The 57,671-nt window shown below is 43.6% G+C and carries 50 protein-coding genes, 1 tRNA gene and 2 CRISPR repeat arrays (2 of these 53 only partly in view); of the genes, 23 read left to right on the top strand and 28 right to left on the bottom strand.

Features of this window, described 5'->3' with window-relative positions:
* The 3 genes in view from CIK98_RS06800 to CIK98_RS06790 are tightly spaced (at most 19 nt apart) and all read right to left on the bottom strand, a layout consistent with a single transcriptional unit that may run on beyond the window.
* A protein-coding gene (locus tag CIK98_RS06800; RefSeq protein WP_094383503.1) for an N-6 DNA methylase crosses the window boundary here: on the bottom strand, window positions 1-503 show its 5' portion. Its footprint begins 1,792 nt before the window's first position; only the first 503 of its 2,295 coding nucleotides appear in the window; its start codon is at window positions 501-503; its stop codon lies off the left edge, out of view.
* A gap of 19 nt (window positions 504-522) precedes the next feature.
* A complete protein-coding gene (locus CIK98_RS19050; protein ID WP_094383502.1) occupies window positions 523-642 on the bottom strand; it encodes a DeoR family transcriptional regulator in 120 nt (39 codons plus the stop codon).
* A 10-nt stretch (window positions 643-652) separates the two neighbouring features.
* Window positions 653-1,141: a hypothetical protein gene (locus CIK98_RS06790; RefSeq protein WP_094383501.1), complete on the bottom strand. Its 489-nt coding sequence runs from the start codon at window positions 1,139-1,141 to the stop codon at window positions 653-655.
* Window positions 1,142-1,915: 774 nt separating this feature from the next.
* Between CIK98_RS06790 and CIK98_RS06785 the strand changes: the two genes are divergently transcribed.
* Window positions 1,916-3,994: an RNA degradosome polyphosphate kinase gene (locus CIK98_RS06785; protein ID WP_094383500.1), complete on the top strand. Its 2,079-nt coding sequence runs from the start codon at window positions 1,916-1,918 to the stop codon at window positions 3,992-3,994.
* The gene (locus tag CIK98_RS06780; protein ID WP_094383499.1) at window positions 3,984-4,883 is read left to right on the top strand and encodes an exopolyphosphatase; all 900 of its coding nucleotides are present in this window, start codon (window positions 3,984-3,986) and stop codon (window positions 4,881-4,883) included. The genes CIK98_RS06785 and CIK98_RS06780 overlap by 11 nt, the downstream gene beginning before the upstream one ends.
* Window positions 4,884-4,997: 114 nt before the next feature.
* Here CIK98_RS06780 and CIK98_RS06775 read toward each other — a convergent pair whose 3' ends face one another.
* The 4 genes from CIK98_RS06775 to CIK98_RS06760 form a co-directional block, all read right to left on the bottom strand.
* Window positions 4,998-6,551 (bottom strand): hypothetical protein, encoded by a 1,554-nt coding sequence (locus CIK98_RS06775; protein ID WP_094383498.1) that lies wholly within the window; start codon window positions 6,549-6,551, stop codon window positions 4,998-5,000.
* 67 nt (window positions 6,552-6,618) lie between these two features.
* Entirely contained in the window at window positions 6,619-9,345 is a 2,727-nt protein-coding gene (locus CIK98_RS06770; protein ID WP_094383497.1) for a TonB-dependent receptor, read from the bottom strand.
* A 78-nt stretch (window positions 9,346-9,423) separates the two neighbouring features.
* Window positions 9,424-10,458 (bottom strand): DUF4435 domain-containing protein, encoded by a 1,035-nt coding sequence (locus CIK98_RS06765; protein WP_094383496.1) that lies wholly within the window; start codon window positions 10,456-10,458, stop codon window positions 9,424-9,426.
* Window positions 10,459-10,463: 5 nt separating this feature from the next.
* Entirely contained in the window at window positions 10,464-11,291 is an 828-nt protein-coding gene (locus tag CIK98_RS06760; protein ID WP_094383495.1) for an AAA family ATPase, read from the bottom strand.
* A 101-nt stretch (window positions 11,292-11,392) separates the two neighbouring features.
* Between CIK98_RS06760 and CIK98_RS06755 the strand changes: the two genes are divergently transcribed.
* Entirely contained in the window at window positions 11,393-12,295 is a 903-nt protein-coding gene (locus CIK98_RS06755) for a DMT family transporter (RefSeq protein WP_094383494.1), read from the top strand.
* A gap of 38 nt (window positions 12,296-12,333) precedes the next feature.
* Here CIK98_RS06755 and sprA read toward each other — a convergent pair whose 3' ends face one another.
* Both sprA and CIK98_RS06745 read right to left on the bottom strand, forming a co-directional pair.
* Window positions 12,334-19,887 carry a cell surface protein SprA gene (gene sprA, locus CIK98_RS06750; protein WP_094383493.1) on the bottom strand — a complete coding sequence of 2,518 codons (7,554 nt, stop codon included), beginning with the start codon at window positions 19,885-19,887 and terminating at the stop codon, window positions 12,334-12,336.
* Between the two features lie 218 nt (window positions 19,888-20,105).
* Window positions 20,106-21,437: an ATP-binding protein gene (locus CIK98_RS06745; RefSeq protein WP_094383492.1), complete on the bottom strand. Its 1,332-nt coding sequence runs from the start codon at window positions 21,435-21,437 to the stop codon at window positions 20,106-20,108.
* Window positions 21,438-22,171: 734 nt separating this feature from the next.
* Between CIK98_RS06745 and CIK98_RS06740 the strand changes: the two genes are divergently transcribed.
* The gene (locus CIK98_RS06740; RefSeq protein ID WP_094383491.1) at window positions 22,172-23,914 is read left to right on the top strand and encodes a glycoside hydrolase 43 family protein; all 1,743 of its coding nucleotides are present in this window, start codon (window positions 22,172-22,174) and stop codon (window positions 23,912-23,914) included.
* Between the two features lie 91 nt (window positions 23,915-24,005).
* A complete protein-coding gene (gene ybeY / locus CIK98_RS06735; RefSeq protein WP_094383490.1) occupies window positions 24,006-24,422 on the top strand; it encodes an rRNA maturation RNase YbeY in 417 nt (138 codons plus the stop codon).
* Window positions 24,423-25,666: 1,244 nt separating this feature from the next.
* Here ybeY and CIK98_RS18685 read toward each other — a convergent pair.
* From CIK98_RS18685 to CIK98_RS06650, 17 genes are all read right to left on the bottom strand, one after another.
* Window positions 25,667-26,071: a hypothetical protein gene (locus CIK98_RS18685; RefSeq protein WP_253249662.1), complete on the bottom strand. Its 405-nt coding sequence runs from the start codon at window positions 26,069-26,071 to the stop codon at window positions 25,667-25,669.
* Window positions 26,072-26,119: 48 nt separating this feature from the next.
* Window positions 26,120-26,518: a hypothetical protein gene (locus CIK98_RS18680; protein WP_253249661.1), complete on the bottom strand. Its 399-nt coding sequence runs from the start codon at window positions 26,516-26,518 to the stop codon at window positions 26,120-26,122.
* A 147-nt stretch (window positions 26,519-26,665) separates the two neighbouring features.
* Complete coding sequence (locus tag CIK98_RS18675) at window positions 26,666-27,091, bottom strand: hypothetical protein (protein WP_253249660.1); 426 nt, start codon at window positions 27,089-27,091, stop codon at window positions 26,666-26,668.
* Between the two features lie 983 nt (window positions 27,092-28,074).
* Entirely contained in the window at window positions 28,075-28,734 is a 660-nt protein-coding gene (locus tag CIK98_RS06725; RefSeq protein ID WP_094381545.1) for a hypothetical protein, read from the bottom strand.
* Between the two features lie 172 nt (window positions 28,735-28,906).
* Complete coding sequence (locus tag CIK98_RS06720) at window positions 28,907-29,302, bottom strand: DUF1810 family protein (protein ID WP_094383489.1); 396 nt, start codon at window positions 29,300-29,302, stop codon at window positions 28,907-28,909.
* A 9-nt stretch (window positions 29,303-29,311) separates the two neighbouring features.
* Window positions 29,312-30,172: a DUF1810 family protein gene (locus CIK98_RS18670; protein ID WP_253249659.1), complete on the bottom strand. Its 861-nt coding sequence runs from the start codon at window positions 30,170-30,172 to the stop codon at window positions 29,312-29,314.
* Between the two features lie 352 nt (window positions 30,173-30,524).
* Window positions 30,525-31,703, bottom strand: coding sequence for a penicillin-binding transpeptidase domain-containing protein (locus CIK98_RS06705; RefSeq protein WP_253249658.1), 1,179 nt, complete (start codon window positions 31,701-31,703; stop codon window positions 30,525-30,527).
* A complete protein-coding gene (locus CIK98_RS06700; protein WP_094383528.1) occupies window positions 31,700-32,077 on the bottom strand; it encodes a LytTR family DNA-binding domain-containing protein in 378 nt (125 codons plus the stop codon). Before CIK98_RS06700 ends, CIK98_RS06705 begins: the two co-directional genes overlap by 4 nt.
* A 188-nt stretch (window positions 32,078-32,265) precedes the next feature.
* On the bottom strand, window positions 32,266-33,090 hold the full coding sequence (locus CIK98_RS06695; protein WP_141210450.1) for a hypothetical protein: 825 nt from the start codon (window positions 33,088-33,090) through the stop codon (window positions 32,266-32,268).
* 626 nt (window positions 33,091-33,716) lie between these two features.
* Window positions 33,717-34,016, bottom strand: a complete 300-nt coding sequence (locus CIK98_RS06685) for a hypothetical protein (protein ID WP_094383485.1) — start codon at window positions 34,014-34,016, stop codon at window positions 33,717-33,719.
* Window positions 34,017-34,047: 31 nt separating this feature from the next.
* Complete coding sequence (locus tag CIK98_RS06680; RefSeq protein WP_141210449.1) at window positions 34,048-34,431, bottom strand: hypothetical protein; 384 nt, start codon at window positions 34,429-34,431, stop codon at window positions 34,048-34,050.
* A gap of 440 nt (window positions 34,432-34,871) precedes the next feature.
* Entirely contained in the window at window positions 34,872-35,222 is a 351-nt protein-coding gene (locus tag CIK98_RS06675; RefSeq protein ID WP_141210448.1) for a hypothetical protein, read from the bottom strand.
* 54 nt (window positions 35,223-35,276) lie between these two features.
* Window positions 35,277-36,290: a DUF3871 family protein gene (locus CIK98_RS06670; protein WP_094383527.1), complete on the bottom strand. Its 1,014-nt coding sequence runs from the start codon at window positions 36,288-36,290 to the stop codon at window positions 35,277-35,279.
* Between the two features lie 476 nt (window positions 36,291-36,766).
* Complete coding sequence (locus tag CIK98_RS06665; RefSeq protein ID WP_094383482.1) at window positions 36,767-38,503, bottom strand: hypothetical protein; 1,737 nt, start codon at window positions 38,501-38,503, stop codon at window positions 36,767-36,769.
* Window positions 38,500-39,288: a hypothetical protein gene (locus CIK98_RS18500; RefSeq protein WP_216358960.1), complete on the bottom strand. Its 789-nt coding sequence runs from the start codon at window positions 39,286-39,288 to the stop codon at window positions 38,500-38,502. Before CIK98_RS18500 ends, CIK98_RS06665 begins: the two co-directional genes overlap by 4 nt.
* Window positions 39,289-39,482: 194 nt before the next feature.
* Window positions 39,483-40,331: a hypothetical protein gene (locus CIK98_RS06655; protein WP_094383481.1), complete on the bottom strand. Its 849-nt coding sequence runs from the start codon at window positions 40,329-40,331 to the stop codon at window positions 39,483-39,485.
* Between the two features lie 74 nt (window positions 40,332-40,405).
* Complete coding sequence (locus tag CIK98_RS06650; RefSeq protein WP_094383526.1) at window positions 40,406-41,677, bottom strand: phage integrase SAM-like domain-containing protein; 1,272 nt, start codon at window positions 41,675-41,677, stop codon at window positions 40,406-40,408.
* Between the two features lie 461 nt (window positions 41,678-42,138).
* On the opposite strand from CIK98_RS06650, the gene CIK98_RS06645 reads away from it, so the two are divergent.
* Window positions 42,139-43,071, top strand: a complete 933-nt coding sequence (locus CIK98_RS06645; protein ID WP_141210447.1) for a winged helix-turn-helix domain-containing protein — start codon at window positions 42,139-42,141, stop codon at window positions 43,069-43,071.
* Window positions 43,072-43,317: 246 nt separating this feature from the next.
* Window positions 43,318-43,860, top strand: coding sequence for an RNase H family protein (locus CIK98_RS06640; protein WP_094383479.1), 543 nt, complete (start codon window positions 43,318-43,320; stop codon window positions 43,858-43,860).
* Here the strand turns inward: CIK98_RS06640 and CIK98_RS06635 are convergent.
* Together CIK98_RS06635 and CIK98_RS06630 are read right to left on the bottom strand one after the other, a co-directional pair.
* Complete coding sequence (locus CIK98_RS06635; RefSeq protein WP_094383478.1) at window positions 43,854-44,333, bottom strand: hypothetical protein; 480 nt, start codon at window positions 44,331-44,333, stop codon at window positions 43,854-43,856. The two genes, CIK98_RS06640 and CIK98_RS06635, sit on opposite strands and share 7 nt — an antisense overlap.
* Before the next feature lie 4 nt (window positions 44,334-44,337).
* On the bottom strand, window positions 44,338-45,021 hold the full coding sequence (locus CIK98_RS06630) for a S24 family peptidase (protein WP_094383477.1): 684 nt from the start codon (window positions 45,019-45,021) through the stop codon (window positions 44,338-44,340).
* 259 nt (window positions 45,022-45,280) lie between these two features.
* On the opposite strand from CIK98_RS06630, the gene CIK98_RS06625 reads away from it, so the two are divergent.
* The 16 genes from CIK98_RS06625 to dcm form a co-directional block, all read left to right on the top strand.
* Complete coding sequence (locus tag CIK98_RS06625) at window positions 45,281-45,517, top strand: hypothetical protein (RefSeq protein WP_094383476.1); 237 nt, start codon at window positions 45,281-45,283, stop codon at window positions 45,515-45,517.
* A 470-nt stretch (window positions 45,518-45,987) separates the two neighbouring features.
* Window positions 45,988-46,323 (top strand): hypothetical protein, encoded by a 336-nt coding sequence (locus CIK98_RS06620; RefSeq protein ID WP_141210446.1) that lies wholly within the window; start codon window positions 45,988-45,990, stop codon window positions 46,321-46,323.
* 46 nt (window positions 46,324-46,369) lie between these two features.
* Window positions 46,370-46,457: transfer RNA gene (locus CIK98_RS06615), tRNA-Ser, on the top strand.
* A 13-nt stretch (window positions 46,458-46,470) separates the two neighbouring features.
* Window positions 46,471-46,881: a RusA family crossover junction endodeoxyribonuclease gene (locus CIK98_RS06610; RefSeq protein WP_094383474.1), complete on the top strand. Its 411-nt coding sequence runs from the start codon at window positions 46,471-46,473 to the stop codon at window positions 46,879-46,881.
* Between the two features lie 56 nt (window positions 46,882-46,937).
* Window positions 46,938-47,900 (top strand): DNA-directed RNA polymerase subunit alpha C-terminal domain-containing protein, encoded by a 963-nt coding sequence (locus tag CIK98_RS06605; protein WP_094383473.1) that lies wholly within the window; start codon window positions 46,938-46,940, stop codon window positions 47,898-47,900.
* Window positions 47,890-48,096, top strand: a complete 207-nt coding sequence (locus CIK98_RS06600) for a hypothetical protein (protein WP_141210445.1) — start codon at window positions 47,890-47,892, stop codon at window positions 48,094-48,096. Before CIK98_RS06605 ends, CIK98_RS06600 begins: the two co-directional genes overlap by 11 nt.
* Window positions 48,097-48,099: 3 nt before the next feature.
* Entirely contained in the window at window positions 48,100-48,318 is a 219-nt protein-coding gene (locus tag CIK98_RS06595) for a hypothetical protein (protein WP_094383471.1), read from the top strand.
* 420 nt (window positions 48,319-48,738) lie between these two features.
* The gene (locus CIK98_RS06590; protein WP_094383470.1) at window positions 48,739-49,878 is read left to right on the top strand and encodes a hypothetical protein; all 1,140 of its coding nucleotides are present in this window, start codon (window positions 48,739-48,741) and stop codon (window positions 49,876-49,878) included.
* 102 nt (window positions 49,879-49,980) lie between these two features.
* Window positions 49,981-50,214: direct repeats of the CRISPR family, unit length 36 nt; unit sequence GGTGTAGTTACCCTTAAAAATTGGGGTAGATGCAGC.
* 23 nt (window positions 50,215-50,237) lie between these two features.
* Window positions 50,238-50,804, top strand: a complete 567-nt coding sequence (locus tag CIK98_RS06585) for an ERF family protein (RefSeq protein ID WP_094383469.1) — start codon at window positions 50,238-50,240, stop codon at window positions 50,802-50,804.
* Entirely contained in the window at window positions 50,791-51,714 is a 924-nt protein-coding gene (locus tag CIK98_RS06580; protein ID WP_094383468.1) for a hypothetical protein, read from the top strand. Before CIK98_RS06585 ends, CIK98_RS06580 begins: the two co-directional genes overlap by 14 nt.
* Complete coding sequence (locus tag CIK98_RS06575) at window positions 51,714-52,148, top strand: DUF1367 family protein (RefSeq protein WP_253249657.1); 435 nt, start codon at window positions 51,714-51,716, stop codon at window positions 52,146-52,148. The genes CIK98_RS06580 and CIK98_RS06575 overlap by 1 nt, the downstream gene beginning before the upstream one ends.
* Window positions 52,149-52,165: 17 nt before the next feature.
* Window positions 52,166-52,696: a DUF3127 domain-containing protein gene (locus tag CIK98_RS06570; protein WP_094383467.1), complete on the top strand. Its 531-nt coding sequence runs from the start codon at window positions 52,166-52,168 to the stop codon at window positions 52,694-52,696.
* 491 nt (window positions 52,697-53,187) lie between these two features.
* Window positions 53,188-53,619 (top strand): hypothetical protein, encoded by a 432-nt coding sequence (locus CIK98_RS06565; protein WP_094383466.1) that lies wholly within the window; start codon window positions 53,188-53,190, stop codon window positions 53,617-53,619.
* Window positions 53,613-54,185: an ATP-binding protein gene (locus CIK98_RS06560; protein WP_094383465.1), complete on the top strand. Its 573-nt coding sequence runs from the start codon at window positions 53,613-53,615 to the stop codon at window positions 54,183-54,185. The genes CIK98_RS06565 and CIK98_RS06560 overlap by 7 nt, the downstream gene beginning before the upstream one ends.
* Before the next feature lie 96 nt (window positions 54,186-54,281).
* Window positions 54,282-54,455: direct repeats of the CRISPR family, unit length 19 nt; unit sequence AAATGAGGGTAGATGCAGC.
* 22 nt (window positions 54,456-54,477) lie between these two features.
* Entirely contained in the window at window positions 54,478-56,694 is a 2,217-nt protein-coding gene (locus CIK98_RS06555; protein ID WP_094383464.1) for a DnaB-like helicase C-terminal domain-containing protein, read from the top strand.
* Between the two features lie 397 nt (window positions 56,695-57,091).
* A protein-coding gene (gene dcm, locus CIK98_RS06550; RefSeq protein WP_094383463.1) for a DNA (cytosine-5-)-methyltransferase crosses the window boundary here: on the top strand, window positions 57,092-57,671 show its 5' portion. Its footprint extends 260 nt past the window's final position; 580 of the gene's 840 nt are visible here — the first part of the coding sequence; its start codon is at window positions 57,092-57,094; its stop codon lies off the right edge, out of view.

The raw sequence follows: 57,671 nt of genomic DNA, 5'->3' as shown, positions 1-57,671 counted from the left end.
TCGTCACGAGTAAAAGCCTTTGTCTGATTGAGCAGCTCATTTACTTTCTTTTCATTGTTTGCCATCTCGGCTGTTGGAATATCAACAATCTCTTCAAGCTTCTTGGGGAGTTCTCCTTTTACAACTTTGAAAATACGAGTCTCCTTGAGGTTGGTGGTTACAAAGAAATCTGCACCAGCCCATGCTGCATAATTATAGCCTTGATAGTAATCTTCTTTTCGAATGGTGACACTTTCTGCTTTACATTCTACAATAATGAAAGCACTTTTGTTATCGTTTTTTTCTTGAGCCGACTTCCATATAACAATATCGGCACGCGCAGAGCCTTGACCTCGGTGAGAGTTCGTTACTTTCAGTTCCTGATCCATCTGATTAATGTCATAGCCATAACTATCCGCCAGTCGGCAGATGTATCTTTGTCGCACTTCCTCCTCAGGTTTAAGCACCAGCCACTTGTCTTTCAAAGGTGCGTATATTTTATTGTCTTTTATTTGGATTTCCATTGTTATTTCTATTTAATGGTTATTTGGTATCTGCCAAATCCCAATGCCCTGTCTTGTCACTTCCAACACGCTTTATCAATCCTGCTGATTGCATGGCCGAGATGTCGCGCTTTATTGTCTTCTCTGATACCCCTAACATTGATGCGAGATTAGGGATAGAGGGCAAGAAGGTCGAAGGCGTTAAGTTGCTCTGTTGTGGCACGGTTGCGCTGAATGTCGTGTATCAAGAGCAGGAGGGCAGGGTCTTGTCTGCTTCGTGGCATACTGTTAACAGACAAGATGTTGTCAACATCCGACTTTGCCAACAGGATTAGGGCTGCATAGTTGAGATGAACATCATTATCCATCAGCATGAAATCCTTCAGTTCCTGATTGGTTGGAATGTTGTTGAATTCTGGTTTCTCCCATCTGTCAGCGTACTTTTTCTTCATCACACGTATGGCCTCTTCGTCAAGGTCTTCAAGCGTGAGTCCTTCGCAGTTTTTCTCTGAGAAGTCTGGCTCTGACTCCTGCAATATCTTGAGATACACGGCATCAGACATTGGTTTGCCTCCTTCGCCCGCCTTGAACTCAACGCGGTCTTCGGATTCGCGCATCTGCTGGAGTTGCTGTATGGTGAATCTATTTAAATTTGCCATGAGTGAATTGCTTTGCTTTCTGCAAAAGTACAAAAAATAAATGAGAAAAATGCAATATTGCTCAAAAATATACCAAAACAAGGCAAAATTCTGTTGAAAACATAAATCCTTTGAGGCTGATACCCCAAAATATACACGCCTATGTGTACAATTAACGCATTGATAGTCAATATAAGTCGTTTTCGAGGTGGTAAGACCCTACGACGGCGGTGGCTTGCGCTGCCATTGGCTTTCCCTTAGGCTGCCGAACTTTGTTTCTTAATTGACTTCGTCGATTGCTGGCAGCACCTCAGCATAGCTCAAGCGAACTTGGCTCTGCATTCGGTTTGCGCAGCAATTCTTTCAGCTCCAAGGTTGGTTCGTTAGTGAACTTTTTCCGGTCTTACATAAAGTAAAGACCCTATAGAGGCGGGGATAATTACGACTGGACATATTTATTAAGAACAGGTAGCCGGTTTTATTAAGAACAGGTAGTCGGTTTTATTAAGAATAGGTAGTCGGTTTATATTCCGCAGTGGTGAACGTACGTTCCGCAGTGGCGAACGTACGTTCAGCAGTGGTGAATGTATGTTCCGCAGTGCGGAATATAAAACAAGTATAGTAGCGGGATAGATTTATATAGGATAGCGGGAGACTTTCATATAGGATATCGGGATAGATTCATAAAGTTGGGTTATAAGAAGAGTGAATATATTAATGGTGTTTTCATTCTTTTGTAACACAATTGTATTATAGATTAAATAAATTTGCACCCGAAAACAAATATGAATATGTATGGAAAAAGAAAATAACAAACTCAAAGGAGCATTTGTAGAAAGAGACCTCAGCTGGATGTACTTCAACCACCGCATTCTACAGGAAGCTGAGAAAAAAGACATCCCGGTGCTCGAACGTATGACTTTCCTCGGTATCTACTCCAACAATCTAGATGAATTCTTCCGCGTAAGAATAGCTTCTCTCAACCGCATCGCACAATCTAAAGACAAAACTCTGAAAAACGACCGCGAAAGGGCGAAGCGTACCATAAAAGATATCAACCACCTCAACTCTTGTTACAACAAGGAGTTTGAAAAGGCTGTACAAGAGATTACTGAAGAACTTGAACAAAAGGATATTCGTCTTCTACACGAAAACCAACTCAACGATGAACAAAAAGACTTCATCCAACGTTTCTATCTCGAAAAACTCAACGGCTCTACAAACCCTATCTGGCTTTCACAGATAAAGGAAATAGGTGCAACTGCCGACGATGGCATCTTCCTCGCAATAAAGAGAATGGAATGGATTGAGGGGAAGAAAAAGCCTAAGACAGACTATGCTCTCATTGCAATGCCTGACAAGGAAATAGGACGGTTCGTCAGACTGCCAAAAAGTGACGAAAAGGAAAATATCATGTTCCTCGACGACGTGATAAGATACTGTCTTCCCATGATTTTCGTAGGAAGCGGCAACTGCACTTACGAAGCGTATTCGTTTAAGTTTACGAAGGACGCTGAGATGGAGATGGACAACGACCTCGGCAGTGGCGTAATGCAAAAGGTGGCAAGGGGTGTAAAAAGCAGGAAAAGCGGCGAGCCTATACGTGTCATCTACGACGACAGTATGCCAAAGGACTTGCTGAAGCACATCATGTCGAGACTTAACATCGACACCCTCGACACCATAGTTAGCGGAGGAAGATACCAAAACCACAAGGACCTCATGGCTTTCCCCGACTGCGGACGCAACGACCTGAAATACCCGAAATGGTCTCCGATACTTAAGCCGGAACTGGAAAAGACACAGAGCATACTGGACGCCATAAGACAAAAAGACAGATTCATACATGTACCATACCACTCGTTCAACAGTTTTATACGTGTGCTCAGAGAGGCTGCGCTTAGCGACGACGTGAAAGCCATAAACGTGACCATATACCGTCTCGCAAAGGCGTCGAAAGTGGTTAAGGCGCTCATCTGTGCCGCAAGAAACGGAAAGAAAGTGACCGTTGTCATTGAGCTGCTCGCCAGGTTTGACGAAGAGAGCAACATCAAGTGGAGCAAGCGACTGCAGGAGGCGGGAGTGGAAGTGGTGTTCGGTGTGGAAGGACTCAAGATTCACTCAAAACTCGTGTATATTTCATGCAAGTGTGGAGACATAGCCTGCATAGGCACAGGAAACCTCCACGAAGGCAACGCAAAGGTTTATACCGACTATATGATGATGACGGCAAGACCTCAAATAGTGAGGGAGGTGAAGAAAGTGTTTGAGTTCATACAAAAGCCTTTCAAGCCTGTAAAATTCCGCGAGCTGCTCGTTTCTCCTAACGAGATGAAACCGAAACTGCTGAAACTCATCAGCGAGGAAATACACAACGCCAAAGAGGGTCACGAGGCTTGGATAAAAGTGAAAATAAACCATATCACCGACGAGGACATAGTAGAAAAACTCTATGAGGCTTCTCAGGCTGGAGTAAAAATCGACATACTCTTGCGTGGCAACTGCTCGCTCGTACCCGGACTGCCGGGCATAAGCGAGAATATCAGGGCGTATGGCATCATAGACACTTATCTCGAACACTCACGCATTCTGATATTCGCCAACGGAGGTCTGCCACGATACTATCTCGGCTCGGCTGACTGGATGCCTCGCAACCTTATCAACCGAATAGAGGTGCTCACTCCGGTGTATGACGAAGACCTAAAGGCCAACCTCTTGCGCACTGTGGAATATGGTCTGAAGGATACCACCAACGCCCGCATCATCGACGGCCGAGGCACCAACGCCTTTCCCGAGGGCGCACCTTTCAGGTCGCAGGAGGAGATATACAAAGCTGAAATAAATGAAATAAACAACACTGAAAATGGAAAATAACAACTATGCTGCTATAGACATCGGTTCCAACGGAGCTCGACTTCTTATCAAAAACGTAAAGGAAGACACCATGGGCAACACTGAGTTCACCAAGATTCTCTTCCTCCGCATTCCGTTGCGACTGGGAAAGGACGTATTCACGCTTGGTGAGATAAGCGAAGAACGCCAGCGCATGATGATGTGTATGATAAAAAGCTACAAACAGCTCATGAAGCTATACAACGTGAGCCAATACCGCGCCTGCGCCACCGCTGCCATGAGGGATGCCCGCAACGGGGAGAAGATACTGAAGAAGATAAGAAAGGAAACTGGTATCGACATCGAGATTCTCGCAGGTAGCGAAGAGGCTAAAATACTCTACAACAACTCCATAGAGTCGGCGGAGTCGGTAAGCGGCAATTATGCCTACGTAGATGTGGGCGGCGGTAGCACTGAGATATCGCTGCTCAGCAACGGACTTCTCGTCGGAAGCTGTTCGTACAACATCGGTACTCTTCGTCTGCTCAGCGGGGCTGTAAGTCCAGACACCATTGAAAACATGCGCACTGACCTGCAGGCCTACGCCGAGAAATATCCTGGGATAACGATTATCGGTTCTGGAGGCAACATCAACAAGCTGTCGAGAATGTTTCATGAGTCTTCAAAGAAAAGCCGCCACAACATTCTTCCAGTGAAAAACCTTCAGCAGATTCACGACGAGCTGAAACCCCTGACCATCGAGGAGCGCATCAGCCAATACAGCCTGAAGCCCGACCGTGCCGATGTCATCATCCCGGCTGCCGAGATATTCCTCAATGTGGCAAAATCGCTGAACTGCACTGAGATTCACGTTCCTAACATCTCTCTTGCCGACGGCATAATCGACACTCTTTACAAGACAAGCAAATAAACATTACTCTCAGTTTATTCATACACAAAAAACTCGCGCTAAGAAGCGCGAGTTTTTTGTGTATGAATATTCTATGACCGAACTCTAATAGCGGTCATGATTGCGAGAGATGAATTAATATTTTGTGTTTTGAGGATCGAAGTTGGTCCAGCCTTCGAGCCAGTTGTCGGTGGCGTTGAATGCTCCGACGTAAGCTACCTTGTCAAGCCATGCGGAAGTCTCGCCTGTGAATGAAGCAAGTGAGAGAAGCGGGCTTGTAGCAGAAGGCATGAAAGGTGAACCTACGTTGGATGCATCGACGAGAGAGAGTGTCTTGGCGTCGTCGTAAGACTTGTTGTTCAGAGCCGCCTGGAAGAAGAAGGTGTTGGAGTATGACTTCTGGTTGGCGTCGATGACTGCCTTGTTGACTGCATCGTAGAGTACATCGTCATATACCTTGTTGGCGTCGGAACCGATGACGTCCATACCTGCCAATACGTTGTTGTGGAAGCGGATGGTGCCGTTGTTTGCCTGTGCGGGAGTGTCGCCCTTCTCACCGTCGATAATCAAACCGATGGGGAAGCCTACAGCAACAGAGTTGATGATGTTCAAGCGAGAGGCACGACGAATCTGGAATGCTGCCTGGAACTTGCCGAGGGCAGAACCGTTGTTGGGGAATACCGAACCGCCGTTGATGAAGTCGGTTGTGTTCTCAAATGCAACACCTGTCTGAGCCTTAGGACCGATGACGGTAATGTTGGAGAATGTGGCGTTGGTGTAGGGAGATACGTCAGAACCGCTGGCGTTGTTGTCGCTCTCGAAACCGTTGCTCTGTGATGTGTCGGCAATACGTGCGTTGCGTACAACAAGTCCGTACTGTACAGCACCAGAGTAGCCGTTGTCGGTGTCGAAGTCATCGTCCCAACCATGATAGGCAACGAGGTACTTGCAGTTTACAGAACCGCCGAACCACTCGAATGAGTCGTCGTTGGTGTAAGACACCTGTACGTGGTCGATCTTGGTGCCATTGCCCACAGAGCCAAGTGTGAGACCGTTAATCTCCTTGTCCTTCTGGAACGGATAACCTGCAAACTCGATGCGGACGTAGCTGAGTACACCAGAATTGTCGGCGTCGTTATCACCGCCGTGCTTGGTGCGCGGGCCACCCTCAATCTGCTGCTCCTGCTGGTTGTTGCGAGCATTACCGCAGATGATGACACCACCCCAGTCACCAGGCTTGCGGCTACCTGCAGCCTCTTCAGATGTGAATACGATAGGTTCGGTGGCAGAACCCTGTGCGAAGAGCTTACCGCCGCGCTCCACGATGAGCGATGCCTTTGTCTGCTTGTCGCCCTTGATCACTGTACCCGCTTCGATGGTCAGCTCAGCGCCGTTGGCGATATATACCCATCCCTTAAGAATATAGGTGCCTTTCTTTAATGTCTGCTTGCCAGTGAATACAAACTCGGCATCTCCATTACCGATTTGTGCGCCATCGGCTTTTTCACTGTTGTCAACCTCGCTGAAGAGGATGTGGTCGCATGCCTTCAAGCCTCCGTCCTCGCTCCATTTATATTCCACTGATGGAGTGGGGTTGTTGTCATTGTTGTCGTCGTCACTGCTGCATGACGTCATGCAGGTGGCAAGTGTCATGATGCTTGCCAATGATAAATACTTTAATGCTTTCATTTTAATCCTGATTTATGAATTAATACTATTTATTTTTTTTCTTATGTTACGAGTTTGCCTTAACTCCTTAAAATGTTGCCACAGCCGAGATACCGATGTTGCGTCCGGGCTTGTATTGGCGGGTAATCTGAACAACCTCTCGTGTAGAGCCATCGGCGTTCTTTGCCTCGGCAAACTGCTTGTAGCTTACCTTCTGGGCGAGGATGTCGCGGATGTTGGCCTTTATCTCCCAGTGAGAGCCAAACTTCTTTGAGATGGTGAAGTCGAGCACGTCGCGCGGCATCTCGTAGCTGTCGGGCACGCGGGCGTTGTCCTCGCTGCCGGTGCTGCCCTCGCTGCGTCCTACACCGATAATGCGCTTGCCTATGCGGTTGTAGAGCAATGATATGGAGAGCTGCTGCTTGTCGTTCTTATAGAAAAGACCGGTGTTGACAAGGTAGGGTGACTGTCCCTGCATGGGTCGGTTTTCAAAACGTGACCCTGCGGGGAAGTTTACACGAGAGTGGATGAGCGTTCCGTTGAATGAGAGAGAGAGATTACGCAAACCTATGAACGAGAGGTCTTTACGGATATCGAGCTCCACTCCGAAGTTGTCGGCACTCTCGGCATTATCGTAAGAATAAACGAGGTCGGTACCACCAGCCACTGTATATGTCCATTCTATAGGGTTGTCGAAATGCTTGTAGAATCCGGCAATTGTAATCTGTTCGCCGCGTGAGGGATAGAACTCATAACGCAGATCTACGTTGTGTATGTAGCATGATTTAAGATCCACTTTTCCCTGTACGTTGGATGCAAGGTCGAAGTCGTAATATACCGACGGTGACACCTCTCGGAACTCGGGACGGTTGACGGATTTGCCGTAGGAGAGACGCACCTGGTGCTTGTCGTTGAACTTATACACCGTGTTAACCGACGGGAATAAATCGCGGTTGCGATAGAACTTGCTCTTGGGGCTTTCCACGTCGTCGCGGGTGTTGGTGATGAGTTCCATCTGGTTGAACTCATATCTCAATCCGGCATAGACGTTGAACTTGCCTACGGGGAGGGAAGCTGCGAGATAACCTGCCCCCAGGGTGTTGTGTCCCTTGTAGTTGTTGCGCATCACCAAATCCTCGAGAATATTGAGACCATTGCCGCCGAGGTACTGCTCGTTGGAAAGAAGTTCGGTCATGTCCATACGGCGGAATCCGTCGGGCAGGTCGTTGTTCTGCGGGTCCCAGGTGTAGAGGAACTGACGTGTCTTGTATTCACGGGTGCGATATTCGCCATAGGCACCTATCTTGAGCGAAGGCTCAAACGAACCGAAGTGGAAGTCGTGCTTCTCGTTGATATTTGCCGACATGATATGCTCGTCGAGTTTGGTGAACTCGCGGTTGATGTCGTTGCTGCTGGTGAGCTGGATGACATTGTCGTTCTGGTCGTTGATGGTGTAGCGCTTGCGGTCGGGCATGCGTCGATTGGCGTAAGAGTAGCTTGCGCTCCACTCCAGTTGGTCGTCGGTGAAGTCGTGCTTACCGGTGAGCTGGGTATTGTATGTGATACGGCTGCGATAGTAGTATTCAGCACCAATCTCATTATTTGACTGTGCGTCGATACCCGTACGGTCGGTGTATCGCTCATTTACGAGTCGGTTGAAGATATTCTTCAGTTCATACTTGTTATTGCCCGACTTGGAGAGGAGGGCGAGATTGAGCATTGCTCCGAGGCGCGAGTTGTTGTTATATTGGTTGTCGGTGGAGCGGCGCAGATAGTTGCTGCGGTCGTTGGCTGAGTCATACACACCGAAGAGGTTGTTCTGCATGTCGGAGAATGTGCGGTATTCGTTGGTGTAGTTGACAACACCCACCATGCCGAGTTTGCTCTCGCCGAGAGTCCAGCGGCGGCTCCAATCCACTCCCAACTTCAGGTCGCCGAGGGGTTTCTTGTTCTTCACTCTCCAATCGTTGTTGAATCCGCTTCCGAGGATACTTACCTCACCTTCTTTGATGTAATTGCTGCTGAGATTGGCATAGCGGAAATCCTGGAAATGGGTGGCATCATTCCAATTTCCTCCAAAGGTAAGAGAGAACGTGTTTTGAGAAGGGATGTCCTTTGTGTTGATTTGGATGAAACCACCCGTGAAGTCAGCAGGATACTCTGCACTTGGAGATTTCACGATGACGAGGTTGTCTATCTGGCTGCTTGGGATGATGTCGAACGAGAATGCCCTTGAGTCAGCCTCAGAGCTTGGAACGGCACCTCCGTTGATCCATACATTATTGTATCTTTGCGACAATCCTCTTACCATGACAAACTTGTCTTCGATGAGGCTTACGCCCGGCACACGCCGTATAACCTCGCTTGCATTGTTGTCCTGAGTACGTTTTATCTCTTGTGCCGAAATATTGTTCACGATGACGGAGCTGAGTTTTGCCGCCTCGATCATGGCGACATCGGTGTTTTTCCGTGCCATTCCTGTCACTTTAACCTCGCCGAGAGTCTGTTCGTCGCTTACCATTTCCACTACAATATCATCTTGCGTCGAACGGTCGTCTGCCAGCACTCCGTCAATTTTTTGGTTTTTATATCCTACATATTTAATAATAATAGTGTGTTTCCCGCGTTTAAGTCCTGTGAGAGAGAAATGACCGTTGATGTCGGTGGCAATGCCGCGGTCGCCCACCATAACAGTGGCTCCAATGAGCGGTTCGCCAGTGTTTTTGTCTTTTACTACTCCTTTAAGTGTGTCGGCCATTGTGGCTGATGATGTCATCACAAGCAGCGCAAGGGCTGTTACAATTCTTTTTTTCATACTCTTTGTCTCTTATTGTTCTTTTCGGGTGCAAAGGTACGAAGTGCGAATTACAATGGTGCGAACAGGATGTTACGATTATGATAAAATGGGAGAAGGGGTGTTTGGGGCATCCTCTGCGGTAGGGGAGAGATAGTTTGAGATGTCGTGTTGGAGGCGTTGGAAGAGGGGAGAGAAGACGTAGCCCATGTTTCTTTTCATCATGGTCTTCACGTCGGCGATGCTGTTTTCGTAGCAAGAGAGTTCGTTGTACATCTGAGTGCGGTGGACTGCGGTGCGGCTTATCTCCTGTTCGCGTTCCATGCGCAGGCGGTTGCACACCTTGGTCATGACGGGGGCGACGATGGTGTCGAACACGTGGTGTCCGTGCATGAAGAGATAGGTGGTGTCGGGTGTGACCCCGAGCTGTTGGAGCTCGATGTCGAGGTTGCGAATGGAAGCCTTGTGCCTTGGATAATGCTGTTGAAGGTATTTCACCTTTCGTTCCACCTTTGCCCGGAGGTGGTTGAGGCTCGCCATGGGCGAATGGATGCTGAAATTGCTCAGTTCCACGATATGGTCGAAGTCGGTGAGCGAGAAGTCCTTGTAGAAGTTTGACCTGTAGGCGAGTACCGACCAAAGGAACAGCGGGTGGCAAATAAGGGAATACTGTTTTAGAAAGGCTTGGAAGTCGAAGATGGCATGGTCGTTGAGTGTAACCATGACAGCCACGTTGTGAAGGCTTTCGGCATAGCATTGGTAATTTTCTATGGCGTAGACATAGGTGTGGAAGATGTAGGGCGATTCGAGGATTTTTTTCGATGTGGCTGTCAGTCCCTGCATGAGGTAGTCGTAGTCGGCGTCGACGCATGCTATCATGTCGGGTCCTATCCTGTCGCCTATGAAGTTCATGAGAACCGACTTTTTTCCCCTTGACAATACCTTTCTTGATGGCAGCATGACTTCGAAGTATCGAGTGTCGTCTTCAAAACGGTTAAGTACCGACCTCCAGAAAAGGATGTCGTCGTAGCTTTCGACGTAAGCCACGATTTTCCGTCTTGCCTTTTTTGGTGTCATGCAATTAGCCGCCTCTTGGTATTTAGAAGTGATATTGTCTGTCAGCCTTTTGCCCATAGATGTCAGTTTTCGTTTTTAATTATGTCGCTCACCTCAGTCACCTTGTCTGTCCATCCGTTCATTATCACTGCGGGTGAGTGTGTGGTGAGTATAATCTGCACGTTAGGGTTTAGTTCGAGTATGAGGTCGATGAGCCTTTGTTGCCAGTCGATGTGCAGGCTTATCTCCGGCTCGTCCATGAAGAGCACATAGGGCTTGTTGTCCTCGATGAGCACGGTGAGCAGTATGACGAGCATCTGTTTCTCGCCGCTAGAAAGCTGGTAGGGAGTCAGTCTTTCGCCGAGTTGTGAGAAAGCGATGTCGTTCTGTGACCTTATGAGTTGCTTGCCTGTGTCGGAGAAGAGGCTGTCGATCATGCCTTGGAATTTTCTTTTTGGCTCAGAGATGGCCTGTGCCTTTACGGCGGCGTCTTCCTGTCCGCTTTGAAGGACTTCAATGATGCGGTTTCCGATGTTCACCTGGTAGTCGAGGTATTTCCGCTGAAGCTGGTATATCTGCCAGTCGAGTTCTGTGGCCACCGACGCGTCAACGATCTTGTTGACTATCTCGGTGCTCATGAGCGGGCGGTCGAAGCTTCTGATGTGGTCGTATCTTATCCATCTGGCATCTTCCGGCGATACCTTTATGTGAACCCCTCCGATGAGATGGCTTGGAAATTCGCCTCCGGGTATTAGACCTCTCACCACCTTGTTTAAGATGGTGCTTTTGCCTACACCGTTCACACCGCTAAGGATGTTTACCTTCGGATCGAGATTCCACAGTATGTGGCGTGTACCGCTCCAAAGAGAGTCTATTTCAATCTGTTTAATATAGTCAGCGTATTTTTGCATATCTTTTTTCGTGCAAATATAATGATTTTCATAATAAAATGTATACCTTTGCACCGTTTTTTAAGATTAAATAAATCGTTTTTTCGAAAAATAGTTGAATAATGGATAACAAAAAGCCTCTTTTTGCCCATCTGTGCATGTTTTTCGCTTGTGCTTTTTGGGGATTGATGGCCCCATTGGGCAAGGATGCCATGACTCACGGCCTGACGGGCATCGACATGGTCACATTTCGTGTAGCGGGAGCCGCTGTATTGTTTTGGGTGGCTTCGATTTTTGTGAAGAAGGAGCATCCTCCTGTAAAAGACATACTGTTGTTAGGTCTGGCGGGAATGTTCGGTCTTGTGTTTAACCAGTGTTGTTATACCATAGGTCTGAGCATCACCTCTCCCATAAATTCAAGCATTGTGACCACATCTATGCCGATATTCGCCATGCTTCTCTCTGCTTTGATATTGAAGGAGCCTATAACGGGTAAGAAGGCGGGTGGTGTCTTTATGGGTTTCAGTGGTGCCTTGCTGCTTATTCTCACGAGTGCCACGGCAGACAACTCGAAGGTAGGCGACTTGCGAGGTGACCTCTTGTGTATGTTTGCCCAGTTGTCGTTTGCGTTTTATCTGTCGATGTTCAACAAGTTGATAAAGCGATATTCTGTATTTACGGTAAACAAGTGGATGTTCACTTTTGCCGCCCTTGTCATCACGCCATTTACGTTTTCTCATGTGTCGTCGATAGCTTTTTCCGAGATTACGGTAAAGACATGGCTTGAGACGATGTTTGTGGTTGTGGTATGTACTTTTGTGTGTTACATTCTTACCATGCAAGCCCAGCAGGTGTTGCGTCCCACGGTGGTGAGCGTATATAATTATGTGCAGCCTGCGGTTGCGGTGATTGTGAGTGTATTGTCTGGCTTAGGTGTGTTTAAGCTGACCCATGCCCTTGCCGTAGTCCTCGTGTTCTTCGGAGTCAGGTTTGTTACAAAGAGCAGAAAAAGAAGCAATAATTAAAGATTGGGAGTTAAGGAGTTAACTTCTTTACCTCCCTATTATCTCGTTAGCGAGAACTTCAGTGAGAGACCGAAATCTTGGGTTGTGGTGGGATAGCTGCTGCTTGAGAGCAGTGGCGTGTTGGTCTGACGGTCGTAGTATGCACTGAGCGTGAGCAGGCGCGAGAGGGTGTAGTCGGCCATGAAGGAGAGCTTGAATGCCGAGTTGCCGCTGTTTGCCGAACTTGTCATGCTGGCAATGTCGCGGGTGATGGAAGCCTGCTTGCGCAACGACAGGTCGAGACGCAAGTTGAGGTCGTGGTTAGGACCGCTGCTACGGTTGCTGGTGTTAACCGTCGTTTCCTTCTCGTTAGACTTCTTCCCATTTTGGGCTTTCTTTATTTTCTTTGATGCCTTACCTGGGAACATGTTGAAATTGCTGATTTTGTATGCCATGCCAATCACCCAGTCCTTGCTCAGAGCCTCGTTTATCTGCACACTGGTCATGCTAAGGCTGAGCACTCTTGTGGTGCGGTATTCGAGCTTGCAAGTCATGTTGTTTTGCAGTGTCACGTCGATGCCGAGCAGTGGCGCAAACGACTCGTTGATGCTTACGGTGCCGATATTGTACATTGAGTTGGGGATGGGATTGCCGGTAGTGGCGTCGGTTATGAATCCCAGTCCGTTCATATACTCCTGGAATGTGCTGTAAGAGGCATAGCTGCCAATGGCGAACACGCTTTTGTAGGCATGTCGCAGAGTGATATTCTTGAAATGGTCGCTCAGCCACGGCAGTTTGCTGAGTCCGGTATATCTCAGCGACCAGTTAGGCAGCATGTTTTTGAGAGCCGGGAAGATGTTGAGCGACGAACCGCCGCTGGAGGTGTAGGCGCTGAGGAAGGCTGGTATGAGCACGTCGGCACTGTATTGTCTAACGCCGCCTACCTCGGGGTTGAATTTAGAGCCGCCGAGCTGGGTGCCGAAGGCGTCGGTGGTGCCTGCGGGATAAACGGCGTTGGCATACTGAGCTTCCACCTTTGCGCGGAACGACTCCAGCGAGGCGCAGAACGTCTCGAAGGACTTCGACCTGTAACCGTTGTTGGCATCGCCCATACCCTCGAGTGCGCTCTTAAGGCTTAGGGTGGTCATCGTGAACGAACCGCTGTGGGTGGTAGGCGCCCCCTGGTACATATATTGAATGCTCTTTGCCTTGTTAACAGTGCGGCTGGCGTTGAGGTCGATTTTCAAGTCGCGCAGAGGTTCGAGTGTCATTTTCAGCTGCAGGTCTTCGGTGGATGTGATGTTAGCCGGTGTAGCCACGCTGTCGGCGCAGTTGAGCCATCCTCTTTCAAGAGCCTTGTCGAGATAGCTTTCGCCAGTGAATCCGAAGGCGAAGTCGAGACCCGGAGCCATGGCGTCGCCGGTGCGTTGTCCGAGCATGTCGCCAATGCGGGGAACAAATCCAGGTATGGTCATCGACTGCTGGTTGCGGTAAGAGATGTTGATGTTTCTAACCATCATGAGCACCCTTGCCGTGTGTTGAAGCGAGTTGTACCACCATTGCTTCTCGAGAGGTTCCTTTGCTATGACAGAGAGCTTGATGGACGTTGTGTCGAGATTGCGAATGATGATGGTGTTGTTGTCCTTCACCTTATATTTTATGTCATAAGACCTTCCGTCTACGGTATTGGCAGTCACGATGAGTCTTTTGCTGTTTTTGCCGTGTCTTACTGTCACGGTAGTGTCAGCCTTGAGCTTTATTTCCTTTTGGAAAGCATTTTTGTTCAGTGGCAGTTTTCCGTTCTGCTTCTCGTCTTCCTTTGAGTTCTTTATGCCTCCAGGCTTGTCGCCATTACCTTTGTCGCCCGGCTTTTTGGGTGTAGTCATTGCCGGCTTTACGGCTTTTTTGGTGCTGGCAGTACTTTTCTTAAACCTGTCGTTAGTCTTCTTGAGGAACGGGAAAAGGTTGTAGAACGACTCAAGGTTGAGGGTAGACGTGATGTTGAGATTACGGTTGTTGCTGATGGTGTTGCCGAGCGAAGTGCCGTCTTCCATCTCCGAACCTCTTGCCCATGAGTATGAGGCGTTGTATGAAGCGTTGGCGTTGAGCCAGTTGAGTATTGGCAGCTTGTTAAGCGGCAGCTGGTATGACGAGGTGAACTGCTGCTGGTATTCGAGTGGTGTGCCAAGGTTTCGTAGACTTCTTCCCACCGAGTCTTTCCATACCTTGTAGTCGTCGGGATAGAGGTCTTTGTTTACAGCCATGTACGGCTCTTCCACCTCAGCGTGGGTGGCGCTTTGGAATGAGGCATGGAGGTTTTTGGTGAGGTCCCATCTCATTGAGAACTCACGATTCCAGAGGTATTGCTGGCTGAAGGTGAGCGGCAGCGACGACCCGGAGAGCTGTTCGAGGTCGCGCTCCTGCATCTCGTAGTAGTTGCGTGTTATTTCGCTGTTGAAGGTCACGCTTTGCGGCAGGTAGTTGAATCCTATGGCTTTGGGGAAGGCTATCCACTTGCTCTTGCCCTTCAGGTTGCGGAATGGCTCGAAGGTCTTGTAAACGGGTGAGTAGCTGTAGTTGAACGAGCCTCTCCACTGGTCTTCCCTTTCCCATGCCGTGGTCTCGCCGGTGTTGTAGCGGTGGGCGTGGCTGTAGCTGAAGGAGAAGTTGGCTGGGTCGTAAGGCATTGGGTGACGTTTGGTCTTTATTCCCACCCTGACGTTAGAGAGCGAGAAGTTGGTAGTTGTAGACTTGGTCACGGCAATGGACTCTATGGAGTCTCTTTCATGCTTGTCCAATGCCGACTCGAGAGCGTCTTCAAGGAGCATGTCGGTATCGAGCGGATTGTATCTTGGTCTTGTCTCCTCTTTTGTAACGGAGTAGTAGAGTGGGGCGGTGACCTTCGCCTTGTCGGGGAAAAACTTGCCCAACTCGAGGTTTGTGGTGAAGCTGTATGTCTTGAAGTCGTCGGTGGAGCGTTGTGTCACTCCCTCTTCAAGACCTCCGAATCCGTCGGTGGTGATGCGTCCTGTGAGGTTCAACGTACCGAAGTCAGACAGTTGCACGTTAAGGGCTCCCGATGCCGCCCATCCGCCCTTGTTGTTCGACTCGAGCAGTCGGAGCTCGTTCACCCAAACCTCTCCCGACTTTGCCGCAGCGGAGAGGTTTCTTACGCCGATGAGCATGGTTTTCACCTCACCGATGGACGGATTTCCCATGATGGAGATGCGGTTGTTGGGACGGTCGGAGTCATATTCAGAGTATTCGCGGTTGTATGAAGCGGTTCCGTTGGCCCTTGCTATGTTTCTCGCTTTCTTCACCTGAGTGAGCTTTTGCAGTTCGATGTCGAGCATGTTTTCTTCCGGCCACACCTTTCTTCGGCTGTCGCTTGAGCGATAGTCGTATTTTCCTTCAGGCGTGAGCTTGAGAGGTATCTCGTACTCATAATAGTTGTTGGTGTAGTCGCTGCCGAGACGAATGAACACTGCGAGCTGGTCGTCGGTGAGCATGGTAGTGTTTTGCTGAAGGGCGTTGGCGTGGACGAACATCTGCAGGCGCTTGTACTGTCTGAGGTCTATGGTGTTGGTTTTGTACACAGCCTTTGCCTCACCCTTCTGCAGGTTGTTGACGGTCATGTTTAGGGCCTGCTCGTTGTTTTCCACAAGTTGTGGCTGTGAGGGGTCGGTCACTCGGCTGATGCCCGGTGGCAACACGTAGTTGACAGGCATTTTGTCGGTGTGCTCCTCAATGTTCACGGCACTTGTCTCCAATGTTCCACCGCCCTGAGCGCCAAGTTGTTGCTCATAGGTTCTCCATTCTCCCCTTACGAGGTCGAGGCTACCGAATCGCAGTATTATAGGCTCTTTGAAATGAGTGAGGAACATGCGGAAGAAACGTATGCTAGTAAGGTCGCTTATGGAACCGATCTTTTCCCTGTCGGCAGAGTTGAGCGGCACTCGGAACTTATACCAGTTCACCTTTTCTTTCTTGCCGTTTCTCAGTGGCGCGAGAGACTCTCTGATTTCCGTGAGGTAGTTTTGTCCTATCCGGCTTTCGTTGAGGTCTTCGGGTCTGAGACTGATGCGGTACTGGTAGTATCGTTCGTATTCGTTGAGCGTATAGTCCTGGTTGATGTCCTCCACGTCAGGTGTCGACTTGTATGAAGTGTCGTAGCCCTCGGTGTTGTTGTCGTTGTCGGGCGAGTTGCCTTGTGGGTTGTTTATGCGTTTGTATCTTTCGTGTATGGAAGCCTTCCGCTCGTCGAGTTCCTTTCCGCGGAAATACTGGTAGTTGTCGTTTGCGGGGTCGTTGAGCCATGCGTTGCGGATGCTGTCGTTGGTCACGGTCTGTGCAAACTGTAGGAAGTCGGCATAGCTTTCAAACGCCTGCTCTTCTGTGTCGTTGAGTCCGTTGTAGCCCACGTCCTGCTTCTCCCTTGCGCCTGTTGTGGTGGCGAAGGCATAGGTTTGGGTGGCCTGGACCGGTATTTTTCCCCATTGTGTGGTTGTAAAACTGCTGGTGCCGTCTACAGGCATGCCGCTTTCGTAGAATTTCTTTCCGTCGCGCAGTATGTCCTCGCTCACTTCACCGAGGTTGAGGTACAGGTCGCCTCCAAAATCAGATGCGTTGGCGCTTTCGCGAGTGTAGATGAACGGGTCGAGGAGCCAGAATTCCACATATTCTATATTTGCCGCCTCGAAGTCGTTGGTGTCGAGCTTACGCATCATGCCTCCCCACTTGCCGTAAGGGTTGGCAAGTGTTCCGTCGGCGTTCATCTGTGTGGAGAAGTTATACGGACCGCGTTCGGTGGGGTAGTAGGCGAGGTTGAGTATGGAGAGTGTGGAAGTGGCTCCGTTGTAAGTGCTTTGGTCGCGGTTGGGATAAAGCTCGCTCACGTATACCTCTCTTACATAGTGGTTTGAGAGTTGTTCGAGGTCGCTCTTTATATGTGCCGGCGTGAGCGACGAGCTTCTGTAGGTGAACAGTGGGTCGATGGTGTACCAAGCCATTTGTGCCCTGTTGAATCCGCTGCTTAGTCCGCTTTTGTCGTCATGTTCGCTGAAAAGCGTAGGCACGCTTGAGAGCACCCACGACTTGGGGTCGCTGATGTCGATATTGTTTTTCGTGTTTTCGAAGTCGTCGAGATAAGAGGCATTATCCTGTGTGCCTCCTGCCTGTCCTGCAATGAGTTGTGCGAATTCTCCAGTGAAGGAGATGTATGATGGCTTGGTGAGGTGAAGCAACGGCAGCTTGTCGAGCATGTCGGTGAGCCACTGGCTTTCATGTTTCCAGTTGATGTTCAGCCCCCAGAGCATGTTGTTGAGCGGCTCGCTGCCCATGGTCACCTTTGATGTGAGCGACTGCTCGCTGAGTCTCTGGAACGTACCGCTGAGCTGGAAGTCTTTGGTAAAGTCGTATTCCCAGTTCACACCATACATGGTCTTTCGCTGCATGCCGTATTCCGTGTCGGTCTCGAGTGATACGTTTATCGACGTGCCGGCATCTATGATGCTTTGGTTCAGGATGGTAACCTCTCCGGCTGAGTAGTCCACGGAGTAGTCGCTGCCCTCGTTGAGCACTACGCCACCGGCGGTAACCACTACCGAACCTCTTGGCACGTTGTAGGCTCCGAGTGAGATGACGTTAGCCGATGAACCCTTGAACTGTCCAGTGAGAATATATTTGTTTTTGGTGGTCATCTGTCTTGCCGTGGTCTGTGTTTCGGTATACAGTTCGCGGAAGGCATACTGTTCAGCCTTTGCGCTGTCGATGCCGGCAGATTTTAGTTGGTTGAAGAGGTAGTCGCCGAATGGCTCCGCCTTTGGGAAGAACACACGTCCGTTGCTCACGGTGTAACCTTGGACGTAGTCGAAATATCCGTTAGGGTTGGGCTTGTCGTTGTTGTCGAGACGGTCGGCTCCGAGAAGTCTGATGAGTGTGCGGTCCTTTACCTGCTGTTCGGGTATGTAGTTGAGATACACTCCGGCCGTGTCGCTCTTGAATTTCACGTCAAGTCTGAATTTCTCCTTTTCCACTGTGGAGGCAAGGTAGTACACGTTTTTCATCATCAGTCGCCAGTTGGGCGCAGCTGGACTGTTGTTGGTGTTTTTCAGGCTTTTCACAAAGAGGGCTTCCGAGGCATCCTGCCTGTCGGTGGAGAACTCGCCCACTTGGTATGTCTGTCCGCCTACCGTGTATTCGAATGCTATTGCGAGTACTTGGTCTGTTTGGAGAGTGGTTTTCAGCGATACATATCCGAGGCTGCTGTTGAGTGAATATTCCGACGAGGTGAGCAGTCTTGCGCTTTGCACTTTCTCATAGTCCACGCCTCCCTCAAAGCCTGGTATGGCATCGAGCACGGTGGAAGTCTGGTCGATGTTTCTTGCCTCGGCGTATGTGGTGGTCATCTGCTGGTATTCGGAGTTGGCGGAGTTTGACGGAGCCTGTCCGGCTGCCCCGCCGCCCCACATCGAGTTGCTGACATGCTGGCTTTCGCCCAGGTCGGTGAGGGCTATCACGTTTCTTGAGTTGCTTGTCGTACCGGTCTTGTTTGTAACCCATATCTCCACCCTGGTGATTTTCACTCCTGTGGTGAGGTTGGGCAGTGTGGCCATAGCCTTGTCGTATTTCTCCCTGAAATAGTGTGAGAGGAAGAAATGCCGGTTTTCTTCGTAGTCGGCAATGTTAAGTTCGAAAGGCGTGAGTTGGGTGCCTCCTTTCGACGATACACTTTTCGTGGCAGATTTTTTCTGCGACACCACGGTTTGCAGCTTCAGTTTGCCGAACTGCATGTCTGTTCTGATACCGAACAGCGACGATGCTCCCTTTACGAGTGAGGAGTTGGAAGGAAACGACACGTTACCAGCCTCCACTAGTTTTATTATCTCGTCTTCCTTTCCTTCGTATTTCAGTTTGATGTTTTTTGCGTCGAAGTCGAAGGTGGCGTCGGTGTTGTAGTTAAGGTTCATGTTCACCTTGTCGCCCACTTTACCTGTCATGTTGAGATTTATCTTCTCGTCGAAGTCAATCTGCTTTGTGTTTCTGTTTCTTATGGGCAGCGAGGGATTGTCTATGCTTTTCATGGTAGCGCCGAGTTTCAGCTCTGCCGTACCCTGAGTCTTTATTCTCACTCCACCGGGACCGAATATCTTTTCCGCCGGTCCGAGGTCGAAGTGCATGTCGGAGAATGAGAACTTGTCCTTTCCCTTGTTGGCCACCGCCTCTTGGTTCTTTGTCTTGAAGAATTGTTTCATGGCCTGCCTTTCGGTCCATTTGCGGTATTCGTCAGGAGTAAGGAGTATTGGGGTGTTGAGATACGAGCTGCCTATCTTTGTCCCTATATAGTATAAGCCCGTAGAGTCGTTGTATTCAGTAGTTTGTGCTATGTTCTCCGGGTTTTTCAGGTCGATGGCTATTGAGTCGATGTCGTCGGAGGTGAGAGGTGCGGTACGCTTCACTTTCCATCTCGATTTTGCTGCAGAATCGGGCACGACATCATCGTCCGTCACGACAATCTGGTTGCTGGTGCCCTGTCGCGCGGTACGGTTGTCCTGCGGTGTGGCGAAAGCACACACGCAGACCAACGATGCCAATATGATCTTTATTCTGTTCAATCTCTATTGATAAAAACGTAGAATGATAGATATTATTGTGTGGGGCAGAGATATATTTTGGACGCAAGCTGCCGATTTTGTATCATTTAAACCAAAGAGATGAAGAGAAAAAGAGATTTATCGTTTTATAGAGTAGGTCGCAAGCGACGGAGGACACAGAGTTTCTATGACATTCTACGACAGGAAGGACGAAATAGATTATTTAATTAAAGATTTCACTATATCAACGGAGTCATAAAAACAGGAAGCAGAGTGGTGGCTCCGTCTTTGGCATAATCCTTGGTATATATGAGATAACGCTCTCCTATTCTGTCTGAATATTTGTTGCAGAAAGCATCAAGCGAGGCATGCGTCTTGTAGCCTGATGACTTTACCTCTATCGGACACACCTTGCTGCCACGGGAAATCAGGAAATCCACCTCGTAAGAATGTTTCTCGTCCTTAGCCCACGTGTGATAATAAATGTTGTTGCCACTTGCCACCAACATCTGCGCCACCAAATTCTCATAGACATAACCAAGATTAGCCGACAACTTGTCGCTCAACAGTTTCTGGTAGATAATATTCTCTGTAAAATCCTTATCCCAAAATGCAAGTGTAACAAACAAACCTGTATCTGCTGTGTAAATCTTGAAGCATCCATTATCCTTAGTCAATCCCATACCCACCGACGGTTCTTTCACATTGTATGCCACATTTGCCACCTTGCTTTCCTCAAGGCACTGCATTGCCTCTGCCATCTTGTTTTCTGATATTCTACCCACTGCAGAAGAGAATGAATACTTTGAGGCATTACGGCTAAGTTGCGACGGTATGGAAAGAAACATTCTCGACACAACACCGGAAGAATCAACCTTCAACAGGTCATCATTATATAGATTGATGATATTCCGCTTCACCTTGTCCACCATCTGAAGGTTGTTAGTGTCAAGCATTTCATTCACGGCCTGCGGCATTCCTCCCACAAGCATATACAGCCGCAAGTCACGCATCGCACTCCTAAGCGAAGGTCCGACCTCCATTCCCTTTTCCAGCATTTGCCTGTAAATGTCAATGGAAACTTCATCGCCCATTGCCCATCTGAATTCCTCGAAATCCATTGGATTCATCTGCACACGTTCCTCTTCGCTCGGGATGGTGATGCTTTCTGTGTTCTTGCGAATACTGATGAGCGACCCCGTCTCAATATAGTCATAACGCCCGTCTGCCACAAGATATTTGATTGCCTGACGGGCCTTCGGACAATTTTGCACCTCGTCGAATATTATCACTGAGTTGCGCTTATGAAGGTTTACATGGTATGTTGCCTGCAGGAATATGAACAATCTGTCGATATCCATCAGGTCATCAAATATGGACTTAACATCCTTCGATGCCCTGTTGAAGTCAATTAGGATATAAGACTTATACTCGTTTTTTGCAAACTCCTCCACAATCGTAGATTTGCCCACACGCCTTGCTCCCTCAATGAGCAAAGCTGTACGTCCTGAAGACTCCGACTTCCACGTCAACATCTTCCCGTAAATCTTTCGTCTAAACACTCTCTTCATAGATGCCAATATGTTGATTTCGGGTGCAAATATACAACTATTTCTTCTTTCCCCAAAATTTTTTAGCACTAAAATCGCGGTTTCCCCGAAATTTTTATTGCCCGAAATCGTGGTTTCCCCAAAATCTTTACCTCAGTTTCATATCCACATGAGAGACATCGCGTCTTTCTACTCTTTGACATACAATCATGCTCATTGCTTACTCATCCCTTGCGCATGACATAATCTTCAACTTTTTCTATCACTTCTATCACCAAATATCGCATGTGATATTTTTCTATGTATAAGGGTTTTATTTAAACCAAAGAGATGAAGAGAAAAAGAGATTTATGGTTTTATAGAGTAGGTCGCAAGCGACGGAGGACACAGAGTTTCCATGCGGCAAACATAATGCGCAGCTCTCTATGAGCTCTAAATGCCTTGGCATTCAACCTCTTTCGTTAGTATAAAAACTCTTAATCTCTTAAACTCTGTGGTTCAAAATCATTTGCAATAGTTGAGTTCTTATATTGTAAACATTGAGATTGCGGGCAGAAAGAACTGAAAGTGTTGCATTAGGGCCCTGGAGGTTGTTTCCATAATAAAAAAACTACCAAATAATTTGGAAAATACAAAATAATATGGTACTTTTGCAAAAGAATCATTCATCTCAGCTACAGTTTTTACGTTCCTAGTATATTTAAACCGACAAACGTATATATTATAACTTGAATAACAAAACTAAAAAAAAACATATGAACAAACTTCAAAGTCTACTTTTTGCGACAGCACTCGCAGCCTCGCAGCTATCAGTAACGGCACAACAGTCTGCCACGTGGAATCCTAACCTCCCGGGCGGGAAATACAAAAACCCGGTTATCAACGCCGACTATTCCGACCCAGACGTCTGTCGAGTGGGAGAGGACTACTATATGACATCCTCAAGTTTCGCCTGTTTCCCAGGACTGCAGATACTTCACAGCACTGACCTCGTGAACTGGAAAATAATAGGTGCAGCACTCGTGGACGACTATCCCGTATTGCCTAAATTTCAGGGCACTGACCTCGACTGGCATAAGCGCATACAGCACGGAAACTATGTCTGGGCTCCTGCCATACGACATCACGACGGCTGGTTCTACATCTATTGGGGAGACCCCGACCAAGGACTTTTCATGACAAAGACACAAGATCCAAGGGGGACATGGACTAAGCCAGTGTGTGTGAAAGAAGGAAAGGGGATGATAGACTGTTGCCCGCTATGGGACGACAACGGAAAGGCTTATCTCTCGCATGGCTGCGCCGGGTCAAGGGCTGGAGTGAAGTCGATATTGTTTGTGGCTCCCATGTCGCAGGACGGTACAACGGTGACAGGTCCTTCGCGCATCGTATACGACGGACATGAAGACCAGCCCACCATCGAGGGCACAAAGTTCTATAAACGAAACGGATACTATTATATCATGTCGCCGGCTGGAGGCGTGAAATATGGATGGCAGGTCATCATGCGTTCGCGAGACCCGTTCGGACCTTACGAGGAGTATGTGGGACTGGCACAGGGAAAGACACAGGTGAACGGACCTCACCAAGGGGCTTGGGTGGACACCCCGTCGGGCGAAGACTGGTTTCTGCACTTCCAAGACAAGCATGCCTATGGAAGAGTGGTTCACTTGCAGCCGGCACGATGGGTTGACGACTGGCTCGTGATTGGCGACGATAGCGACGGCGACGGATGCGGCGACCCAGTGGCACAGTGGAAAAAACCGGCACTAAAAGCCTCAGAGGACGTGCAGCCACAGGAGAACGACGAGTTTGACTCTACAGCACTTGGCCTGCAGTGGCAGTTTGAGGGACCTTTCAGTCATTATTGGTATTTCTGCGACGCAAAGAAATCAAAGCTACGCCTCTATGGCATTCAGCAACCTGAAACATTCAGCAACCTCTCTGACATGCAGAACACACTGCTTCAGAAGTTTCCCGCCGAGAACTTTACTGTCACCTCAAAACTGAAGTTCATACCCAACGACCAAAACAAGAAGAGGGGTGAGCAGGCTGGATTCATCATCAAGGGTCTTGACTATGCAGCCATAAAGTTTGCCACCACCTCTGAAGGCTGTTTCATGAGACTCGTGAAGTGTAAGGACGCGATGAAGGGGGGAAAGGAAGTGACTGAGGTCGAACTGCCGATGTCGCTCATAGAACAGGAAAAGCCTTACACCCAGCGATATGCCGTTGACGACATTCCGCAGCCGCGCCACGCCACGCCTGACATCTATGTGCGTACAGTGGTGAAGAGTGCGGGAGTGGCAAACTCCATTACATCCACGGCACAGTTCCTATATAGTCTTGACGGAAAGAAATACAAGAAGTTAGGCGAACCATTCCAAGTGAAGGAAGGAAAGTGGATAGGGGCAAAGGTGGGATTCTTCAACTGTCGCTCGACGGTGAGCAACGATGCTGCCTTCCTCGATGTAGACTGGATAAGGTTCTCAAGGTAGAAGTTTTGGCAGATTTCACTTTTTTATGAACATTTTTGCCTGTGTTCTTGTAAAAGTCATGGAAAATGCGTAACTTTGCCAGCAAAAAAGAATGATCACATATAATTGCGAGGGCGTGAAAATGCCCAATATAAAGAAAAGGGAGACCACGGCTTGGATAAAGGCCGTGGCCGCCGACTATGGACGTAAGGTAGGGGAGATAGGGTATATGTTTGTTGACGATGAAAAGATTCTCGAAGTCAACCGCGAATATCTCGGCCACGACTACTATACTGACATCATCACTTTCGACTACGACGAGGGCAACCGCATTAATGGCGACCTGGTTATCAGTCTCGACACCGTACGCACCAATGCCGAGCAGTTTGGAAAGACCTATGACGAAGAGCTCCACCGAGTCATCATCCACGGCATACTACATCTCTGTGGCATCAACGACAAAGGTCCCGGTGAGCGTGAGATAATGGAGGCTGCTGAGAACAAGGCGCTTGGAATGAGAAGAGAGTGAGATTATTAAGTATGATAAGTTTGGAAAAGAAAAATCCCTGTAAGTTTATGGCTTACAGGGATTTTAAATAGATGGGTGCCCGGTGGGACTCGAACCCACGACATTCAGAACCACAATCTCTCTTGTATAGTCGTCTATCCAATTGATATTCACCAAGTTAATGAACTCTCAAATTGTTCTTCGGTAAACTATAAGTAAACATCGGAACTTTTGCAAAGGTAATCATTTCCCACGAAAATCCACCATAAATCGGAAGTAAAATGATAATCCATGTAAAATAATCATATTTTCTTGTTTCCTTGATAATGGCAGTTCCTCTATTTCCGAGTTTATATAAAAAGTAAAGGTAGCACACCTAACGAGATTTCTCTTGTTATGATGCACCACCTATTTTTATTATTAAGGTGTTCTCCACTCTGTAGCATCTGGTTCTGTCAAATCCAAGTTAGATTCCTTGCTGAAATATCTAATGAAGTTCAAATATGATGTATCTTTAAATTCCCTGACTATAGCTTTGTTTATCGCCTAATTATTCTTGATAAAGTATTCTTCTATAGTTTCTTCTGGTTCGACTTTATAGAAACGCAACCAAAGCTTTGCAATCTATTTATTCCAAACACACCACTCACCATAATGGTATATTCTGGCGGTATCAAAGAGTGTATTTGACTCTCTCTCATTTTATCACCAGATCTGAGATCGAGTATTTGAAATGAAGGATTATGCGTCAGGTAGTTTCTCAATCTGGTGAATAGTGCTTTTAAATCTCTGGAATAACCGATCTTACAGTAGTTCCCGCTTTTTATGAAGTATAGCATAGCTTATAATTTTCATGAATTAAAGATGATCTTAGGTCTGTATATTTCAACGAACTTTATAACTTTTCCATCTACTCGTTTGCTTATTGGATCAGAACATTCAAACCACTTGTGCAATTCCTTTGCTTTCGCATTGTGTTTGATGGCTAAATGTAAATAAGACTCTTCTATGATACTATTAGCTTTAGCAACTGTGATAGTAGCTGGTACTTCAATGCTGTTGATTATCATCTTTGCTAAACGCTAATCTGCTGTTTTGTCAGTCTCCAGACTTGTTAAGGCATTTTCCACAGACTTCTTGATATAGCGCATACCCCTTACTCTCTCAATGCCTAACTTATGATATGCCTCTCTTACTAATGGCTGTTCTTGTTCTATTGCTAACAGTTGTGGTGAGAATTGATTTCCAGAGATTATTTCAGCATACTATAGAAAAGCGTCCTTAAATGATAGCTTCTTTGTAGAAATGGTATCATCAGCTCTTACATATTCGGCACTGATAGTTTCGATTCCATTATCTTCAAAACTCTTTTTTATGCTGAGGCCGCTTTTATAAACCACTTCATTTACTTGGAAATTGTATAGCTCCAGTTTCGGCAGCATATCGTTTAGAATGAATTTGTCGTTAATGCTATCATAGCTCATGTAAAGTTTGTTAAGGTCATGCTTTAGTTTGTCTCTGAGGTTATCTTTCACTTTTTGGTTTTTGGCACTATTGAATAGATCTATTGTCTCACGTGCTGTGTCTAATGCTTCATTGGTCTTTGCCTCCATCTCCTTATAAGTCATATTAAGATTGAGTTTCTTGTATGTCGTATTGAAGATATGCACGATGAAGTTCCTAAAAGGATTTGATTTTGTTCTGATTCGACCTGCTATCTACGGTATGTCCGTGTCTATGCTCGCTAATGTATGGGGGTTAGACTGAGTGCTGACAACGAAACATAGCCCTGTCTCACTAAAGTAATCTGCACCCTCAAAAGACTTTGCAGTTATGAAGTTGAACATCTTATTTGGGCTTCGGCTATTGCTAATGGTATATCCCATCAACTTTTCTCTGTTTTCGGGAGTGTCAGCACATATTATTCTTACCTCGTCATTGCTAAGGTGGCAATGCTTCAATATTGCGACAATATCGGTTACACTGTTAATGAAGAAAAAGGCTTCATAGCTCCTGACTCCTTCTTTTGAAGTTATGAAACCGTCTCGTTTGTATGCGTTGATGATATTGGCTGCTAATGAATAAGGCTTGTTGGTCTGCTGAAGCTCTACAGTCAATTTATCTAATGAATTTCCCCAGTCCGCTTGTATTTCGTCAACATCAGCTAAACAATTAGGCTTAAAAGATGGCAGTATCGGAGTTGCAGACATGAAGCAGAAAGACTTGAACCTTCTGAAATTATCTAAGACACCATCAATCGCTTTCTACCTATAAGAGTAGGCTTTGAGCAAGCAATGATATTCGTCTATTAGTAATCTAAAGTTATGTGGCACAATGAAATCTAACAGCCTCGGCACTTTATCGTATGTGCAAATAATCTTCTTCGTTCCGTTTGATTCGATATAACGGACTAAATCTTTTCTCACATCATTATCAAATTTTCCAAACAATCCAAAGACCGACTGTCCTGTGCCGTCATGGAACTTGATAGTGGAAAATCCTGCATCTATTCGACCTGTTTTGTTAATGATCAGCTCTGTTGTGGGTACTGCGATAACATAATCTTCTGAATTGCGCAACACTACTGTTGTGCCTCCGCATCCTGTCACTACTTTGTTAAAGATGCAGTTGTGAGGTAAATCTTCCATGTGAAGGAATCCGTCACTTGAATTAATTGGTAATTTTTCCATAATCGATTATCGTTATAGTTAATAGTTGATCTGAAAAATGAAATAGTTGATCTATGTGCCATAAATGGCTTGTAACTGATTTTCAGTTCTCTATCTAAAGGGGGATAATTTGCAAATATCGGTTACACCAGAATCCAAGAAAAAAGTGCCATATAAGACACTCTTCCTTGCTTTAATATATATAATAGATAACAGATATGGTTTAGAAATTTCTTGTTGAGGCTCGAATCAGAGTTGTAAATTACAAAAAGGATAAAATTAAAGAATTTAGAGACAAGATTAAAGAATGACTCTGATTCTTAACCTCAACACACTAATATATCCATTAGTGAATGAGAGTTCAAGTTAAAAATCTTAAATGTCTGGAATTGACAAAATGGATTGATTTTGTACGGAATCCATTAAAAAGGAAAACAGCCACCACATTAATGTGATAGCTGCTTTGTAAAACTCATGTTGGCATAGCCTTTTGACTTTTCATTCTTAAAGCCGATAAGATCAGCGAAATACGGGGCATTACCCTTTTTGATGTCCTTTTCCATAGTCCGAATTTTTAATTGATTCAACGTAACTTATCTGAAAACGATTGATTCAAATAGAAAAGTGGTGCGCACCCGCGAAGTCACTTTGAATCAATCTCTAAACAAGTATATGTATTCCGAATCAGACTTCAAAATGGAACTTCTCATTTCTTAATTATACCACAAGATATAGCGATTCTATGAAATAATCTATTATGAGAGAGGGGACAAATTAACAATTCGAGCAACAAGCTTAGGAGTTCTCAATAAAATATTTTAAAGCGTAAGTTGCTTCTTGTGCTATCAATTCGTAAATGGGGCATACCCTAAGAATAGACCTTGTCAGTTCTTAGATAGTTGGATGTAGAGTTATGATAGTTAACTTTGTATTCAGGGGCAGTATGGTTATGATGGAACACCTGCGACAAAAATATAAGCAAAAAACTTGGTCGGTTTGGACTCTCATTGGTTGCCAATGATGCTTTTCATTGAGTTTTGGCAATCTTGGCACAATCCGTTTTTCATGTAGAAGGTATTCTTGCCATGGGCATCCTGCATCAGGCACTTCGGGGCATTCTTCTTGCAATGCGGCAAACCGCGAGAATGCAGGAATTCATGGATTGTTACTTTCCATAAGTCATCCTTTCGTTTCAAGCGATAAGTAGAAACTACACAAGCTTCACCAGGCAGGAAACTCAATCCCATGATTCCATAGTTGTATTGTCTATGAATAGAGGTAGATATGTCGCGATGCGTTAGACCAATGGTTACAAAATCGGATCCCTGGTTCTGTTGCTTCAAGAAACCAAGTATCTTTCCTGCCCAATATCTGTTTCTCGGCTTGTAAAGACAAGAAGCAGGAATATCTTTCTTGGGTAGCACTTCTATCTCGGACAGATAGATGGGAACCAGATGCTTTTCCAGCTCCTCCTTCAATTGATTTGCTTCCTTCTGGGAGAAGTCTCCAAGCGGTTGAAGGTCAATATGAATGAAACTTTCCGGTGGACAGGTACAGAGGGTACCAGAGTCTGCTTCAGTGCTGCTTGGCTTTTTCCCACTACTGCAACTACTCATCAAGATGATAATCAGTCCTACGGCTAATGTTACGAATGATTTTCTCATAATTGTATCTCTTTTAATTTACAGTTTAAATGAATCATAGGGACAGGTACATCGACCCGAGAGTGAACTGATGTACTGAAGTGAACCGATGTACCTATCCCTAAGACCCTCATAATCAGGCAGAACGACAAACCATCTGCCATCTTCCCTTTTCTCAAATGTTAACTCCATATTACCAATGATATTTTCTAATAAGTTGCTTAAAAACAGGCTCGTCCGTTATAGAAGCAAAGAGTAAGGCGCAAGTACGAATTTTCAGCACACCTAATTTACTAAAGACTTCATATACGGGTTTGTCGCTATCCAATAGAACTTGAAAAGCTCTGATTAGTCTTTCTCTGAGGATTGGATGCTCAATGTAAGCTTTTGCCTCTTCACGACTGTTGAGGCCATAGAAGTCTGTGAGTTTACTTGTACCAGACCTTTTCAACTGAGGATATACATACCTTACCCAACATTCAAAATCGGGCTTCCCTTCTTGGATTTCAATCAGGGCTTGTTCATACAAGGTGTTACCATGAATGGTTTTCCCCTCTTGTGCTGTAATGAATCTTTGTAAATCTTCCATATAATAATACTACCAACGATATTTGCTCTTTATTTGTTTAAACACGGGAATACCCGAAACAGAGGCGAATAATAAGATACACGACCTAACTTTAATTACATCGTCGCCAAAGATTTCGTATATGCTGTATTTGTTATCTAACACCGCCTCGCATATTTCAACCAAGTGTTTTCTTAAAGTGGGATGGTTTATATACTGAAAAGCTTCTAACCTTCCGTTTATTCCGTAGAATAATGCAGGGCGACTATGCGTTCCCTTGATACCAGCCATCTGAGGAAATATATACCATATCCAGTGAGTGACTTTTCCACCTGCTTTAACCTCCTTCAAGGCTTGTTCATAAGAACTTACTACGTCACCTTCATTTACGCCACGCCCTGCTCCTTCATGTGCATTTAGGAATCTCTTTAGGTTAGAGCATCTATTGTTGACAATGGATTCGATATAACCATCATCTTCACCAAATAGACAATCAAGTTTACTCATTAGCTGCTGTGCTTCCATACAACCCAGTAATGCGAACTCAATGAGGCTTGAACGTAACAATCTTAATTCTTTTCCATTAAATACATCTGCTGACAATTTAGCATTTATCAAAGCTCTACAATTTGGGCGAAAGATTTTATCCATAAACTCTGGATCTATGCTTAAAGCCATAAAACCATAACGAGTTAGGATTGGGTAATCTTTTTCTGCCCCCACAGTTCCCTCATAGACAGGAAAGTATCTCAGCATTTCAGATAATGGGCGCAGATTGTCATACGAAACGTTCTCTGACAACAAATCTTGCTTATATGTTTCGAGTAATTGTATATCATGCTCCGTCTTGGGATACCTGTTATACACAAAATCCTTGTCTATCTGATTCATCGTAATAATCTTATTGGTGTTCTACAAATAAAATACAAATACCATGCCATGAATATCTTATCAATATGGCTTTACTTCATATAAATCTTCTGGCACAATTATACTCCCAATTAAGCAACTATAAACCGTTGCTTTATATGCAAAGCATAGATGATGGAATGCTGGTCTTGTAGCACACGACCTATGCCACCAAAATTCATCTGGAGTTTCACCTGTTTCTTTATCTTTAAATTGTTCCGTTATATAATCACCGAGGTCACGCGCAAAGTCATTACTCCAAAGGATAACCTCATTACAGAGCCTATCCGAGAAATTTCTAGCGTTAACAATCGTATCGTTTACCATACTAGTATTATTTATTCAACATTCCATTATCGATCATCCATTCAACAATATTGTGGAAAGCATCGCCAGCCATGCCGCCACCGCTTGCGGGAAGTCCTATTTTGTTCAGGCTCACAATCATGCTGTATTTAGGCTTATTGGCAGGGAAGAAGCCACAAAATGCTACTTGATATTCGGAAACAGCATTGTCCCCTTCGTAATATTCATTAACCTGTGAAGTGCCTGTTTTTCCTGCCACTAATATTTTGGCAGAACCTGCTTTATGTCCCAATCCTTGACTAACCACATGTTCTAATGTCTGCTGCATAAGAGCAATATTCTCTTTTTTAGCAATCTGCTCATTGACTACCTCAGCAGTGCCTGGCACAAATGTTGGCTTCACCATCTTACCATTATTAGCGATAGCATTATAGAAAGTCAGCATCTGGATTGGGGCGATTTTCCTATTGTAGCCTATCGCACTCCAGAGAATATCCTTATTCACCCAATCGGAATCTTTCGGGGAACTATAGACAGAAGGACGCAAACCTTTAATTCCTTCAATGCTATTTGGCTGTCCAAAACTCATAGAGTCAAGTTTGTTGAAATAATCCTGTTCGTGTCCTTTAAAAAGACTCCAAATCGTCTTACTGATTCCGATATTCGAGCTAACCCCTAATGCCCGATCCAATGTCACTCCACCATAACCGCCTCTACGCCAGTTATGATCCTTCATTATCCGATCATCATCTATCTGCCACACACCATTACCAGTATCTACAACATCTGATAGATGAGCTTTCCCCGATTCTAATCCTACTAATAATGATACTGTCATAGTTAATGCTCCTAATTCCTGTTGATAGGCAAAGTTCTGGCATGGTTGGAACTTACCTTCAAAGTTACGTTCACGACCAGCCATAGCAAGTATTTCTCCTGTTTGAACATTCATAATAATCACCTGACCTTGCAAACCGTTAATCTCTGTTAGCTTGTCATTCAAAAGAGAGTCTGCGGCATGTTGCAATGCTGGGGAAATTGTTGATCCTTCTTGCGACATCGGTAATGTGTTGCCAGTAGAGCTACACCTATTGTAGATAAGATAGCAGACAATAGTAAGTACCACACAAGCGATAGCTACTATCCATTTCCAATTATTGCTTTTTCTATTCTCAGTTCCGAGTACCTGTAATTCGTCATTATTCATAACTTGCCCTCCTTTTCCGATTCAATCAGGGTTTTCAATTGTTTAAGAGCCTCCTTTGAAGCCTGTAAAGTAAAAGCCAGATTCACTTCCATGTTCGACATTACTAACTGTTGTTTGTTGACATTAATCTTAAAGATGTACGCACGATTAACAATCAGCGACTTACCAATTCGGATAAATGTCATTGCCTCCTTACCGATTTGATCCTCAATCATCTGCTGACAATGGGCCAGGTTCATTGTGAACACATGCTCCGTCTTATCATGCAGCACCATCGTAGAGTAGTTACCATCTGACTCCACGTAAACGATTCTCTCAGGTCTTACCCTGACAAGCTCGTTGGCATTCGATATGATTAGTACTTTGTTGCTCACTATCTGAATTTTTCGGCAAATATAATGGATTTGGTTCAAATATCAAAGATTATTGGGCTCAATTTGTACATAACATGCGTTTGATTGTATGAAATTGAGGCTGGTCATAATCAAAGCCTACCCTAATTGGCGAATTCCATTCACAACAGAATACCCCAATCTTCGGATTTTTACAAATCATCTATAAACTATCTATCAGTCCATTGAGGAATTACGCCCCCATTTAGTTTGCGTCCAAGTTCGTCACACAAGTCTAAAAAAGATTGTCTGCGCCTCATAGCCTCTTCTCGTAATTGAGGTGACTCTTCTCCTTCCACATAATTGTATTTACCATCTAATGCTCTCAATTTTGCTCGTACTTCATTTCGTACGTCGTCAATTTGCTCAATGGTAATATCGTCCCAATTAATATAGAAATATGCTTTCATAAAGATACTTATCACTTCTTCAACGTATTGATCAGATTCAGACAATTGGTTATTATTGTTTGGAGCAACATTTTCATTCTGATTTGAAATTGCAGTAGGTTCTGATTCTTCTTGATATTGTGATGTAGATGCCTTATTTCCGCAGTTAATTCTTATAGTATTTGTTGGTCTGCACCTTTCATCTATCTTACTGGTAAATTCTCTTGAGAAATAATAACTACTCTCATATCTTTTCATTTCATCAGTATTAAGAGTGCAAATCTTTCCTTTATCAGAGTATTCTGTTTCACCGTACTTGTTTTTATATTTTGTTTTCAGATAAACATCATAATTCCCACTTTTGAAGAAACCGCTGATACCGTGAAATTCGTTATAGACAGCTTCTGCTACCTCATTTAATGATATGCTCCCATATGACACTTCGTTAATTCCTGAAATGCCAACTGTTCGAGAAGGGATTTCAATGATTATACTATTCCCATTTGTTTTTACGCTGTATTCACTATCACCACATGAAGTAAGAAACAGTATGCACATAGTAGACAATATTGTCACTAAATTCCGATTAATCCTTGACTTTCTCATAAATCTATAAGTTTTTAGTTAATAAACAGCTTCTGCCAATTGTATTTGGCCGTCGAAAACAATAACATAATACGATTTCCCCTGATATTGGTGAATAGGTCTGTCGCTAATATTAAATTCTACATGATGGTTTGTCAAATAGAAATTATGGAATCTTTCACTACCTCCAGAATTTGTAAGCCGAATAGGACCCTGATATTTCACAGCCCACGTTTTTGTTCCCTTATTCGTGTTTTTAACTTCGATTACACTACTGGTTATAGTAAGGGGATTGTATATTGAACGAAAGACCATTTTGCCTTTATTCTTTTCTACAATATATCGACTTATATATCTACCAAAAGATCTTTTGGAACTGTTAGAACTGTTGGTGTTGTATGAAGAACTGCTTCTACTTGTTGATGTTGTTTTTGATCCATCAGAATAATACCATTGAACTTTAGGGATTGGCGATGAACTTGATGAATTTGATGATGACTTTTTAGGAGTGTCATCAATTATCACGGGTTTCCAATCACTATTACCAGAGTACTGCGGCGTCGTAGTGGTAGACTGAGAAAAGCCTTTTAATACGCATAAACACATTAGGAGTAATAATATAAATCGTTTTTTCATAATTGACTATTTTAATTTGAACATTGACCTGCGATACCAAGAAACATTAATAAACAAAATAACAAAAAAGCTATAACTCCACAACCTCCCAAACCAGAATCTTCTGAAGTCCCGTGTTTCTTTTCATAATTGCGTAAAATCGGTATATAAATAAATAATCCGCCCAAGAACGCAATAACCACAAATACGCAAACTAAATAGAAAGTAGGTGTGACTCCATTTTCATCTGCCACCCAATTCTTTGAAAAGAGAGTTTGCGAATAAAAAATTAACAAACTCAATAACATAAGATATTTTTTTATATTACTCATTTGTGAAATAGTTATGAAGTATGTCAGTTTATTATTTCGTCCAATCAACAAAGGCACCTACATATTGATAGTTACTGCCCATAGTAACTCGCCTCTTTTGGATAGTAGAAGAACCGCTTGGTATATTTACATCAAAAACAATAGTTTCATATTTGTATTGATTAGTATCGAACATGTCATACTTGCGAGACAAATCTTTCTTCTTAATAGTTACTGCAACCTTAGTAATTGTCTTAGAGGAATTATTAGTAAACTTAGCACCAAAGGTTTGTGTAGATTCATTATATGCACAACTGAGTCCAACAGAAGCTTTTGTGTTCCCGATTTGCATGCTCTCGTTAAACATACTGATTCCTTTTGTTGATGAAATACCCATCAACAAAAGCAACAATATAAGTAAACAGAATCTCTTCATATTGTCCTTTTTATGCTCTCAGTTCCCAAGATGAAAGCGAATTAAAGTTAAAGAGTGTGGGACTATTGACACTACAGTACTAAGGTTCTGGACTACCTGCTACTTGATAATAGACAAAAGCCCACACCTTTTAGATATACCATTCCCATACGGGTACAATAATCCATACAGTGTGAGCATATTGTATTTATCCCAAGTAGCCGAAATTGTCCAGATTTCAGTAAAGGATAAGCAACAATCGCTCTTTTTTTAATAAGTTTGAGCCATTAAAACGCGCCCTAACTCTACGGAGCACTTGAAACTCGCCGCTAATATACGAAAAGAAATCCACATTTAGCACAAAACCTACAAATTATTAGCAATTTTTAATAAAATTGGTTCTGGATCGAAGCAAAACAGTATAAAGTAGAGCACCATTACTGATGCCCTACCAAACACTGTTAACTATAAACTCTCCATAGTTCCAATTTGTCACCAGCAACAAACCAACCTTTGTTTTTGATGTACCAAATTTCTTCTATTCCGTAAGAGTTTGGCTTAACCTCATACTTCACGGAATTGTAAGCATACCACGGTTGTTGAACTGTTTTAATCATTTCTTTGTCATAATCTACTTCTTTGGCTCTTAACGTCACATATATGACTTTTAAACCATATTGTATCTTATGAGTCTCCCAACCGCTATAATTTGGGCTTGTATTATTGATAAGGTAGAAATATGGATTTAAGAAAACCTCGATAGCCTCAATAAAACAACCTTTTGAACACCATTTAAAACTCATTGTTTGCATAATCTTTCAATTTAAAAGGGGAACACCTCATTTCTGAGATATTCCCCAAGTTAATTAATCAATGAACCATTTATAACGCTCTTCTCCGTGTAGTGCTCTGTTAATACCCATTGCAATTTCTGAAGCATTAAGTGAGCGGTCTAAGAACATATCAATATATGAGGATTTATTTGCACCTGTAAGAAGGTTGTAGAAGTTCCACATATTTATATCTGTTCCATAGCTCCCAAAGTCTTCATCTGAAATGTAGGACTTTGCCACGTTGTTAATCTGTGTATCAGTAATTAATAAACGTGGTATGTTCCTTTGCAGTCTCATGGGTAGATACTGATAAAGACGCATACGACCAAGAATCTGGCAAAATTGATGCTCCGAAAGTGAAGAGTTGCACAGTTGCTGCATCAAATGGATTTGTTTTGCAGGGTTGAACATGCTAAACAGTTCCATAACTCTTTGATACAGTTCTCTTGTACTACTAACTCTTAACTCTCCTTTGTAGCCGTCAGTGAAAATACACATATTGCAACATACTGTATTTTTAAACCCGATAGCAACGCGGAATAATTCAGGCACTTTCTTGCTGTAAAGATTCTGCTGATTATATGCTCTTACACCAACAACAGAGAGGAAAAGTCGATTTCCGTTTATATCCTGATATATTGTGGGTATATCAACAGAGAATGCACAACGCTCAAAATACTGTGTTTTGTCAGTTTCTAAGAGTTGGTTTGCAGGTTTGTAGATAGCAGATGGAATACGACCCTTAATAATGTGTGATGCTCTGATAACAGGACTTTCCACCTCTTCACCTCTGAAAAAGTCCTTTGCAGCCTCTTCGACTGTTCGGATAAACAGAGGGTGTGAAATGGTTAATTCGTTATCTTTAGCAAATACAGGGGTAATACAGTCGTTTTGTAACTGTTCTAAAGTCACATCGACTGTGTTGGCTTCAATGAAGTGTTTTGTTCTTTTCAGGACATTCACCTCACTCACTGGCTCGATAATCTCAGCGTCTGAGAAATCGAATCTCTTACCGTTTAAAACGGTTGGCATTAAAACTTGTTCCATAAAAATGAAATTTGAAGTTAATAAAATGTGAATTAATAAGAATAGCCGTAACACTGTATTTTTAAAAAGCATTCTTTCCTATTCAATAATGGGCAGGGGACTTTGGGGGTTCTCTACCAGCTCACAGATCACTTTGTCAAATTTCAATTTAGGGATATGTCGATAGGGGGAGGGGCTTATATATACAAGTACCCGTACCCGCTTACTCGTCTCTCTTCCTTGATTTTTCAGATAGTCTGTATTGTCAGTTTTGAACAAAAAGAGTGTTTTTCATTGGTATTAGATGGTTGAGGCTTATTCCAGAGTACATACTATAAATAGCCAGATTTGAGAGGTCAATGTATGAGAAATCGGAAGTCTGGTTTTGACACGGTAGGGGTTGTATAGAGGCTTTCAGAGAGGTCAAAATGACATTTTAACATATTTACATACATGGGTATATATTGTATAGTAATTTCGGGTTTTGTCATTCCCTACTACACAACAGCCATAATAAGCCTATAGCCTCTACAATTCTCATTTCTCCAAACCTCGGCTTGGAAGTAGTCCTTAATCATACTGCCTTTAACCGTCCTCTCTGGGTGTATTTCAAGCATATCAAATATTCGGGTCAGTTCATCCTTTATATAGTCATTGGTATAGGTGTTGCCAACCTTGAATGAGTTTTTAATTAGTCTGATAGCCCTATTGCCCTTACGCTGTCTCAATATCAATTCCTCGTTTATTTGCTTCTGGTTATAGTTCAGTTCCTCTACACGTTCTTTTCCCAACACTTCAAAAGCCTCGACAATGAATGGGTCAATCTTACGTATCTTGTTGATAAAGTCAAAAGCGTTTTCAGAAAGAGGCTGTTCAAACTGACTTAGTATTTCTACCATCTTTTTCCTCTTGTCTCTTGTGGTACGGGCTGACATTATTGTTTCCATCTTTTCGTCATTCTCGTTGCTATTACACGTTTCAAAAGTTGGCGTAAAATAGTGGCACTTATTATACCAATCTTCCATTGTCTGCTCGGACTTATACCTGCCAATTACTAATACCTCGTTAACATCACAATCAATCCTAAACCAATTTTTAGTAAGGTCTGAGTACAGGTACTTACGGAATGGGTGAATATCTATTACTTGTCCGAAAGCCATACGATCGTTTTTGCTGTCAGCATTGTTATAATATCGTTGGAGGGTTCTGTAACCTACTTCTAAATCGTGTATTTCTTGCAATTTCTGTTCTTTACTCTTAGCACAGATTTCAGGATTTACCCTATAGATATGGGTGGCAGAATTTATGCCCTTACGGAAACGGCCACAAATTTGTATGCAGTCCGTATCAACATCGAGCATGGTGTATGGTGAAATGTACGGGTCAGTTATCATTAGTAAATCTGGTTTGTAATCTAACTCCAAATCAAACGCGGAAAAGAAACGACCTGTAAAAAAGTTGTACCGCTTCATGGTTTCAGCACTCCACTCCTTATAGGCATTAGTAAAGTCGTAGCCCTCTTTCAGTTTTGTTACACTTTTAGGCGCACAATATACGGTAGAGTCTTCCAACAACTTGAAATGCTTCATTATAGAATAGATTTGAGTTATTGAGTTGACAAAGAAACATACTGTTCCGTTCTGGTGGCTTTCTAGATATTCACCTATAGCCTTGGTTGTATTGTAGGCATTGATTACCGTTATCTCCTGTTGGTAGTCATAATCGGCACGAACTTCAAGAGTCTCGAATTTCTTCAAGCGTGGGTCACTGAATCCAAGTGGGGTTGCTGACACCATAGCCTTATTCTTGAATTTGAAAAAGTCTGCCATTGGTAAAACGATGAAGTTTCTGTAGTCCACATCTTTAACAAGTTGGTGGCACTCGTCCATTAGCAGAAAAAACTCGGAATAGATGTTTATATTACATTTCTCGCAGGCAACCTTAATTTTACCAAAACTTTCAGGAGTAGTCATTATTTTGTATCTGATATTCTCCTTTAAATAGGTGACTACTTCGCTCACTGTGACATCTTCATAAACGCCTTTAGGGTACGGTTCCTTCTTTTCCTTACTCTGAATAACAGGAACATTTGGCACAATAATAATGGAATTTCTATTAGTCTTTAGTTCCAAAGTGGTAGCGCCACAGCCAGGTACTCGTTTTGACAGGATGCAGTCAGTTGGAATCTCACTTAAAACGTTTGACAGGTATTGTCCTTTTTTCAGTGTAATCATAATCCCTTCTCAATTAAATAGTTCATAAATTCATCGTTTCTCCTTATGCTGAAATACAGCTTGCCATAGCGGTAGAAAGCACATATCTCAATATATGCCTCAGTCTCTCTTAAAAAAGGAACACGGGCGATATTACTGCCTCGTTCTATCAGTTCTTTAACTCGGCTCTCGCAGTCAATGTCTGCAACCTTTAACGGGTCAACTCCGTAATCCTCATAGAACCCTGTTTCCAGATAATTAAGAATCCATTGCCAGCCGTTATCGTTGAGCTTGTATTTGAGCCGTGTTTTTCCGAAGCAACTTATTGAGATTTCTTCTTTCTTGACACAAATATCAAGGTGATTATGCTGTCTCATCAACTGTAATACTTGACGGTGTGCTAAGACATTTCGGGGTACATCATTATCTTGCTCATCATCACTTTCTTCTTCATCATCTGATACTTTACCGCTAATAGTAGGCTTCTGCTGTTTAGCCTTTGGTTTTGTCACCGTAGGATCATCATCGAATTGCTGCTGATCCTCATACTCTAATTGAGCTTCTTCATCTGCCTGATCCAACAAAGACTGCTCAATAAGCTGTTGCTCAATGTAAGCATCTATAACGGTTTGCTCTTCTGCTTGTTCAAGTAGAGCCTGTTCTTCCATCATGTCGATCATTTGTTGCTCCTGCTCCAAAGCAAGCAATTCTTCTTCATTGACATAATCATCAACATCGGTTTGTACTTCAAGGACAGCATCCATCATGCCCTCGTTTACATCTTCATTAAAAACATCTTTGTTCATTATTTTATTGTTTAAAAACTGCCCCATTCTTGACAGGCGGTGACATTACCTCAGCTGCTTTAGCTGCGGCAAATTTAATTCAGGATTTTGGAATAGAAGAAGAAAAAGAAGTATTGCTATGAGTAGAAATATAAAATAAAAAAGTATCTCCATAATTGAAGATACTGACAGTTAGCTATAAAGATATTCCAATATTAATAATGCCAAAACTTAAAGGGTTTGTACCTACTTAGGTAGCCCTTTAGCTGATTCTGCTTGTTGCCTTTCTCGTTAAGGTCTGTATATAGTTTCTTATCCTCACTAACTCTGAATACATAAATCATTCGGGAAATTAAGAGACTTTTGTCTTTTGAGGCATATATCCCTTTGATAGCTTCCAACGGTTTGACAAACGGACTTAGATACTCATTGAATAGGTATATATTAGTTCTTACCGATAAATCCACTTTCTCTAATTCACTTATACCATAACTATTGGAAGTGATGAGATCATCAGTGTCTTGTTGCTCTAAAAAACTCTCAATGGCTGCACCGATAAAAGTCAAAGTGTTAGCATCGTCTATAGTTATGGTTTTACCACCATTCACCTTAAATGTAAGCGTGGCGGGAACTTTAGAAACGAACTTGCGGCCTTGGAACTCTGGAGATAGTTTCTCAAACTCGGAGATAAGATTATGCAGCTTTTCCTTTGTCGAAGTGGAGAACACGAAAGCGGTCTTACATTCATAGTCCACTCTCCACTTGATAAACAGGCATAGATACCAAAACTTAGAGCTATCAAGTCCGAAAGCTCTCAGTGTATCTTGAATGTCTGGGCTTTCGTATAAGTCCATCCTTATACTTTGGGTATCTATCTTCCCATTGAGATAGTCACTCGCAAAACGGAACGGTTGTAGATGTGGCGTACTTTCATAACTCCCATCGGGGTTAATATCGGTTACGATTTCACCCATCATGTCCGATATTCTGGTGACATACTCAAATAGAGGCTCACTCTCGTAATAAGCCCATTCATCTTCATGTTTAGGTAGCTGCTTTATCATCTTGTTACTAAAATTTGCGGCTAAAGTACAAAAAATCTCCCACCTACACAAGAGTAAGCAGGAGATATTAGCAATTATTTACCAAAAACGTACTTCACGACCTTGGCATTAGCCTTATTTTCGTTCACGAAGTCACGTTCAATGTATATGTCGGTGACTCTCATGGATTCATCTATGTGGTTTAATGCTTCATGTACTACGTATTTATCTATGCCTACTTTATTAAGGGCAATGGTAGCCCATGAGTGACGGGCTGCATAATATTCAAGGTCTATTAGGTTCAGCTTGTCACCAATAGTTTTCAATCCTATGTTGATAGCCCGATTAAAATTCTTGTCTGTATTATATAATAGGTGAAACTTGAAAACCCGTTGTCCTGTTTTATCCCTGTACTTCTCGAATAGTGGCTTTAAAAATGGTGGTATGGTTACGACCATCTTTGCCTTGTCAAGTCTGCGGGCTGTCGTTTTGGTGCGATAGTAGGTTATAGTATCATCTTTGAACTCCGTACAGTTGAATAAGTCTGCTGAGTTCATTCCGATTAGACAGAACGATAGAATGAAGCAGTCTTTTGCCAGATTAACAATGCTTTCTCTTTTTAGAGTGCCGTCCTTTTTACGCTCATAAGGGTACTGCCAGATGCTTCTTATTTGTTCTGCGGTAATAGCTCTTTTACGTGTCGCCTGTTGTTTCGGGACTACCACATATTCAAATGGTGAGTTTGTAATGCGGATTATGTTGCGGTCATAATCATTGTATTTCTTCTTCGCTTCATTAAATAGATGGCGCAGGCTTCCTAAATAGAGTGACACACTACGGTTTGTTGGGACTCGTTTTCCAGACTTAGCCAGTACATCTGCCCTTAGTCTGCTTTGTCTTTTTAAATAATCCATGAAACCATTTAGTAGTGAAGCTGTAAGTTTTGAGGCTTCAAGATGGTCTGTACCTAAAAAAGTAATAAATGCATTTACGGCGGACTGATAGTTTTTCTTCCCTTTAATAGTTGTTGTGGTAATCCACCACTGACAAAACAGAATAAAGTCAACAGGCTTCTTTCGTTCTTCGTCTGCGTTCAGCATTTCCATGATTTCATCCAGCGTGTAGTTGTTGACATCAACCTGTAGTTGGTCACACTTGTTCCTGTAACTTTCTACAAGTTTGTCAACCTTCCGTTTGATGTCTGTACCTTCTTTAAAAGTTAGTGATTTTGTCAGCTCGTCAGCACTCACAAATAGGCTCGTAGATAGCCTTTTTACCTTTCTTTTGTAGGTAAAACTAAGCTTAACATTGTACTTGCGGTCAACACGCATACCATCCTTTTTAACCATTGCTTTGATTGTCAACATGTTACACTTCATTTTAGCGGTAAACAATAGGTAAACAATCAATGGATTTTAGCCTATTTTTGAGGTTTTGGGGTGCTGATTATGTCAAATTCTGACAAAACAAAAAAGCTTGTAAGTATTTGACCTACAAGCCTTTATCTTGGGTGCCCGGTGGGACTCGAACCCACGACATTCAGAACCACAATCTGCATGTCAGATATAGTTATGTTATTGATAATCAATATTTTATATATTTGTTCTGTAAAATTTGCGCCGATTTTGCGCTGATAAGCGTCAGAGCAAATGTTAAAATGAAGAGAGAGGAATTTTGCCCATTCGGAGAAAAGATATATCTTTGCATCGCAATTCCTCGAAGATTGCGGAATATTAATCAAGGATGTTTTTACCATAGGGTACAAAATATTTTGAAGCTCCAATGCCATTTCGAGGGTGGTGTTGGGGCTTTGTTTTTCTATATGACAATGGTTACATATAAAGTCAAAATACAGCATTTCACTGACTTCATAGACCGTTTCGGGGATTATGAAGCCTATGCTCTTTATGTTGCCATTCGTTGTAACTTCCGTAACAACAAACTCTTTAAGCCAACCCCATCTAAGGTTATGAAGTTTCTTGGAGTAAGTCACGCAAGGGCGAAGAGACTCCTTGAAAAAGCTTCCTTGATGGAAGGGGTATTCCATTTCGCAAAGGATGGAGGGCTTGTTGCCCTGGCAGACAAGGGAGGCTATACGGGAGAAAAGAAAAATGGAGAAAAGTATTTCATGGACTTCGTTTACATGTTGTCCGTGAATCAGAAGATAGAACACAATGGAGAATGGAAGGTCAAATCCTGTAAGCTTTCCGATATTACTAAAGTCCTCAAAAGGCTTTACGTGAGGCATTATCTCAGCGGTCGCACATTGGTACGTATTAAGGCATCTGCCGAGGGTGGTTCCGAAAACGGAGCTATCCAAGGTGGCCTGTTTGAGAAACATGTGGAACGCAGGATAACGCTTAAGCATATTGCCCAGAGGTGTGGACTTAGTAAGTCTGATTGCGCAAGGATTATTGACGAACTTGCATCCAAAGGCGAAATATTTAAGACCAAAAGGAATATCGTCCGCTACGGAGACTGGAAAGATACCGTGGGGAAGGAAACCAAAATCTTCAGAGATAAGCGAGGCTTCGCTTACGCGTGCCACGTCACGTCTTATGCCGTTAACGACTTCTCGTCCTTCGGCGGTCAGTGCTGGTTCTGGTTTAAGGGGCATCATAGGTATATCAGCAGAAAGAAAAGGAGTAGCCGTACAGCCAATGCGTTGGCATCGTGTTCTAGCGATGTCGCTTCCTATTTCAACATGCTTGATGGTTACGAGAGCCAAACTTCTCGTAAAGTCTACAAGAGAATATGCTGATTTTATTTTTTTTGCCTTCTTTTTCATTTTGGGAACTATATACTTATTGGCATCAATACGTACGTAAATCGTGCGTGTTTGTACAGGTGAGTATGTGAGTAAATATTATATTGCGGGTTTATATTAATTTAATCACGAGTTTATTTCTTGTGAATTAATTCTCTTGGTTAATTAACGTAACATGCGTGCAAGGGTTCTTATTTTTAACATTTGTGACATAATATTGACATTTTAACAATTTAACCTATGGAAGAGATAAGATGTGATTTCAACTATGTTGAAAACTTGGCATCACTTACCAAGAAACTGGATGCCAAATTCGACGTGAATGAGGCAAGGTCGCAAGGCTTGTTCTTTCAGTGTTACACTGACGGAAGCTGTGATAATCTTAGAGACCCACATATAGGAGGTTCTGCCTATGTTATACTATACAACGGTAACGTATTCAAGGAGATGTCTGCGAGCTTCCTTCACACGACAAGCAACAGAATGGAACTCCTTGCTATTATTAGCGCCGTTAACAGTTGCCCGATCGGTTCATACGTTGAGATTATATCAGACAGTAAATACGCCATTAATATGCTATCGCTGAAGACAGGTCATTCATGCAATGGCGACCTCTTCGACCAGTTCGTGAAATGTAGCGCCCATCTTGCCGGCATCAAGTTTACATGGATAAAGGGTCATAGTGGTAATGCTTACAACGAGCGGGCCGATCAATTGGCTTTCGGTGCGTATGTGACAAAGTGCAAAACTCTCGGCATACATGTGGAAACGCGCTATCATTGATTAAAGTACCCTTTGAGTTCATCAAGCGTCTTAACCTTCATGCTGAGCCATTTCATGTTTTCATAGAACATGAATCCTTTCGTTACTCCGTCTTGCACATAGATAGGGTAAGGTTTCCCCTCTGCGGCCTCTGGACTCATGAAGTATGAGTTTTGCGCTTCTTGTTTTGAGCCAGCGATTTTAAGTGCAAGTATCATTACGTCTTTAGAGTCGTGGCTTTGCGGCAAACTCCATGTAACCTTTTCCCCGTAAGGCAAGTCTCCCAGTCCGTACACCTCTCCGTTAGATGAGATAAGACAGATGTCATACAAGACACCCTGGTAGTTGTAGTTGCCGCCAGTACGCCCGATATTGTTGTATAGCGTTATTTTATATTCTGCGGTATTTTGTGGCACTTCTGTATCATCCTTACTGCAAGAGCAAAATAACGCTACTACTAGGATGAGAATGCCATAGATCTTAATCTTTCCCATATATCTACATTGTTTCGAATGAAATTTTCCATACCACCTTATATACATCAATGATATTATCTAAATAGATAGGGAATGGCTCGTACTGAGGATTGTCGGAAACGAGCCATATACAGTTGTTCTCCCGGTCGTACTTGTTGATACGCTTTATCATTCTTTCGTTGTCCCTCGTAATAATAAGGTATATACGATCAGGATTACAGCTCTCCAGTCCGTCGATATGAGAAACCCCCACGATGTCACCCTCCTTGACGGTAGGTTGCATAGAACACCCTATGACAGGGAAACTAAATTCCGCCGTTCTTGTGAACGGCAAGTTGAACGAGCTTGCGGTCGAAAACTCCTTGATGTCATTGTATTGCATTACAGAACCTCCTGTTACTGGCAGGTCAGCAAAGAATGGCACGCCGCTTGAACGTGATGGCTTTTCTTCGTGTCCTGCAAGTCTTAGCTCTTCATTTCCTTCGCCTCTTAGCCAATGAGAGTCGAAGATATTCCCAAAGGCATTATTAAAACGCAACAGGAAATCATCAGTGAGATACTTTTCGTTCCCGCCAAACGCACTATAGATGTTCGATGGCTTTTCGGACTTGTACCCCATTTTTACAGCTACGTCCTTTTTGTCCTTTACCATACCTTTCGAAAGAAGGTACGCATAAGCTTGGTTGATACGATACTTTCTATCCATATACGATACATTTTATGTCAAAGAACGTAAAAACCCCACCTTTTTGATAAACTTTTGTTAAAATATACGCTAATTTCTTGTAGAATACAATAAAGTGTTGTATCTTTGCACTCGTTAAGCAATCAAGCAAGACACAAAAAGTTTAGCAGGGTGACGGTTAGACCGCCCTCCGACTGATTAAGCACCACAAAGATAGTGGTTTTTCCGTTACCTTGCAAGTTTTGAGTATATATTTTAATGTTAATTAAGCAAACAAGCAATGACAGAAGAGAAAATAAGCATCAGAGACAAGATTAGGCTTATACCAGCCGGCAAGAGCAGAACGTTTCAGTGCAAGGACATGCTTGCAGTTCGTTCAATCCAGAGCGCCGTATCTCAGGTGTCGCAGCTCTACCCCAATCCGCTGATAGGCAAGTATACCACACAGGTTGACAGACAATCATTGTCAATCCTTGTTACGGCAGTTCCGAGTGGGGAGGTTGCGTATGAGAATTAAAAAGTTCTTCTCTCGCTACAACGAAGATATTGGACAGACTTTCCTTGTGGTGGTTTTATCATTCGTTGTTCTATACGTAGTCTTGATTCTTGCGGCTACGTTCTAACGGAGGCAGGCTATAGGCCTATGGGTTCGACACCCAGCCTTCCGACAAGTTAAATCGTTCATTGACAGACTTTCATACCATAGACCGTCCCAGCAGAGGGATAATATCGGTACTGCGAAATTGGGCAGCCGACGGTGAAGGCGTGGTGACAGTTCGTTTAAATGCGCGGCAAAGAGGATTGGCGTACCTCACGTTTCTGTCACGTGAAATTTCACACAATAGTGTTTAAATGCGCGGCAAAGAGGATTGGCGTACCTCACGCTTGAGTGTGTCGATTAGGATTTTGAATATTCAAACTATAATACCTGCATATAGCAAGGGTTAGAGTTACTTTCATATTTTTGATCTTTAGTTTTATACAGGTGTGGGTAGTTGGTTCTGCCCATACCTTCAATATAGCGAGGAGATGGAGATTAGTGTTGAAGAATTAAAAGGCATGATAGAGAGTTGTTGCGCTCTTGGTGCCGCCAAGATACAGAGCGTTCATTTCCCCGAAGAAGATAAGGCCAGCAAAAGCGAGGCCATAAGATTTCTCAGACGAAATGGCGTAAAATATCCAACCAAGGTGTTGAAGGATTTGGAGGATAGAGGCCTGATACATCGTCACAAAAGGGGAACACGAAACGAGAAGTTGAATTACTCGATATACGAATTGCAGAATGCTATTACTTGTATAAAGTTTAAGTCATTTATTTTTTAATATTTTTTCCTTGTCGGTTCGTGAGAATAGACAAGTTTTTTATAATGGAAGAATGGCAGAGATGGTCTAATGCACCTCACTAGAAATGAGGATGCCGAAAGGTATCGTAGGTTCGAATCCTACTTCTTCCCCCAAAAAATAGTATATATGGAAGAGAAAAAACAGTGCGTGGTATACGGACAAGTACCATCGAAAAGTAATCAATACAGGATAGTCACTATTAGCGGACATGGGTCTCTGGCGAAAACGGATGCCCTAGAGAATTACGAGAAAGCCTTTTATCAGCAATGCAATCTAAGAGACCGACGCATATCGGGTTTCTTTGAATTGTATATAGACGTTTATTTTCAGTCCAACCGTTCAGACCTTGACAACTCGTTAAAGGTAGTCCTGGATTGTTTGCAGACAATCCGTGCAATAAACAACGACCGCCAATGCACCTTAATATATGCGAGAAAGTTCATTGATAAGCACAATCCGAGGATAGAGTTTTCTATCAAGGAAGTTGTTGGTGTGACAAAATGCGACAGTAAGCAGCCAGAGTTTGAATTTAAGTAACTGTTTTCTTTCCTCTCCGCAGATATTTCTGTGGAGGGGTTTTTAACGAGAGTATTATGGGGGAAGATCATAGGTTTATATCACGTAAAGAGGCGGCAGAACGCTTGCACGTGGTTCCTCAGACGATTTCCAACTGGATTAACAAGGGCATCCTGAAGGCAATAAGGAACGGAAATAAACAGCTTGTGGACTCGTATCTGATAGACAAGTTGCTTGAGGATGACATCTCTACGAACGAGGCCTTGTATGAGTTAAGAAAGATGAAGAGGGAAAGGCGTGCGCTAATCACGGAACTTGAGGGCGAAATATCGTTATGGAAGTCGGCTAACAACCTTATTCCGAAAACAAGTGCGTCTAACATACTATGTAAGTCAATATCAAGTTTGTGTAAAGTTGCATTCTCGCATTCCTTTTTAGAAAAAAAAAGAGCCTTATATATAGAAACCTTAAGGCAAATCGCAGAAGGAGAATCGGTCGAATCTGTAGCAAACAACCTTGACGTTTCCGCACCTACTATAAAGGCTTATGCGGCCAGGGGAATAAAGGCTATATCTAAGTTGGAAAATTACGAAGACTTGATTACTGTACGTAACAATCTTCAAGACCGACTCGATGACCTTGAACATTTGTATGAAAAAGTATGTAGAGAGAGGGACGAATACAAGTGGAAATACGACTCTCTTGCAGGTGTATTCAAAGGCTCGAACAGAAACCAGGTTCCTACGGAAGAAGAATTGTATATATACGATATTCTTTCTAAGCCGGTATCGTTTTTGAATCTTACGGTCAGGTGCAATAACTGCTTTAATTCGAAGGACATAAGAACCGTATGGGATTTGGTTCTGGAAAACAAGGAGAGCTTGCTCCGTATAAGATGTATGGGAAAGAAATCCCTATACAATATAGTGGATGCTCTACAAGAATATAATCTTTCCTTGGGTATGGATAAAGAGTTTCTTGAAGATCTTGACCGTAGGGTAAGGCTATACAGGTTAGACAAGCTTAAGAATGTCAAATGAGATGGTTTACAATATCCTTGTAGAAATGCAGGAGGAGAGGGAGGCAGCTTGTATAGTGCCTCCATACGTACTGTTCCCTGATTTATGCAAGCGTTGCGGATTCAATGTCGAGCCGATGCTTGATGGTTATATAAACAATGGTGCAGTAATTCGCCATGAAACAATAAATAGTTATTCGTTAGAGGTAAAGAGGTAAATTATGAAGCAGTATGGTCTTGAAACGAAATTCAGCGGCATGGAGATGCCTGAGTACATCGCAATTCAGCTTGAAAAGATAGAGAAGTTAGAGGTTGAGAACGAAAAAGAAAAACTGAAGATAGCGTATCTAAAGCAGTTGAACAACCATTCCAGATTACGTCTTGATGCTGCAAAGCTTGAACTGAAGAAGTTGGAGTTTGAAAAGGAAAACAAACAATAAAAATAATATCGGGCTGGCTGCACAGCCTTTAGTTGAGGGGATTTTCCCACTCGATAACTACCTTAATAAATAGGTTTAAGCACTTTATGAACTAAGTGGTGTGTCTGCCTTGTTATTTGGGATAGATGCAGCTCGTAGTATGCCTTACGCCTAACTGAACGGTGTATCTGACCCATTAAACAAGGGTAGATGCGGCGGGGTAGGTTCTTTCATCATCAAGCCAAATGTGTGTCTGACCTAAGTATGGGTAGATGCAGCGACAATAATGTGGAGAGAGGAAAGGAAGATGCGTATCACCTTATTATATAGGTAGGTGCAGCTGTTGGAAAAGTGTATATTTCTGACTAAAAAGTGTTGGAAAAATGTCGTTTTCCCGATTATCCTTGTTTTCAAGTGTTGATATAATAAGAAAGGTGCAATATGATAATAACAAGAAGAATTGAGGTCTTTGTTTGCGAAAACGACAAAGGGCTTCGAAAGGAGTATTACGATAAGCTTTATGCTATCAGAGATATAGCTCGTGATGCAGCAAATGCGGCTACGAGCCACCTGTTTATGCTTGACAACTCCATTCCTTATCTTGACGATAAGAGCAAGGAGGCAATCAAGTTTGTCGGCGCAAAAGGAACGGAGGCAACGAAGCAAAATGCCGCATACTGCTTGATGAGCAAACTTTTCAAGGATAGTATGCCGGGCATAATGGATATGCTTTCCAACCTTGCTCAGATTGTCCGTAAGAATTATCAAGAGGACAGGAAACTGGGTATGTGGAACAGGTCGCTAAGAAGTTACAAGAGCAATCTTCCTATCCCATATCAGAAGAGGTCTTTTTTGAACTTCGGTTTCCGTGAATATACAGACGGAGAGGGCAAGCAGCAGAAAGGTTGCTTTTTCACTCTTGCAGGTATTCCATTTCAGATGAAGTTTGGTCGTGACAGAAGCGGTAATCGTCTGATTGTCGAGCGAGTTCTTTCTGGCGAGTACAAGATGGCAACGTCAAGTATCAAGGTTGACGGAAAGAAAGTCTATCTCCTGCTGTGCGTCGATATACCACAGAGCGAGGTGAAACTGACAAAGGGCAAGAAACTGTTTGCTTTCCTCGGTGTTCTTAATCCTATCGTATGCACTACCGATGTCAATGCCTACAAGGAATATGATAGTGGTATGAAGGTCTTTGAGATTGGCACAAAGGAAGAGTTCAACTACCGCCGCAGACAGATACAGGAAGCGGTCAAACGTTGCCAAATCAACAACAAGTATTCGGTCGGCGGCAAGGGCAGGAAGAAGAAATGCAAGGCTATCGACCGCTGGCATGACATGGAGAACAATTACGTAGATACCAAACTCCACACATACTCTAAATTGCTTGTTGACCTTGCGGTCAAGCACAAGTGCGACGAGATTGTCCTGATGAGGCAGATACACCGCGAGGACGAGGCAAAGGAACAGAACGAGAACGGAGATAATTTCGTCCTTCGCAACTGGACGTATTTCGGACTGAAAGAGAAGATTGCGTACAAGTGCAAGAAGTTCGGTATCAAAATTTCGGTAGAGAAATAAAAAAAAGATGTATTCGGGGCGGCTGTACGCCCTTGTGCTGAGGATTTTTTTCACTCGGCAACTACTCTAAACTATTGGGTATTAATACGTTACAAGTTGTGCGGTGTAGTTACCCTTAAAAATTGGGGTAGATGCAGCGCTATTTCTGATATGGTAGGGCAAACGAGGGGTGTAGTTACCCTTAAAAATTGGGGTAGATGCAGCTAAGTGTGCCTTGCACAATGCCAACTTATAGGTGTAGTTACCCTTAAAAATTGGGGTAGATGCAGCATAGGCTCACGGGTGAAAGCTGAGGTTGACGGTGCAGTTACCCTTAAAAATTAGGGTAGATGCAGCGTAGTAATAAAAAATAACAACAAATGAAAGAATTAAATATTATACAAACAAAGTTAAATGCTCCAAAGGATTTGAAGAATAACTTTGGAAATTATTTTTACAGGAGTTGCGAGAGTATTCTGAGGGCTTTAAAACCCTTGCTCGAAGAAACTAAATGTACGCTCACTATTACAGATGAGGTAGTACAGATTGGTGAACGTTTTTATGTTAAGGCTACGGCGACACTTAAAAACGAGTCTGGCGGAATTGAAACTGCATCAGCTTTTGCTCGTGAACCAATCAACAAAAAGGGAATGGACGATTCTCAGGTTACAGGTGCAACAAGCTCCTATGCACGAAAGTATGCACTCAACGGCTTGTTCGCTATCGACGATAGCCGTGACTCCGATACCACAAACGTAGGTGATCAAGCTTCGGGCGGCAAGGCTGATAACAAGACGCTTAGTGTCGCCATTAAGGAGTTAGGAAAGGCAAAAAATGAGGCAGAGCTGCAAGCGGCTTGGTTCAAGTACCCGCAGTTTGCAAATGAGCAAACTTTCATTGCCGCCTATCAAATGACTAACAACAAGTTTATCTATGGCAGCAAGTAAGAAAGAAATCAAGCTCGTGACCTCAGAGGTAGTATTCTTAGAGGACACGCACCAGTACTTCCTCGGCGAGAAGGAGTTGCAAGGAGTTACAAGTACACTCATCCCGAAGGCATACCCAGGAACGTATATGGGTATAGATCAAGAAACACTCGAAAACGCGGCCGCACGGGGAACATTTATGCACAAGGTTGTTGAGGGGTATCTTAATGACGGAACGTACTATGAAGGACTCCCCGAACTCGACAACTTTATTAAGGTAATAGAAGATAACAAACTAAGTTGTCTTGCCACTGAGTACATCGTGTCGGATAACGAAAACTTTGCATCTGCCATCGACCTCGTGATGCAGAACAAGAAGAAAGAGATATGTCTCGTTGACTTGAAGCGCACCTCAGAACTGCATTTCGAGGAAGTAGCCTTGCAGTTATCAATATACAAGCGTTGGTTTGAGAGGATGAACGCCGGCGTTAAGGTTGGTCATATCTACGTCCTTCGCCTTCGTGATAACGAGTGCGACTTTGTTGAGCTTCATCCTGTTTCAGACGATTTCTTAGATGCTCTGATTTCCGCTTATCTTAACGCACTGCCCTTCGTTCCTTCAGCGTACTATGGCGACCTACCGTCAGAGTTGGTGAAGGCTGAGAAGCAAATATCCTTGATGGTGGAGCAGCAAAAGGACATAGAGACAAGGATGTCAAAACTGAAAGAGGGATTGTATAGCCTTATGGAGCAGTACAACGTCAAGTCATGGAAGGGTAATAACGTAACGATAACAAGGGTTCTGCCCTCAGCCAGTGTATCGCTCGACTCGAAGGCAGTCAAAGAGAAGCACCCCGAAGTGTATCGAGAGTGTGTTAAAGAGGCAAAGCGCAAGGGTTCGTTGAAGATAACCGTCAAGGAGGATGAGTGATGAAGATGCGCCTCGTGTGTACGGCAAGCGGGTTAAAGCCTGAGACAGATGCCGATTATGATGTCAAGAAGCGGTTGAAGGTCGGAGAGACATACGAGGTGACAGTTCACCACGTCCGCAACCCGAAGTTCCACCGAAAGTATTTCGCTTTAATCAACTGCGCATGGGAATATCTTGGTGAGCAGTGGTGGGAGTTTTTTAACAACGACAAGGACGGTTTCAGAAAGACTGTGGAAGTTGCAGCTGGATATTACGAGCCAATGTGGTCGCCGATGCGCAACGAATGGTTACAAGTCCCAAAGAGCATAGCCTTTGACAAGATAGCTGAAGACGAATTTTCTCAGCTTTACGAAAGGGTCAAGGACGTGCTTTTCTCAATGTTTCTCGGTAATGTCAACAAAGACGAGTTCGAAGAACAATTAGTCAATTTTTAAATAAAAACGTTTTTATTATGGTAGTTAAATTAACAGGTCAAATCACAAATGTCCTTCCTCCCCAACAGGGAGTATCGCAACGTACGGGCAATCAGTGGGTGTCACAGGAGTACGTCATGCAGCATGACAACGGTCAGTATGCTAAGTTCGTGAGCTTCCGTGTGATGGGACAAGAGAAGATTGCTCAGTTGAATATTCAGGTTGGTCAGTTCATCACTGTCAGTCTGGATATTAACGCACATGAGTACAATGGTCGTTGGTACAACGAGATCAATGCCTTTAAGGTGGAATATCCAGGCGTTCAGCAGCAGATGCCTCAGCAGATGCCGCCGCAACAAATGCCTCCAGTGCAAGGTGGTATGCCACCCCAGCAGATGCCTCCGCAGGCTCAAGGCTGTCAGGTGCATAATCAGTATGGCGCAAACCAGATGCCCTACAACGTACCTCAGCAAGCACCTCAACAACAAATGCCGCCGCAAGCACCTCAGCAGATGCCACAGCAACAAATGCCGACACAGCAGCAAGTCCCGTTTCCTCCGCAACGGTAATGCCATCACAATGCTAATAAAGAAGTTCGACCTTGAATTGGTTGGGCAATAAAAGTCCTGCTCTCTTGATCGGGAGCAGGGCTTCAAAAAAAAGATATTCGGGCTGGCTGTACAGCCTTATGTTGAGGGGATTTTTCCCACTCGATAACTATCCTATTTATATGGGTATCAATACGTTGTAAGCTATAGGGCATAGATACCCTTAAAATGTGGGTAGATGCAGTGGTGGTGGTGACAAAGTGTGTAGATACCCTGAAAAATGAGGGTAGATGCAGTGCGACGCATTCAGTACCCCAAGCGTAGTGCAGATAACCTTAAAAATATGGGTAGATGCAGCAATAGTTCTTCCACTGGTTTCTCGGTCTGTGGTGTATTTACCCTAAAAATAAGTGTAGATGTAGTATTTTTAAAGTGGTCAAATTCGACCACTTTAGGTGTAGATACCCCTAAAAATTGAGGGTAGAAGCAGACAGTAAACATATTTTACAATAATGCTAAACGAAAAAGAAATTACACTCAAAGCAAGTGATTACCTTGCTTTATGTGAAGAAAACGAGAGATTGAAGAAAGAGGTTGAGAAACTACGAAAAAAACTTGATGATGGCTTAGGGAAAAAGCCTTCGAAGAACGTTCTTAACTTGGGTATCGTCCGAGCAGATATGCAGCCATTGGTTGAGAAATGGCTCAGGTACAAGCGAGAGAAAGGACAGTCCTATAAGCCGACAGGTTTTTCTACCTTTGTGAATAAGCTGATGAAGCTAAGCGGAGGTGACGTGGAAACCGCCAAGCAGATAATAGAAGAGTCGATAGCGAATAATTGGGCAGGCATTTTCCCATTAAAGAATAACGCGGCACGAATGCCTATCGGTTTCATTCAGACAGATAATAACAAAGACAAGTATAAGGAGCAAACTATATGGTAGATGAAGTATTTGAAGGCAGGTCGTATAAAGGCTTACACTTGGCTTTGGGAGACGAGGCTAAGGATTTATTCGACCGAGGAATGAGATTTTACGTAGGAGATGGATATAAGTACATTGACGATTATGCCCAAGTTATTGAGTGGCTGAAAGACAACGGCAGAAAAGGTTTGTTGCTTACAGGAAACAACGGAGTGGGTAAATCAGTCATTGCGTGTGCGCTCATCCCCACCCTTATGTTTCATTATCTTACCGAGAGTCCTCATGTCTATTCTGCCTATCGTCTGTCTGACACTTACCGAAACCAGGCAACGATGTGGGACTTGATAGACAACAAGCCGATAGTCATTGACGATCTTGGCACCGAGCATTACTACTTTGAGTTTGGTGAGAAACGTGACTTGTTTGCTGAGTTGGTTGACCAAGCGGAGAAGGACAAGCGACTGATGATTATCACGACCAATCTGACTACCGACCAAATCAAGGAGAGATACGGAGTACGGACGTATGATCGGCTTCGTGCATTGACCAAGGTGGTGAGTTTGACGGGTGAGAGTATGAGAGGATAAAAAAGATATTCGGGGCGGCTGTACGTCCTTATGTTGAGAGATTTTTTCTACTCGATAACTACTCTAATATATTGGGTATTAGTACATTACGAACTTTAGGGTATAGATACCCTTGGAAATGAGGGTAGATGCAGCTAGTGAGGATATGGGAAGACGTGTATCTCTGGTATAGATACCCTTAAAAATGAGGGTAGATGCAGCCGATGTGAAAGATTTAACCTATGGCAATATGGTATAGATACCCTTAAAAATGAGGGTAGATGCAGCAGGAAGAAATATATATGTTTATGTGATGAATATTGACGAGATTAGGAAATGGCATAGATTGTTTCGCCGACCGAACGAACTATTCGAAATACGTATCTTAGGGGATAAGACCTATAGCGGATATTTCTTCGATGTCGAGCAGGCAATAACAGCCTTGCAGCCATACGACAACTTTAATATATATTACTCGGTAAACGAGGTAAAGCAAGCCTGTGCAAGCCGTGAACAATTCGGTAATTTCCGACTGGTAAGAGGCACTGCAACGAGCAAGGTTGACATCGAGCATCGTTGGTGGATTCCGATAGATGTGGATTGCGAACGTCCTTCGGGTGTTTCCTCTACCAACGAGGAAAAAGACAAGGCTTACAATAAGGCAAGGGAAGTTTATGCTTTTTTGCAGAGTTTGGGTTTTCCTACGCCGGCTGTGGTTGACTCTTCTTCGGGTTATCACTTATACATTCCATGCGACCTGAACAACGACGACGAGGCAGAACTGCTTGTAAAGAAGTTCTTGGAGATACTTGCGCTACGTTTCAACGACGAGAGTGTAAAGATAGACACGGTACTTTTTGATGCCAATAGAATAATTCGTCTGCCAGGCTCTTTTGGACGCAAGGGTCGTAGTACAGAAGAACGCCCTCATAGGCCTGTTTGGATAATGTCTGAGCCGAATAGAAGCCAGGTAATAGGAATTAAGCAGCTTGAATGGTTTAAGGCCGTCTTCCAGGTAGAAGCGGATAATACGCACAAAAGAAATAGGTACTCGCAAGGAGCAAAAGAATTTAACCTTGATGAGTTTATCAACGAGCATGGCATTTCCGTTTCAAAGATTGTAAGCATGCCTGGTGGAGGTCGGAAGTTTGTTTTGACAGAGTGTCCTTTCGACTCAAGCCATAAAGCACCAGACAGTGCGATATTCGAGCTTGCAGATGGTTCAATAGGTTTCAAGTGCTTCCATAACTCTTGCAGTCATTACACATGGAGAGATGTCCGATTGAAGTTCGAACCCTCTGCTTATGACAGGGTTGAATATCAGCAACAAGGGTATCAAAGGCAACCGGTTGCATCTGTACAACAACCAAAGCAGCCAAGCATACTTGAAGAAAACTCTTCGTTAGGGCAAAAGTGGTTGTCGATGCGCAATATTCAAAAGGTGAATATTGACGAGCTTGATGGTTTTAAGACAGGGTTTAAAAGGCTTGACAAGAAAATCAAGAAGATGTTCTACGGAGAACTGACGATACTCTCTGGAACAAACTCATCGGGTAAGACATCGTGGCTTAACGAACTCGTCTTAAACGTCATACAGCAAGACAAGGCAGTCGCTCTATATTCGGGAGAGATGAACGCAAAAGTGCTGAAGTCAAACCTCCAAACAATAGCCGCTGGCAAAACAGTGTTGAGGAAATCGTCTAAGGGTGAGTACTGGTTTGTTCCTGATGGAGCTGCTAACCAAATAGATGCCTGGATGGACAACAAATTCTTTCTCCACAACAATAATTATACCTCAAAATGGGAGCAGCTTGTAAACGACATGAGAGAGTTGAGGGACAAGGCCGGGGTGAGGATCTTTATCCTTGACAACCTCTTTTCTCTTGACATCAATATCTTTGACGGAGACAATAATGCCAAGCAGCGTGCGTTCGTAACCGACCTGACATCGTTTTGTAAGGATGAGAAATGCCCTTCGCATATAATCCTTGTTGCCCATCCGAGGAAATCGATATTCTTTCTGAGAAAGTCTGACATCAGCGGTTCGGCTAATATTTCAGACGCAGCCGACAATGTGTTTATCATTCATAGACTTAACAAGGATTTCAAGAGGGCTGGATCAGACTTTCTTGGTGTAGAGAAAATAAAGGAATGGTCGGACATTGGCTATGGCAACCTGATTGAGATAGCAAAAAACAGAATGATTGGCGTGCAGGACTACTTTTGCGGAATGTTCTTTGATATTCCGTCAAGGAGATTCTTGAACTCCAAGGACGAAAACGTGGCATATAACTGGAGAACGGACATTACGGCAAAGGATATGTCATTGTTCGACGAGTCAACCTATGCCTCGATAGATGAGGACGGAGAAGTTTCGTCTAACACCAACACTTCATGGAAGCGGAAAAAGCACGAAGAGAAAGAGCCGCAGACAACAAATGCGCCTGTATCAAGAGACAAAACCGACGATGACGACATTCCTCCGTTACCATATATACCAGAGTACACAGAACAAGGGCTACCTTTTTAATTTACTGCTTATATATTTGTTATTTGCCAAGCGCGTGTCATTTGTTTGGCATGCGCTTACTCCAAAGTTCATTTATTTACTGAATAGACAGATGATTTTTCATCGATAGTTTTATTTTCATGGGGTATAGCGTATGGTTCGTGAGAATAATGCGCTACTTAGTAAAATTCATATAAGATTGTTTTTTAGTATTTTTTAATCCCATTTTAATTGGTTTCAATTCTCTCCGTCCGTGAGGATAGAGAGAGTTTTTAGAATATATTGTTTTGTATTTAAATAAAAGAACGAAGTAAGATAAGTAACTATGACTGAGGAATTTACGAACATACCTACACGTTGTTCGGAAAGACGGATTGGAGGAAATATTTAGAGGACTATTTTAAGATTGATTTAAGTGATGTTGAGTACGATTGAATATACAAAAGAAAACCCTTTAAGGTGTTTCTATGCCTTCGCAGGCTATAATAGTCAAAAGATGGCTCTGCAACGTTTGTCAGATGTTTACCCCGACTTTCATCATGTTTGTGTAGGGTGGAGCGAGATTGACGAAAATGCCATAAAAGCAAATAATGCAGTGTTTCCCGAAGATATAGACAAGAATTTCGGGGACATAACAAAGATTGATTGGGAGAAAGTACCCGATTTCGACCTTTTCACTATGAGTTCACCTTGTCAAGATTTCAGCATGAGTGGGAAACGGCGTGGAGGCGAAGAGGGCAGCGGCACACGTTCTTCTTTGCTATGGGAATGTACGAATGCTATCGAGATAAAACGTCCGAAATACATTTTGTTTGAGAATGTAAAGGGACTTATCTCTGGAACTTTCCTTAAAGGCTTTCATAAGTGGCAATCAAGACTTCAAAAGCTTGGCTACGAGAACTTTGCACAAGTACTTAATGCGAGCGACTACAACGTGCCTCAGAACCGGGAAAGAGTGTTTATGGTTTCCATTCTGAGGGGGGGGCAAGATGTTAAGT

It is taken from the genome of Prevotella sp. P2-180, assembly GCF_002251435.1.
Taxonomy (GTDB): domain Bacteria; phylum Bacteroidota; class Bacteroidia; order Bacteroidales; family Bacteroidaceae; genus Prevotella.
This window is presented reverse-complemented; position numbering and strand designations above follow the sequence as displayed.

Coding starts and splice junctions, on each gene's coding strand:
- CIK98_RS19050 (WP_094383502.1), bottom strand. CDS start 642: ATGTTAGGGGTATCAGAGAAGACAATAAAGCGCGACATCTCGGCCATG.
- CIK98_RS06790 (WP_094383501.1), bottom strand. CDS start 1,141: ATGGCAAATTTAAATAGATTCACCATACAGCAACTCCAGCAGATGCGC.
- CIK98_RS06785 (WP_094383500.1), top strand. CDS start 1,916: ATGGAAAAAGAAAATAACAAACTCAAAGGAGCATTTGTAGAAAGAGAC.
- CIK98_RS06780 (WP_094383499.1), top strand. CDS start 3,984: ATGGAAAATAACAACTATGCTGCTATAGACATCGGTTCCAACGGAGCT.
- CIK98_RS06775 (WP_094383498.1), bottom strand. CDS start 6,551: ATGAAAGCATTAAAGTATTTATCATTGGCAAGCATCATGACACTTGCC.
- CIK98_RS06770 (WP_094383497.1), bottom strand. CDS start 9,345: ATGAAAAAAAGAATTGTAACAGCCCTTGCGCTGCTTGTGATGACATCA.
- CIK98_RS06765 (WP_094383496.1), bottom strand. CDS start 10,458: ATGGGCAAAAGGCTGACAGACAATATCACTTCTAAATACCAAGAGGCG.
- CIK98_RS06760 (WP_094383495.1), bottom strand. CDS start 11,291: ATGCAAAAATACGCTGACTATATTAAACAGATTGAAATAGACTCTCTT.
- CIK98_RS06755 (WP_094383494.1), top strand. CDS start 11,393: ATGGATAACAAAAAGCCTCTTTTTGCCCATCTGTGCATGTTTTTCGCT.
- CIK98_RS06745 (WP_094383492.1), bottom strand. CDS start 21,437: ATGAAGAGAGTGTTTAGACGAAAGATTTACGGGAAGATGTTGACGTGG.
- CIK98_RS06740 (WP_094383491.1), top strand. CDS start 22,172: ATGAACAAACTTCAAAGTCTACTTTTTGCGACAGCACTCGCAGCCTCG.
- ybeY (WP_094383490.1), top strand. CDS start 24,006: ATGATCACATATAATTGCGAGGGCGTGAAAATGCCCAATATAAAGAAA.
- CIK98_RS18675 (WP_253249660.1), bottom strand. CDS start 27,091: ATGGAAAAATTACCAATTAATTCAAGTGACGGATTCCTTCACATGGAA.
- CIK98_RS06725 (WP_094381545.1), bottom strand. CDS start 28,734: ATGAGAAAATCATTCGTAACATTAGCCGTAGGACTGATTATCATCTTG.
- CIK98_RS06720 (WP_094383489.1), bottom strand. CDS start 29,302: ATGGAAGATTTACAAAGATTCATTACAGCACAAGAGGGGAAAACCATT.
- CIK98_RS18670 (WP_253249659.1), bottom strand. CDS start 30,172: ATGAATCAGATAGACAAGGATTTTGTGTATAACAGGTATCCCAAGACG.
- CIK98_RS06705 (WP_253249658.1), bottom strand. CDS start 31,703: ATGAATAATGACGAATTACAGGTACTCGGAACTGAGAATAGAAAAAGC.
- CIK98_RS06695 (WP_141210450.1), bottom strand. CDS start 33,090: ATGAGAAAGTCAAGGATTAATCGGAATTTAGTGACAATATTGTCTACT.
- CIK98_RS06685 (WP_094383485.1), bottom strand. CDS start 34,016: ATGAGTAATATAAAAAAATATCTTATGTTATTGAGTTTGTTAATTTTT.
- CIK98_RS06680 (WP_141210449.1), bottom strand. CDS start 34,431: ATGAAGAGATTCTGTTTACTTATATTGTTGCTTTTGTTGATGGGTATT.
- CIK98_RS06675 (WP_141210448.1), bottom strand. CDS start 35,222: ATGCAAACAATGAGTTTTAAATGGTGTTCAAAAGGTTGTTTTATTGAG.
- CIK98_RS06670 (WP_094383527.1), bottom strand. CDS start 36,290: ATGGAACAAGTTTTAATGCCAACCGTTTTAAACGGTAAGAGATTCGAT.
- CIK98_RS06665 (WP_094383482.1), bottom strand. CDS start 38,503: ATGATTACACTGAAAAAAGGACAATACCTGTCAAACGTTTTAAGTGAG.
- CIK98_RS18500 (WP_216358960.1), bottom strand. CDS start 39,288: ATGAACAAAGATGTTTTTAATGAAGATGTAAACGAGGGCATGATGGAT.
- CIK98_RS06655 (WP_094383481.1), bottom strand. CDS start 40,331: ATGATAAAGCAGCTACCTAAACATGAAGATGAATGGGCTTATTACGAG.
- CIK98_RS06650 (WP_094383526.1), bottom strand. CDS start 41,677: ATGTTGACAATCAAAGCAATGGTTAAAAAGGATGGTATGCGTGTTGAC.
- CIK98_RS06645 (WP_141210447.1), top strand. CDS start 42,139: ATGGTTACATATAAAGTCAAAATACAGCATTTCACTGACTTCATAGAC.
- CIK98_RS06640 (WP_094383479.1), top strand. CDS start 43,318: ATGGAAGAGATAAGATGTGATTTCAACTATGTTGAAAACTTGGCATCA.
- CIK98_RS06635 (WP_094383478.1), bottom strand. CDS start 44,333: ATGGGAAAGATTAAGATCTATGGCATTCTCATCCTAGTAGTAGCGTTA.
- CIK98_RS06630 (WP_094383477.1), bottom strand. CDS start 45,021: ATGGATAGAAAGTATCGTATCAACCAAGCTTATGCGTACCTTCTTTCG.
- CIK98_RS06625 (WP_094383476.1), top strand. CDS start 45,281: ATGACAGAAGAGAAAATAAGCATCAGAGACAAGATTAGGCTTATACCA.
- CIK98_RS06610 (WP_094383474.1), top strand. CDS start 46,471: ATGGAAGAGAAAAAACAGTGCGTGGTATACGGACAAGTACCATCGAAA.
- CIK98_RS06605 (WP_094383473.1), top strand. CDS start 46,938: ATGGGGGAAGATCATAGGTTTATATCACGTAAAGAGGCGGCAGAACGC.
- CIK98_RS06600 (WP_141210445.1), top strand. CDS start 47,890: ATGTCAAATGAGATGGTTTACAATATCCTTGTAGAAATGCAGGAGGAG.
- CIK98_RS06595 (WP_094383471.1), top strand. CDS start 48,100: ATGAAGCAGTATGGTCTTGAAACGAAATTCAGCGGCATGGAGATGCCT.
- CIK98_RS06590 (WP_094383470.1), top strand. CDS start 48,739: ATGATAATAACAAGAAGAATTGAGGTCTTTGTTTGCGAAAACGACAAA.
- CIK98_RS06585 (WP_094383469.1), top strand. CDS start 50,238: ATGAAAGAATTAAATATTATACAAACAAAGTTAAATGCTCCAAAGGAT.
- CIK98_RS06580 (WP_094383468.1), top strand. CDS start 50,791: ATGGCAGCAAGTAAGAAAGAAATCAAGCTCGTGACCTCAGAGGTAGTA.
- CIK98_RS06575 (WP_253249657.1), top strand. CDS start 51,714: ATGAAGATGCGCCTCGTGTGTACGGCAAGCGGGTTAAAGCCTGAGACA.
- CIK98_RS06570 (WP_094383467.1), top strand. CDS start 52,166: ATGGTAGTTAAATTAACAGGTCAAATCACAAATGTCCTTCCTCCCCAA.
- CIK98_RS06565 (WP_094383466.1), top strand. CDS start 53,188: ATGCTAAACGAAAAAGAAATTACACTCAAAGCAAGTGATTACCTTGCT.
- CIK98_RS06560 (WP_094383465.1), top strand. CDS start 53,613: ATGGTAGATGAAGTATTTGAAGGCAGGTCGTATAAAGGCTTACACTTG.
- CIK98_RS06555 (WP_094383464.1), top strand. CDS start 54,478: ATGAATATTGACGAGATTAGGAAATGGCATAGATTGTTTCGCCGACCG.